30 protein-coding genes are annotated in these 44160 nt (G+C 71.6%); 14 read left to right on the top strand and 16 right to left on the bottom strand.

What is annotated here, in order from left to right:
* The first annotated feature begins 479 nt into the window (after positions 1-479).
* Positions 480-1550 (top strand): epoxide hydrolase family protein, encoded by a 1071-nt coding sequence (locus ACWEFJ_RS35590; RefSeq protein ID WP_449716451.1) that lies wholly within the window; start codon positions 480-482, stop codon positions 1548-1550.
* Here ACWEFJ_RS35590 and ACWEFJ_RS35585 read toward each other — a convergent pair.
* Entirely contained in the window at positions 1547-2131 is a 585-nt protein-coding gene (locus ACWEFJ_RS35585) for a LysE/ArgO family amino acid transporter (RefSeq protein WP_449716453.1), read from the bottom strand. The two genes, ACWEFJ_RS35590 and ACWEFJ_RS35585, sit on opposite strands and share 4 nt — an antisense overlap.
* Before the next feature lie 72 nt (positions 2132-2203).
* Between ACWEFJ_RS35585 and ACWEFJ_RS35580 the strand changes: the two genes are divergently transcribed.
* The 8 genes from ACWEFJ_RS35580 to ACWEFJ_RS35545 all read left to right on the top strand — a co-directional run bounded on the left by ACWEFJ_RS35580 (position 2204) and on the right by ACWEFJ_RS35545 (position 11728).
* Complete coding sequence (locus ACWEFJ_RS35580; RefSeq protein ID WP_449716452.1) at positions 2204-3064, top strand: LysR family transcriptional regulator ArgP; 861 nt, start codon at positions 2204-2206, stop codon at positions 3062-3064.
* Between the two features lie 148 nt (positions 3065-3212).
* The gene (locus tag ACWEFJ_RS35575) at positions 3213-4607 is read left to right on the top strand and encodes a CBM96 family carbohydrate-binding protein (protein ID WP_449716450.1); all 1395 of its coding nucleotides are present in this window, start codon (positions 3213-3215) and stop codon (positions 4605-4607) included.
* 60 nt (positions 4608-4667) lie between these two features.
* On the top strand, positions 4668-5879 hold the full coding sequence (locus ACWEFJ_RS35570) for an MFS transporter (RefSeq protein ID WP_378090523.1): 1212 nt from the start codon (positions 4668-4670) through the stop codon (positions 5877-5879).
* Positions 5876-6832 (top strand): TolB family protein, encoded by a 957-nt coding sequence (locus tag ACWEFJ_RS35565; protein ID WP_378090516.1) that lies wholly within the window; start codon positions 5876-5878, stop codon positions 6830-6832. The genes ACWEFJ_RS35570 and ACWEFJ_RS35565 overlap by 4 nt, the downstream gene beginning before the upstream one ends.
* A 30-nt stretch (positions 6833-6862) precedes the next feature.
* A complete protein-coding gene (locus ACWEFJ_RS35560; protein WP_449716449.1) occupies positions 6863-7939 on the top strand; it encodes a pentapeptide repeat-containing protein in 1077 nt (358 codons plus the stop codon).
* Between the two features lie 157 nt (positions 7940-8096).
* Positions 8097-8873, top strand: a complete 777-nt coding sequence (locus tag ACWEFJ_RS35555; protein ID WP_449716448.1) for an HAD family acid phosphatase — start codon at positions 8097-8099, stop codon at positions 8871-8873.
* A gap of 142 nt (positions 8874-9015) precedes the next feature.
* A complete protein-coding gene (locus tag ACWEFJ_RS35550) occupies positions 9016-11397 on the top strand; it encodes a GH92 family glycosyl hydrolase (RefSeq protein ID WP_449716447.1) in 2382 nt (793 codons plus the stop codon).
* Positions 11333-11728 carry a ricin-type beta-trefoil lectin domain protein gene (locus ACWEFJ_RS35545; protein WP_449716446.1) on the top strand — a complete coding sequence of 132 codons (396 nt, stop codon included), beginning with the start codon at positions 11333-11335 and terminating at the stop codon, positions 11726-11728. Before ACWEFJ_RS35550 ends, ACWEFJ_RS35545 begins: the two co-directional genes overlap by 65 nt.
* Positions 11729-11806: 78 nt before the next feature.
* On the opposite strand, the gene ACWEFJ_RS35540 is transcribed toward ACWEFJ_RS35545, so the two are convergent.
* From ACWEFJ_RS35540 to ACWEFJ_RS35470, 15 genes are all read right to left on the bottom strand, one after another.
* Positions 11807-12622: a carbohydrate ABC transporter permease gene (locus ACWEFJ_RS35540; RefSeq protein WP_378090508.1), complete on the bottom strand. Its 816-nt coding sequence runs from the start codon at positions 12620-12622 to the stop codon at positions 11807-11809.
* On the bottom strand, positions 12619-13563 hold the full coding sequence (locus ACWEFJ_RS35535; RefSeq protein WP_449716445.1) for a carbohydrate ABC transporter permease: 945 nt from the start codon (positions 13561-13563) through the stop codon (positions 12619-12621). Before ACWEFJ_RS35535 ends, ACWEFJ_RS35540 begins: the two co-directional genes overlap by 4 nt.
* Positions 13560-14846: an ABC transporter substrate-binding protein gene (locus ACWEFJ_RS35530; RefSeq protein ID WP_449716444.1), complete on the bottom strand. Its 1287-nt coding sequence runs from the start codon at positions 14844-14846 to the stop codon at positions 13560-13562. The genes ACWEFJ_RS35535 and ACWEFJ_RS35530 overlap by 4 nt, the downstream gene beginning before the upstream one ends.
* A 1076-nt stretch (positions 14847-15922) precedes the next feature.
* Complete coding sequence (locus ACWEFJ_RS35525; RefSeq protein WP_378090502.1) at positions 15923-17044, bottom strand: hypothetical protein; 1122 nt, start codon at positions 17042-17044, stop codon at positions 15923-15925.
* Between the two features lie 189 nt (positions 17045-17233).
* Positions 17234-18439, bottom strand: coding sequence for a C39 family peptidase (locus ACWEFJ_RS35520; protein WP_449716443.1), 1206 nt, complete (start codon positions 18437-18439; stop codon positions 17234-17236).
* 51 nt (positions 18440-18490) lie between these two features.
* A complete protein-coding gene (gene mmsB, locus ACWEFJ_RS35515) occupies positions 18491-19714 on the bottom strand; it encodes a multiple monosaccharide ABC transporter permease (RefSeq protein WP_378090498.1) in 1224 nt (407 codons plus the stop codon).
* Positions 19711-21240: a multiple monosaccharide ABC transporter ATP-binding protein gene (mmsA, locus tag ACWEFJ_RS35510; RefSeq protein WP_378090496.1), complete on the bottom strand. Its 1530-nt coding sequence runs from the start codon at positions 21238-21240 to the stop codon at positions 19711-19713. Before mmsA ends, mmsB begins: the two co-directional genes overlap by 4 nt.
* A 7-nt stretch (positions 21241-21247) precedes the next feature.
* Complete coding sequence (gene chvE, locus ACWEFJ_RS35505; RefSeq protein WP_378090494.1) at positions 21248-22357, bottom strand: multiple monosaccharide ABC transporter substrate-binding protein; 1110 nt, start codon at positions 22355-22357, stop codon at positions 21248-21250.
* 43 nt (positions 22358-22400) lie between these two features.
* The gene (araA, locus tag ACWEFJ_RS35500) at positions 22401-23909 is read right to left on the bottom strand and encodes an L-arabinose isomerase (protein ID WP_378090492.1); all 1509 of its coding nucleotides are present in this window, start codon (positions 23907-23909) and stop codon (positions 22401-22403) included.
* 20 nt (positions 23910-23929) lie between these two features.
* Entirely contained in the window at positions 23930-24583 is a 654-nt protein-coding gene (locus ACWEFJ_RS35495; protein ID WP_449716442.1) for an L-ribulose-5-phosphate 4-epimerase, read from the bottom strand.
* Between the two features lie 3 nt (positions 24584-24586).
* Positions 24587-26242: a ribulokinase gene (gene araB / locus ACWEFJ_RS35490; protein WP_378090488.1), complete on the bottom strand. Its 1656-nt coding sequence runs from the start codon at positions 26240-26242 to the stop codon at positions 24587-24589.
* Between the two features lie 748 nt (positions 26243-26990).
* Positions 26991-27977, bottom strand: coding sequence for a LacI family DNA-binding transcriptional regulator (locus ACWEFJ_RS35485; protein WP_449716441.1), 987 nt, complete (start codon positions 27975-27977; stop codon positions 26991-26993).
* Between the two features lie 158 nt (positions 27978-28135).
* Complete coding sequence (locus ACWEFJ_RS35480; protein ID WP_449716440.1) at positions 28136-29647, bottom strand: family 43 glycosylhydrolase; 1512 nt, start codon at positions 29645-29647, stop codon at positions 28136-28138.
* Positions 29644-32121 carry an alpha-L-arabinofuranosidase C-terminal domain-containing protein gene (locus tag ACWEFJ_RS35475; protein ID WP_449716439.1) on the bottom strand — a complete coding sequence of 826 codons (2478 nt, stop codon included), beginning with the start codon at positions 32119-32121 and terminating at the stop codon, positions 29644-29646. The genes ACWEFJ_RS35480 and ACWEFJ_RS35475 overlap by 4 nt, the downstream gene beginning before the upstream one ends.
* A gap of 43 nt (positions 32122-32164) precedes the next feature.
* Positions 32165-34186, bottom strand: a complete 2022-nt coding sequence (locus tag ACWEFJ_RS35470) for an immunoglobulin-like domain-containing protein (protein WP_449716438.1) — start codon at positions 34184-34186, stop codon at positions 32165-32167.
* A 436-nt stretch (positions 34187-34622) separates the two neighbouring features.
* Here ACWEFJ_RS35470 and ACWEFJ_RS35465 point away from each other — a divergent pair, with 436 nt between their 5' ends.
* From ACWEFJ_RS35465 to ACWEFJ_RS35445, 5 genes are all read left to right on the top strand, one after another.
* A complete protein-coding gene (locus ACWEFJ_RS35465; RefSeq protein ID WP_378090479.1) occupies positions 34623-35603 on the top strand; it encodes an ABC transporter substrate-binding protein in 981 nt (326 codons plus the stop codon).
* Between the two features lie 123 nt (positions 35604-35726).
* Positions 35727-37238, top strand: coding sequence for a sugar ABC transporter ATP-binding protein (locus ACWEFJ_RS35460; RefSeq protein ID WP_378090521.1), 1512 nt, complete (start codon positions 35727-35729; stop codon positions 37236-37238).
* The gene (locus tag ACWEFJ_RS35455) at positions 37235-38197 is read left to right on the top strand and encodes an ABC transporter permease (protein ID WP_449716437.1); all 963 of its coding nucleotides are present in this window, start codon (positions 37235-37237) and stop codon (positions 38195-38197) included. Before ACWEFJ_RS35460 ends, ACWEFJ_RS35455 begins: the two co-directional genes overlap by 4 nt.
* The gene (gene yjfF / locus ACWEFJ_RS35450; protein ID WP_378090475.1) at positions 38194-39213 is read left to right on the top strand and encodes a galactofuranose ABC transporter, permease protein YjfF; all 1020 of its coding nucleotides are present in this window, start codon (positions 38194-38196) and stop codon (positions 39211-39213) included. The genes ACWEFJ_RS35455 and yjfF overlap by 4 nt, the downstream gene beginning before the upstream one ends.
* A gap of 898 nt (positions 39214-40111) precedes the next feature.
* Positions 40112-43939 carry a galactose-binding domain-containing protein gene (locus ACWEFJ_RS35445; RefSeq protein WP_449716436.1) on the top strand — a complete coding sequence of 1276 codons (3828 nt, stop codon included), beginning with the start codon at positions 40112-40114 and terminating at the stop codon, positions 43937-43939.
* Positions 43940-44160 lie beyond the last annotated feature (221 nt).

Genomic DNA, 44160 nt, shown 5'->3' with positions numbered 1-44160 from the left:
GCAGGCTCGGCGGGCGCTTTTTCCGCCGAGCCTGCCCGGCTTTGGCCTGCCTGTGGTGCCCGTAAGGGCCCCATGTCAAATCGAGCCGGTCAGGCCCACCACACGCCAACAAACAAAAACAAAAACAGAAACCCAAAAGCGTCCTCGCCGGACGGGCAGATCAGCAGGATGACGGGGTTCGTGCGGTCCGCTCCCGTACCAGCCGGAGCCGGACTCCGTGCCATCCCACCGACCTCCACAAGGGCTACCACACGCGTCAAGGGGGCGGCAAAGGAGCACAACGGGGCAATGCATGCACGCCGCCCCCTTGACGCGTGCGGTAGGGCTGCGCCAGGTCGGCGGGATGACACGAAGCCCTCCTTCATGGGGAGAAGCAAGGGCGTGAGGTCGGCGGTCGGGACGGGATGGAACGTTGGCACGGCCAACGAACACGGGCTACTGTTGGTCCGACCAACATTGGTGAGACCAACGGAGCAGTGATGATCACGCCCTTCACGCTGGACGTGCCGCAGGCGGAGCTGGACGACCTGGCCGGGAGGTTGGCGCGGACGCGGTGGCCCGACGAACTGCCGGACGCCGGGTTCGACTACGGGTTCCCCTTGGCCGAGGCGCGTGCGCTGGTCGACCGGTGGCGCGACGGGTACGACTGGCGGCGGCACGAGGCGCGGCTGAACCGGTGGCCGCAGTTCGTCACCGAGGTAGACGGTCAGCGCGTGCACTTCCTCCACGTCCGCTCGGACCGCGCCGACGCGCTGCCGCTCGTGCTGGTCCACGGCTGGCCCGGTTCGGTGTTCGAGTTCCTCGACGTCGTGGAGCCGTTGTCGCGGGACTTCCACCTCGTCATCCCGTCCATCCCCGGTTTCGGGCTGTCGGGTCCGACGACGTCGCGCGGGTGGGACGTCGGCCGGGTGGCGCGGGCGTTCGTCGGGTTGATGGCCGCGTTGGGTTATCGGCGTTACGGGGCGCAGGGCGGGGACTGGGGTTCCGGGATCGCCAGGGCGATGGCCGCGGCGGCGCCGGGGGACGTGGTGGGCGTGCACGTCAACTTCCTGCCCACGCCGCCGGTGGAGGGTGTTGCGCTGTCCGAAGAGGACGAGCGACGGCTGGAGAGGACCCGCGCGATCATGCGGAACCGGCCCGGGTACCAGGTGTTGCACGCGACGCGGCCGCAGACGGTCTCGTACGCGTTGACGGACTCGCCCGTGGGGCAGTTGGCGTGGATCGCGGAGAAGTTCGCCGAGTGGGCCGATCCGGCGTCGGGGATCGACGTGGACGTGGTGCTGACGCACGCGTCGCTGTACTGGCTCACCCGGACGGCGGGGTCGTCGGCCCGGTTGGCGCGGGAGTCGGGGATCGGGTCGGACGAGTGCCCCGCGCCGTTGGGCGTGGCGGTGTTCCCGCACGACATCGTGCTGCCCGTGCGCGCGCTGGCGGAGCGGTCGCACCGGGTGGAGCGCTGGACCGAGTTCCCGCGCGGCGGGCACTTCGCGGCCCTGGAGGCGCCCGACCTGCTGGTCGGGGACCTGAGGGAGTTCTTCGCCGGTCGCTAGAGGAGCAGCGAGACACCGGTCGCCGTGACGACCACGGCGACCGCCGCGTCCAGCGCCCGCCACGCCGAGGGCCGGGTGAACGCGCCGGACAGCCACCGCGCGCCGAAGCCGAGCGCGCTGAACCACAGCACGCTGCCGGCGACCGCCCCGGCCGCGAACCACCAGCGCTGGTCGCCGAACCCGGTGGACGCGGTGCCCAGCAGCAGCACGGTGTCCAGGTACACGTGCGGGTTCAGCCAGGTCAGCGCCAGGCACGTGACGATCGCCGCGCCCGCCGCCGGGCCCGCCGGGTCCAGGGCGGCCGGGCGCAGCACCCGCCGGGCCGCCAGCACCCCGTAGCCGACGAGGAACGCCGCGCCGACCCACCGCACGGCCGTCATCGCGGTGGGCCACGCGGTCAGCGCCGCGCCGACGCCGCCCACGCCCAGGGCGATGAGCACGGCGTCGGAGCCGGCGCAGATGGCGACGATCGCGGGCACCTGCCGGCGGAGCACGCCCTGGCGCAGCACCAGGGCGTTCTGGGCGCCGATCACGACGATGAGGGACAGTCCGGTGCCGAGCCCGGCGAGCAGCGCGTACATCACGCGGTCGACGGTAGGCACGGGCGTCGCGTAATCCCAGCTAACTTTTCTTCAGTATCGTTAGCGATCGTGATGCTCGATCCGGAGTCCGTGCGCACGCTGCTGGCCGTGGTGGACGAAGGGACGTTCGACGCCGCGGCGAAGGCGTTGCACGTCACCCCGTCCGCGGTGAGCCAGCGGATCAAGTCGTTGGAGCAGCGCACCGGCCGCGTCCTGCTGGTGCGCGCGAAACCCGCGCGGCTCACCGAGTCGGGCGCGGTGGTCGCCCGCTACGGCCGGCAGCAGGCCCTGCTGGACCGCGACGCGCGGGAGGCGCTGGGCCTGGTCGAGGATCCCACGCCGATCCCGGTCGCGGTCAACGCCGACTCGCTGGCCACGTGGTTCCGCCGGGTGGTGCGGGAACTCGCGGCCGACGACGGGCTCGTGCTGACCGTGCGGCGCGACGACCAGGACCACACGGCCGAGCTGCTGCGCCAAGGGCTCGTCGTGGGCGCGGTCACGTCGTCGCCCCGACCGGTGCAGGGCTGCGTCGCCCGGCCGCTCGGCAGCATCCGCTACCACGCCGTGGCCACCCGGGCGTTCGCCCGCCGCTGGCTCGCCGACGGCAGGCCGCTGCACGACGCGCCGGTGATCGTGTTCGACGAGAAGGACGACCTGCAGGACCGGTTCTGCCGCGAGCTGTCCGGCCGCGACGCCTCGGCCCGCCGCCACCACCTGCCCGACGGGCACGTGTTCGAGGACGCCGTGGTCGCGGGGGCGGGTTGGGCGCTGCTCACCGAGCACCAGATCGCCGCGCACCGCCGGCTCGTCCACCTCGCCCCCGACCGGCCGGTGGACGTGCTGCTGCACTGGCAGCAGTGGAAGCTCGACTCGCCCCCGCTCGCCCGGGTCGCCGACGCGGTGTTCCGCGCGGCGGCGGCCGAGCTGCACTGAACGGCCGGGACACCCGGTCGCCGACGCGCGGGTGAGCGATTCGCCGGGCGTTCACCGGCCGTCCGCCCGACCATCACCACGCAGTGTCCCCGCGTCCCTACTCTCTGCGAAGCCCTGATCGCCTCGTTCGAAGAACGAAGGGTTACGCATGTCAGCACGCAGAGCCCCGCTGGCGCTGCTCGCCATCGGCGCCGTCACCGCCGCCACCCTCACCGCCGTCGCTGCCTCCGGGCACGTGCCCGCCGCCTCGGCCGCCACCACCACCGTCACCCCGACCGCCGACACCCACGTCGACAGCTCCGCCGCCGCCACCAACCACGGGACCTCCGGGCAGCTCGGCGTGGACGGCTCGCCGACCAAGCGGGTGTTCCTCAGGTTCACCGTCTCCGGCGTCTCCGGCACGGTCACCGGGGCCACGCTGCGCCTGCACACCGACGACGTCTCCGGCTCGAACAGCCCGGCCGGCGGCACGGTCCGCGCCATGACCGACACCACGTGGTCCGAGACCGCCGTCACCTGGAACGACCAGCCCGCCGTGGACGGGGCCACCCTCGGCTCGCTCGGCTCCGTCTCCCGCAACGCCTGGTACGAGGTCGACGTGACCGCGCACGTGAAGGGCAACGGCACGGTCGCCTTCGGCATCACCTCCACCAGCACCGACGGCGCGGACTACGACTCCCGCGAGACCGGCGCCACCGCGCCGCAGCTCGTCGTCACCACCGGCGCCGCCCCGACCACCACCACCGCACCGCCCGGCGCCGACCCGGTGCTGGTCGGCGTCGGCGACATCGCGAACTCCGGCTCCGGCGACACCGCCACCGCCGCCCTGCTCGACGGCATCCCCGGCACCGTCTTCACCACCGGCGACAACGTCTACGACAGCGGCACGGCGTCGGAGTTCGCCACCTACTACGACCCGACGTGGGGCAGGCACAAGGCCCGCACCCGCCCGTCGCCCGGCAACCACGACTACGGCACCGGCGGCGCGGCCGGCTACTACGACTACTTCGGCGCGCAGGCCGGGCCGTCCGGCCGGGGCTACTACTCCTACGACCTGGGCAACTGGCACATCGTGTCGCTCAACTCCAACATCGGCACGGTGGCGGGCTCGGCGCAGGAGCAGTGGCTGCGGGCCGACCTCGCGGCGAGCACCAAGCCGTGCACGGCGGCGTACTGGCACCACCCGCTGTTCACCTCGGGCGCGAACCACGCCCCGTCCACCGCGACCCGGCCGCTGTTCCAGGCGCTCTACGACCACAACGCCGACGTGGTGATCTTCGGCCACAACCACCAGTACGAGCGGTTCGCGCCGCAGAACCCCAGCGGCGGCCTCGACACCACGCGCGGCATCCGCACGTTCGTCGCCGGCATGGGCGGCGCGAGCCACTACGGCTTCGGCACCATCCGACCCAACAGCGAGGTCCGCAACAGCACCGCCTACGGCGTGCTGAAGCTGACCCTGCGCAGCACGGGCTTCGACTGGCAGTTCGTGCCCGTGGCGGGCCAGACGTTCACCGACAGCGGCAGCACCGCCTGTCACTGACCCGCCCGACGCCGCGCCCGGTCGTCCCCCGACCGGGCGCGGCACCCCCGGAGGTGCGCCGTGTACCTGTCCACGATCACCCGCCCCAGGACCGCCGGCTGGAAGGGCGTGGGCGCGAACGTCCTCGCGCTCGGCGCGGTCAGCCTCGTCACCGACGTCTCGTCCGAGATGGTCACCGCCGTCCTGCCGCTGTACCTGGTGGTGGGCCTCCAGCTCAGCCCCGCCGCCTACGGCGTGATCGACGGCGTCTACACCGGCGCGACCACCCTGCTCCGGCTCGTGGGCGGCTACCTCGCCGACCGCACCGACCGGCGCAAGGGCGTGGCCGGGCTCGGGTACGCCCTGTCCGCCGTCGCCAAGGTCGGGCTGCTGCTCGCGGGCGGCTCCACCGCCGCCCTCGGCGCGGTGATCACGCTCGACCGGGCGGGCAAGGGGCTGCGCACCGCGCCCCGCGACGCCCTCATCACCCTCTCCACCCCCGCGGGCGACCTCGGGCGGGCGTTCGGCGTGCACCGGGCCATGGACGGCATGGGCGCGTTCGCCGGACCGCTCGTCGCCCTCGCCGTGCTCGCGCTGACCGGCGAGTCGTTCGACTCGGTGTTCATGACGAGCTTCTGCGTCGCCGCGCTCGGCGTGGTGATCCTCGTGCTGTTCGTGCGCGACCACCGCTCCCCCGTGGCGTCCCGGCCCGTGCGGCTCAGGGCGGTCGGCGGGCTGTGGCGCGACCGGGGCGTGCGGCGGGTCGTGCTCGCCGCCTCGCTGCTGGGGTTGGCCACGATCGGCGACGGGTTCGTGTACCTGCTGCTGCAGAAGCGGGAGGGCCTGGCGATCGGCTGGTTCCCGCTGCTGGCCGTGGGCACGAGCCTGGTGTACCTGCTGCTGGCCGCGCCGCTGGGCGCGGTGGCCGACCGGGTCGGCCGGCTGCCCGTGATGCTGGGCGGGTACGCGGCGCTGGGCGCGGTGTACCTGTTGCTGTTCGGGCCTCTGGGCGGCCGGCCGCTGGTCGTCGTCGTGGTCGTGCTGTACGGGGTGTTCTACGCCGCCACCGACGGCGTGCTGATGGCGTTGGCCGGCCCGCTGCTGCCGGAACGGCTCCGCACCACCGGCATCGCGCTGATCCAGAGCGGGCAGGCCCTGGCCTACCTCGGCTCGTCCGTGCTGTTCGGCCTCGCCTGGCAGTTCTGGGGACCCGAGGCCGCCACCCGCCTGGCCGCCGCGGCGGTCGCGCTCACCCTGGCCGCCACCGCCGCACTCCTGGGACGCCGATCATGACCACTCGGGCACGTCTGCTGATCACCGCGCTGGCCGCCGTGCTGCTGGCCGCCGTCGCGGCCGGGTACGCCGCGTGGTCCGGTCCCGAGCCCGGCGAGGTCGCCTCGACCCCGGTCGGCGGGCCCCGGCTGATGGTGCTGACCAACGGCCGGGTCTCCACGGTGTCGCGGTCCGACCCCGGCGGGCCGCGGGAGGTGGGCGAACAGCGGTGCGACCGCGTCTACACCGCCGGCGGGACGACGTCGTGCCTGCGGCCGGTCGGCGCGTTCGAGGCGGGTGGACTGGCCGTGCTGGACGCCGACCTGCGCGAGGTGCGGACCGTGCCGCTGACCGGGTTCCCGAACCGGACCAGGGTGTCGGCGAGCGGGCGGATGGTGGCGTGGACGCTGTTCGTGGACGGCCACTCGTACGCGGCGAACGGCTTCTCCACCACCACCGGCATCCTCGACACCCGGTCCGGGACGACGGTCGCCTCGCTGGAGGAGTTCACGTCCACAGTGGACGGCGTGGTGGCCTCGGCGGTGGACCGCAACTTCTGGGGCGTCACCTTCGCCGCCGACGACAACCGCTTCTACGCCACGATGTCGACCGGCGGCCACCGGTACCTGATGGAGGGCGACTTCGCCGCCCGCACGCTCCGGTCGGTCGCGGACGACGTGGAGTGCCCGTCCCTGTCGCCGGACGGGCGGCGCATCGCGTACAAGGCGGCGGTGAACGGCGACCCGAACCAGGGCTGGCGACTGTCCACGTTGGACCTCGACACGCTGGCGGTCACGCCGCTGGCCGAGGCGCGGAGCGTGGACGACCAGCCCGCGTGGCTCGACGCGGGCACGATCGCGTACGGCATCCAGCGCGACGACGGCGTCAACGACGTGTGGGCGGTGCCCGCGGACGGCACCGGGACACCGACCCTCCTCGTGCCCGAGGCGAACTCCCCCGCACCGCTCGGCTGACCCCGCCCGACCTTCGGCCACGATGTCGGCATGGACGAACATCCGATGCAGATCAGCCGCGCCGTCCGGGGGTTCCGGCCGGGGGCGCGGGGTCGGAAGGCGCTCGCGGCGGGGTTCCTGATCGCCGCGGCGGTGGGCCTGGCGCCCGAGCGGTGGTGGTGGGCCGCGACGGAGGTCGCGCGGTGGACGGGGCGGCACTGGCCCGCCGTGACGCTCGCCGTGGCCGCCGCGGTGCTGTTGGCGGCGGGCCGGGGACACGGACCGCGGACGGCGCTCGGCCGCCGACCGCGATTACCCGCCGTGCCGCTGGTCGTGCACGTCGCGCTGGTCATGGCCGTGACGGCAGCGGTCGCGGTGGGCGTCGGCGTGCTCCTGTGGCACGTGCTGGGCGGACCGGCCACCGTGCCGGAGCGGCTCGACGCGCTGAAGGTCGTGCTGACGGTCGTGGGCGGCATCGGGGCGGTGGTCGCGTTGACCGTCGCGTACCGGCGGCAGCGCCTCAACGAGGCGGATGCCCACCGCGAGGCGAGCAAGGTCCTGCTCGACCGCTACACCAAGGCAGCCGAGCTGCTCGGTGCGCCCGCCGCCTCGGTTCGCATCGCGGGCGCGTACGCGTTCGCGGCCCTGGCCAACGACGCGCCCGAAGCGCGTCAGGGCTGCATCGACGTGCTGTGCGCGTACCTGCGGCAGCCCTACGTCGCCGAACCCGGCCAGGAGCGCCAGGTGCGGCTCACGGTCATCCGGCTCGTCCGGGACAACCTGCACCTGCCCGACGACGACCCGCGCACCTGGCGCGGCCACGACTTCGACTTCTCCGGGGCGGTGTTCGACGGCGGCGACTTCGCCGGCGCCACGTTCGGCGGGGAGGGCCGGGTCGACTTCGCCCACGCCACCATCACCGGCACGCTGTCCTTCGAGTCCGCGACGTTCGCCGGCGGCACCGTCTCGTTCGCCCACGCCCGGTTCACCGGGGGCGGGCTCGCCTTCGCGGGCGCGCGGTTCAGGGGCGGTGAGGTGGACCTCCGGCACGTCGACCCGGAACACCCGCCGACCCTCTCCGGGCTCCCGCCCGCCGGCACGCGCGGGCTGCTCCTGCCGCCGACGTAGTGATATTCAGTTCACACTGAAGTTATCAAGGGTTTCACCTTCGTCGGATCGACCGGGTGACGCCCGACCAGGTGGTCCGACGGGCGGGGTGCGGGTGGCGGTGGTCGGCTGTCCGACGGCAGGTCACCACCCGTCCCGTCAGGCAGCAGGAGTCACCATGGCGCAACCCAGCCGCACCACCCGGTCGATCAAAGCAGTGGCGGCCCTGGTCGTCGGCCTCGCCTTCCTCGGCGGCGCGACCGGCACCGCGGCGCCCGACCGCACCGCCCAGGCCCTCGGCGAACCGGCCAACCTCGGGTTGGCCAAGCGCGACGTGGTCCAGTACTACCGGGGTTGGCGGGACGCGCAGGGGCACAACCACCACTCCGCCGACAGCCCGTGGGGGCACGACACCGAGTCCGAGATCGACCGCGCGCAGTCCTACCTCGCCGCGCGGCTCGGCGCGGGGGTGGACCGGCCGGCGATCGTGCTCGACATCGACGACACCTCGGAGATCACCTACGGCTGGCAGGCCGACAACGACTTCGGCTTCGACCGGGCCAAGCAGCAGGCCGCGATCGAGCAGGGCGTCTTCGAGGTGATCGAACCGACCCTGGACCTGGCCCGCTGGGCCGACGAGCGCGGCGTGCGGGTGTACTTCATCACCGGTCGCCGCGACACCCTCGCCGGGCCGTCGGTGCGCAACCTCGAACACCACGGCTACCCCGTCGCCGCCGACCGGGTCTACTTCAAGCCCACCTCGAACCCGGCCCCCTACCTGACCTGCGGGCTCTCCTGCCGGGTCGGCGAGTTCAAGGACCTGACCCGGGCCCACATCCAGGACGACCTGGGCGACACCATCGTGCTCAACGTCGGCGACCAGCACAGCGACTTCGACGGCGGCCACGCCGAGCGCGAGGTCAAGCTGCCCAACCCGATGTACCACGTGGCCTGACCCGGTGCGCCGGCGTCGTCCCTCGGGACCACGCCGGCGCACCGGCGTTCGCCCGCGCAGCGGGTTCCCGGTCCGACCCCCCGGTGGGAGAATGGGATCTTGACAACGTTGTCAAGCCTCCTACCCTGCCGGAGGTCCCACGATGCGTCTCCGCTCCGCGGCCGTCGCCGCGCTCACCCTCGCCGCGCTCGCCGTCCCCCTGCACGCCGGCCCGGCGCACGCCGCCCCGGATCCCGACCGCCAAGCCGTCGCCGACCCCGCCCAGCACGTCAACCCGTTCGTCGGCACCAAACCCGGCGGCCCCGACTTCGGGCACGGCGGAGGCGCGGGCAACACGTTCCCCGGTGCCGTCGCGCCGTTCGGCATGCTCCAGTGGAGCCCCGACACGGTGACCCACCAGCACGGCGGCTACCACTACGACGACAACCGCATCCGGGGCTTCAGCCTCACCCACCTCTCCGGCCCGGGGTGCAGCGACTTCGGCAACGTCCCGTTCATGCCGTCCCTCGGCACGTCGCCGGCGGCCTACTCGACCTTCGCCCACGCCGACGAGCAAGCCTCCCCCGGCTACTACTCGGTCCGCTTCGACAACGGCATCCGCACCGAGCTGACCGCGAACCAGCGCTCCGGCGTCGCCCGCTTCACCTACCCGGAGGGCCGGCGCGCGTCGCTGACGGTCGACGCCGCCCGCGCGTTCAACGCCGCCGCCGGCTCGATCACCATCGGCGCGGACAGCCTGTCCGGCTACACCGACAGCGGCGGGTTCTGCGGCACGGGCAACCGCTACCGGCTGCACTTCCACGTCGCCTTCGACCAGCCGTTCGCCTCCACCGCGACCATCGCCGACGGCCTGGTCACGCCGGGCGGCCGGGTGGTCGAGGGCAGCGGGCGGGGCAGCGTGCCGCCCGCGCCGAAGACGGCCGGGAGCCAGGCGCTGCCCGCGCCGTCGGCCACGACCGAGGACGTGCGGCCGTTCGCCGCGTCGGCGTTCGTGTCGTTCGCCTCCACCACCGTCACGGCGCGGATCGGCATCTCGTTCGTCAGCCTCGACAACGCCAGGGCCAACCTCGCCGCCGAAACCGGTTCCCGGTCGTTCGACGAGGTGCGCACCGCCGCCCGCGCCGCGTGGAACTCCTGGCTGGGCCGCGTCGACGTCACCGGCGGCACGACGGCGCAGCTGGCCACCCTCTACACCGCGCTGTACCACTCCCTGTTGCACCCCAACGTCTTCAGCGACGTCAACGGCCAGTACGCGGGCTTCGACCGGCAGGTCCACACCACCACCCGCACCCAGTACGCGAACTTCTCCGGCTGGGACGTCTACCGGTCGCAGATCGCGCTGATCGCGCTGCTGGGGCCGGCCGAGGCGGCCGACATCGCGCAGTCGGCCGTCAACCAGGCCGCCCAGGGCGGCTACTTCGACCGGTGGACGGTGGCCAACGGCGGCACGGGCGTGATGAACGGCGACCCGATGGCGATCATCGTGTCGACCGCGCACGCGTTCGGCGGCACGGACTTCGACACCGCGGACGCGTTGCGCCGCGTGGTCGCGGGCGTGGACGACATCCGCCAACGCCCGGGGTGGTTGCAGTACAACAACTACGGGTACGTGCCGACCGGCCTGGGCGACGTGTGGGGCTCGGCCGCGACCACCCTGGAGTACACCAGCGCCGACTTCGCCATCTCCCAGTTCGCGGCCAGGCTCGGCGACGCCGCCACCGCGGAGCGGTTCCTGCGCCGGGCGCAGAACTGGCGCAACCTGTTCAACCCGGGCAGCAGGTACGTGCAGCCGCGCGACGCGAGCCTCACGTGGCCCGCGTTCAGCCCGACGCAGGAGAACGAGTACGTCGAGGGCAACGCCGCGCAGTACACGTGGATGGTGCCCTACAACCACCGCGGCCTGTTCGACGCCATGGGCGGCAACGCGGCCGTCACGTCCCGGCTGGACACGTTCTTCACCGAGCTGAACGCCGGGTCGAAGAAGCCGTACGCCTACCTGGGCAACGAGCCGACGCTCAACACGCCGTGGGCCTACGCCTACGCGGGCGCGCCGCACAAGGCGCAGGACGTGGTGCGGCGGGCGTTGACGTCGATCTTCGCGCCGACGCCCGAGGGCCTGGTGGGCAACGACGACCTGGGTGAGATGTCGTCGTGGGCGGTGTGGGCGGCGCTGGGCCTGTACCCGCAGGCGCCGGGCCGGGCGGAGCTGGTGCTGGCCAGCCCGCAGTTCCCGGCCACGACCATCCGACGCGGCAACGGCGTGACCATCGCCCGTCACCGCGCCGAACGCCTCCGACAGCGCCAGGTACGTCCAGTCCCTGCGGGTGGACGGGGTCGGGTCGTCCCGGCCGTGGCTGCCCGCGTCGTTCGTCGCCCGGGGCGGCACGCTCGACTTCACCCTGGGCACGACGGCCACGACGTGGGGCAGCGCCGCGGTCGACGCGCCGCCGTCGTTCGACGTGGGCCCGAACCCGGCCCGGTCGGGCGCGGTCGTCGGGTTGGCGGGCAAGTGCCTCGACGGTGATCCCGGCGGACCCGCCGACGGCGCGGTGGTGCGGCTGTGGGACTGCAACGCCTCGGCCGCGCAGCAGTGGACCCTGGCGCCCGACGGCACGCTGCGGGCGCTGGGCCGGTGCCTGGACGTCAGCGGCAGCGCGCGGACCAACGGGGCCAGGGTGCAGCTGTGGACGTGCAACGGGACGGGCGCGCAGCAGTGGTGGCCGCGGGGCACGGCGCTGGTGAACACGCCGTCGGGCAGGTGCCTGGACGTGCCGAACAGCACCACCGCGAACGGCGTCCAGTTGCAGATCCACGACTGCAACGGCACCGGCGCGCAGCAGTGGCGGCTGCCCTGAGGGCGCTCGGGGAGTAAATTGGCCGGTCGCCACGGCTCTCCCATCACGTGGCGACCGGCCTTTGACACCGCGAGGCGGCTACTTGACACCGCCTGCGGTCAAGCCCGCGATGATCCTGCGCTGGAACAACAACACCACCACGACCAGCGGCACGGTCACGATCACGCCGGCGGCCATCTGCGTGCCGAACGGCTGGTCGAAACCGTACGCCCCGGTGAACCGGGAGATCGCGACGGTGGCGGTCTGCATCGAGCTGTCGTTGACCATGGACAGGGCGATGATGAACTCGTTCCACGCCGCGATGAACGTGATGATCGCGGTGGTGAACACGCCGGGCGCGGCCAGCGGCAGGATCACCTTGCGGAACGCCTGGCCGCGGGTGCAGCCGTCGATCATCGCCGCCTGCTCCAGCTCCTCGGGCATCTGCCGGAAGAACGCGGTCAGGTTCCACACCGCCAGCGGCAGCGCGAACGACAGGCTCGGCACGATCATCGACTGGTAGGTGTTGATCCAGCCGATGTCGGTGAACAGGGCCAGCAGCGGCACCAGCAGGGAGATGCCGGGGAACATCGACGTGGCGATGATCAGCGCCGCGACCAGGTTCTTGAACCGGAAGTTCAGCCGGGCCAGCGCGTAGGCCGCCGACACGCCGATGATCAGCGTGAGCACCGTGGTGGTGCCCGCGACGACCAGGCTGTTGAGCAGCGACCGGCCGAAACCGACGCCGGGCGCGAACACCGCCGTCAGGTTGTCGAGCGAGAACGGCGCGGGCAGCGGCGTCAGCTCGAACTGGTCGGACGGGCGGCGGAACGCCGAGACCGCCATCCAGTAGAACGGCGCCAGGCAGTAGACCAGGATCAGCAGCAGGCCGCCGAACGAGAGCACGCGCTTCACTTGCGCCCCCTCTCCCGGGCCGCGCCGATCACGTCCGCGCCGAGCAGCCGCACGAACACCAGCGCGGTGATCGCGACGTAGGCGAACAACACCGTCGCGTACGCCGCGGCCGGTCCGAACCTCAGGCTCGCGGCCTCGTCGAAGGCCACCATGGACAGCGTCTCCACCGACTCCTTGCGGCTGCCGATCAGCACGAACGGCAGGTCGAACATGCGCAGCGCGTCGAGCACCCGGAACAGCACGGCCACCAGCAGCGCGGGCTTCACCAGCGGCAGCGTGATGCGCCAGAACTGCCGCCACGGCGACGCCCCGTCGACCCGGGCCGCCTCGTACACGTCGTTCGGGATGATCTGGAGCCCGGCGAGCACGAGCAGGCCGACGAACGGCGCGGTCTTCCACACGTCGGCGAGGATGACCGCGAACTTCGCCTGCCAGCCCTCGGTGGTCCACAGGACCTGCTGCCCGATCACCGCGTTGGCCACGCCGTCGGCCTGGAAGATCCAGCGCCACAGCAGCGCCGACACGGCCGTGGGCACGGCCCACGGCACCAGGATGCTGGCCCGCACGACGCCGCGCCAGCGCAGCGCGTGGTGCATCACCAGCGCCATGGCGACCCCGATGAGCACCTCCAGCGCGACCGTGACGAGGGTGAACACGGTGGTGTTGCCGAAGGCGTTCCAGAACCGGGCGGCGGACTCGCCGGCGAAGATGGCGGTGTAGTTGTCGAGGCCCACGAACCGCGAGCCCTCCACCACGAAACCGCTCTCGTCGAGGTCGGTCCCCTCCCGGAACACCGACTCGCGCAGCGCCGCGACCAGCGGGTACCCGACCACGAGGCCGAGCACCACGAACGTGGGCGACAGCAGCGCCGCGGCGAGTCGCCCCGCTCCCGAGGTCGCGCCCTTGGCACGACCCCGGGAGCGGTGGGCGACCGCCGTCACTTAAGGAGCTCCGACAGCTTGGCCTGCAGGTCCTTCAGCGCCGCGTCGCTGGTCTTCTCCCCGGTCAGCGCGGCGTAGGCGGCCTCCTGGATCGCCTGGGTGACGTCGCCGTAGCGGACCGCCTGCGGGCGCGGCTTGGCCGACAGGATCGACTCCTTCAGCGTCGGCAGGTACGGGAACTTCGTGATCAGCTCGGCGTCGTCGTACAGGCTCGCCAGGGTCGGGGCCTGCGAGGTGGCCAGCAGGTTGGAGCGCTGCGCGGACTCGCTGGTGAAGAACTTGATGAAGTCCAGCGCGGTGGCCTTGTTCTTGCCGAACGCGGAGATGGCGAAGTTGTGGCCGCCGAGCGTGGAGCTGCCGGGGCCGTTGACGCCGGGCAGCGGCGCGACGTCGAACTTGCCCGCGACCTGCGAGGAGCCGTCGGTCTTGCCGGCGAGGTTCCACTGGTAGGGCCACTGGCGGTGGAACAGCAGCTCGCCCGCCTGGAAGGCGCGGCGGCCCTCCTCCTCCTTGTAGGTGATGGCCTTCTGCGGGATGACGCCCTGCTGGAAGCCGGTGACCAGGGTGTCCAGCCCGGCCTTGGCCTCCGGCGAGTCGACCACGGGCTTGCCCTCGGCGTTCACCACGTCGCCGCCCGCGGAGTGCACGGCCTCGTCGAAGTTGACCGTGAGGCCCTCGTACTTCTCGAACTGACCGGCGTAGCAGCCGATCTCGGGCTGGGTCGCCTTGACCGCCTGGCAGGCGGTGGTCAGCTCGGCCCACGTCTTCGGCGGCTTCAGGCCCGCCGCGTCGAGGAGGTCCTTGCGGTAGTAGAGCAGGCCGCCGTCGGAGTACACCGGCACGGCGTAGAGCTTGTCGCGGTACTGCGCCGTCTTCACCGCGGGCTGGAGGAACTTGTCCAGCTCGAACTGGTCGGCGGGCAGCTCGACGACCCAGCGGTTGGCCGCGAACTCGGCCGTCCACACCACGTCGAGGTTGAGGATCGTGTACGCGTCGGACTTGACCTGCGCGTTCTGCACCATCTGCTGGCGCTGGGCGTCGGCGGACTCGGGCAGCTCGATGATCCGGACCTGCTCGTTCGCGTGCGAGGCGTTCCACTCGTCCACGAGCTTCTGCATGTTGCCCGACGTGTCCTTGCCCGTGGCGAACGTGACCTCCCCCCGACCTTCGAGCGCACCGCCGGGCTGCTGGCCGCCTTCGTCCCCTCCGCTGCCGCACGAAGCGAGGAGGACTGCCACGCCCAGCGCCGCGGTCGCCCGCAACGCCGTTGTCCGAACGCCCATCACCGAAACTCCCATTCGTTCACTCTTGCTCTGTCAAGCGGACCGGGGCGCTGCCGCGGCGGTCGACACCGCCCGGCAACGCCGCTCCCCGGTCGCCGTTCGCGACGGCCGGCGGGACCGTCGCGGTGCGGGCGAACCCGGTGCCGGGTCGCCGCGCGGAGGTGGGGCCACCGTCCACAGCGGAGGGCGGCGGTGAGTGGTCGGAACCCGTCACCGCGACGTCCGTCCCCTCTCGGCGCGCTGCACCGTGCACACCTACCGCACGGGGGTGGGCCGATGCGATCACCATGTCGGGGAGAACTTCGGGGTCCAGCACGTCTCGATTCGTCGCGCCGGCGGCCCACCGACCCGGAAACGGCTCACGTACGAGCCCTGCGCGGTCGGGCGATGGGTGGTCGGCCCGGTGACGAACGTCAGGTCGCGGCCCGTGCGCGGGCAACGCGACCCGCGAGTGGCCGCCGACTGCGGTCCGGTGGCGAACGTCGGCCCCCGGACCGCGCGCGGGCAACGCGGTCCGGAGGTGGCCGGGGACGGGCACGGCGGCCCGGTGACGGGAGTCGGGGCGCGGACCGCACGCGGGCGACGCGACCCGCGAGTGGCCGGCGACGGGCGCGGCGGCTCGGCCGCGGGCGTCGGGGGGCGGCGCGGGGCGGGGGTCGGGCGCGGTCGGGTGGGAGGGCGTGGCGCGCAGCGCCACCTGGCGGATCGTCACCGGACCGCCGGGACGCGCCATGGTCTGCCCCCTCCCCCCGGCTCGGGCTGGTTCCCTGCTCCCTCGAACGGTTACGCACCGCACCCGGTTGGACACTTCGACGGGCGTTCAACCGCTCAAAATCGGCGGTACTGTGTCGCGGGCCACAGCACTGTGTCAAGGAGTGGGACGGGTGCGTGACCGGACCGCAACTCTTTCGCACCCTGGTGCCGCAACGACGCGGGGCGCGTGGTCCAGCCGTTCACACCTCGGAGCCGGGGGGTGGCGAGGTCGGGCGTCACGCCGAGGAGGTGGGCGGGCCCGGGGCAGGCGAGGCGGGACCGGCGAGGCCGGGGACGGGCAGGCCCGCCCCCGGCCGCCTGGCTCAGCAGATGCTCTGGCTGCTGTTGACGAGCGTGTTGTTGCGGAAGACCGTGTTGTCGCCGCACGGGCTCTCGCGGATCGACGAGTTGGTCACGGTCAGGTTCTGGATGTAGATGTCGCGGTTGTTGGGGAACTCGCTGCGCGCGGCGAGCCGGATCTCGCCGCCGCCGGACACCGTGCCGCCCTGGCCCGCGACCGTGACGTTGTAGCAGTTCTCCACCAGGATCGCGTTGTTGCCGGTGTTCGCCACGTCGATCCGGTCGATCACCAGGCCGCCGCTCTCGGACACGCAGAAGATGCCGCGGCCGCCGCCGCGCGCCTTGACCGTGCCGACCCGGATGTTGGTCGGGTAGCTGCTGCCGATGCGGCCGTTGCGGTTGGCCGTGCGGAACGCGGCGTAGCCGGTGCCCGCGCCCGCGTTCTCCGCGTCCACCGTGCCCACGGTGGCGTTGATGGTCTGGTTGAGCAGCAGGCCGGACTCGCCGACGCTGCGCGCCACCACGGTGCCGATGGTCAGGCCGTCCACGCCGTAGGTCTCCACGGCGTGCGAGCTGGCGCCCTGCACGTAGGCGTAGTCGAGGCGGATGTTGCGGCTCCACTGGCTGGTGTCGCCGCGGTTGTCGATGCGCACGCCCAGGCCCCGGGACAGGCGCATGGTGACCGTGCCGATCACCACGTTGGTGACGTTGCGCATGAAGATGCCGTACACGGGGGTGCCGGTGACGGTGAGGTTCTGGACCTCGATGTCGCGGACGCCGCGCGCGTAGACGGGGGCGTAGTCGCCGGAGCCGGACCCGGTGACGTCGATGGTGCCGCACACGTCGAGCGCGGTGTAGCTGCGCATCGAGTAGCGCTCGCCGGCGGGGATGGAGCCGGAGGCCCGAACGACGATCCGCTCCTTGGAGGTGCGGTTGGCGGTGAGGCTGTCGTTGGCCGCCTGCATCGCGGCACGCAGGCTGCTGCCGGTGTAGACGGTGCTGCCGCCCCGGCGCGCGGTGAAGCTGCTGCCGGAACCGGTCACCTCGGCGTGGTAGGTGCCGTCGCCGCAGGCCGCTTGCGCCTCCGGTGCGGTGACCTGGAGCAACGCCGCTGTCAACGCTGACACGGCGAGGAGTGCCTTCATGGGGTGATCTCCTGGAGTGGTAAGCGCTTTCCTGGTGGCGGCGGAGATCGGAGCGGTGGTCGTTTGGTGGTGTCGCGCGGGAGGTGCGCGGCCCGTCGAGGGACGTGACGGGCCGCGCACCAGAGTCTATGGGAGCGTTCCCAACGCAGTCGTAGTGAATCCGATGCGGGGCCGCGCCGTCAAGACCCCTCAGCGGGTGATGAGGTAGGCGATGCCGCCCGAACCGCCGCCGACGGAGCCGTCCGCGAGGTGGCGCCGGGTCCGCAGCCACACCGTCTCGAACTGCCGGCGGTCGTAGACGCGGCGCACCGCGTCGTTCGACGGCGAGGCGGGGTCGTTCGCGATGACGTCGCCGTCCCCGGTGAACCCGACGACCACCATGATGTGCCCGGCCGTGCCGTAGCCGGCGCCGTCCAGTTCGTCCTCCCGGAACGACTGCGAGGTGATCACCGGCACGCCGCGGGCGATGTGCCGCTCCAGTTCGGACAGCGAGCGCAGCCGGGTGACGTGGCCGCGCAACCCGAAACCCGCCGCGTACGCGGTGTTGAACGGCCAGTTGCCGGCGCCCCCGTAGGCCCGGTCGTAGGTGTGCCGGGCGGCGTGGTCGACGGCCGGGTCCGCGTGTCCGGGGTCCACCCAGGACAGATCCTCGGCGCTCGGGCCGCGCCCGTAGTACTCGACGACCATCTCCGTGGACGTCGGGCTGCACCACGCCTCGCCGCCGCCGTCGTACTCCGGGTAGTGGCCCTCGTGCACGTTCTGCGAGTAACGCGGCACGGGCAGTTCGATCCCCCTCGCCACGCCCGGCGCGCTCGCGGGCACGGTGAAGCGGTCCGGCACGGCGGAGGCCATCGCGCCGGCCATGCGCAGCAACGGGGACGCGCCGCCGCCCGCCAGGCGGTAGAGGGTGACGCGGAGCCGGTAGGCGCGCAGCGGCCGGGCGGCGAGGAAGGTGTCCACGTCGACCGAGCCGTGCTCGTCGGCCTGGCCGGGGACGCTGGTGCGGGCGATGTCCCCGTCGCCGGAGGCCCACCGGCCCATCACGTACCAGGGCGTGTCGTCGCCGCGCAGCTCGACCTGCAGCCAGGTGCCGGGCGGGGTGTCGGCGTTCCAGGAGGCGACGGCCTGGGTGGCGGCGAAGCCGGTGACCCGGCGCGGTGACGTCCACCGCGCGTACTCGTAGCCGTCGAGGACCCCGACGGGGTGGTGGATCGCGAGCCCGCCGGGCACGGGCGCGGTGCCCTCGTGCGCGCCCTCGGCGAGCCGCGCGGCCCGCCATTCGTGGTAGTCGACGTGCGCGCCCTCGGCCACCGCGGCCGGGGCCGAGGTGAAGCCGAGGGCGAGCACCGCCGACAGGACCGACACGACCCGGCCGCGGGGGCCACGAGCACTCATGTGGGAAAGTGTCGCGTCAGTCGAACACTTTGTAATCAACCAACAGGGTGGTCACGCCCGGCCGCGGCGCTTGGTCCACACGTCGTAGGCGACGGCGGCCAGCAGCACCAGGCCCTTGACCAGCATCACCCGCTCGCTGGGCGCGCCGATCAACGACATGCCGTTGTTGATCACGCCCATGATCAGGCCGCCGGTGATCGCGCCGACCACCTTGCCCACGCCGCCCTGCACCGCCGCGCCGCCGATGAACGCCGCCGCGATCGCGTCCAGCTCGAACGCGTTGCCCGCGGTCGGGCCGGCCTGGTTGAGCCGGCCCGCGAAGATCACGCCCGCGAGCGCGGCCAGCAGGCCCATGTTCACGAACACCCAGAACGTGACCTGCTTGACCTTCACGCCGGACAGCGTGGCGGCCTGGAGGTTGCCGCCGATGGCGTAGATGTGCCGGCCGAAGACGGACTTGTTCGCCATCACCGAGTAGCCCATCGCCAGCACCGCGAGCAGCACGAGCACCCACGGCAGGTTGCGGAACCGGGCCAGCTGCACGACCACGGCCAGCACGATCACCGCGGCCAGCGCGATCTTGGCCACGAAGATCCCGAACGGGTCCACGACCTGCCCGTAGCCGAGCCGCGCCTTGCGCTTGCGCCACTCGTTGACCGCGAACCCGACCACCACCGCGACCCCGACCAGCAGGCTGACCAGGTCCGCGCCGCCCAGCGGGCCGAGGCCCACGTTGCCCAGGTAGCCCTCGGTGAAGCCGTTGGCCAGGGTGCGGATCTCGTCCGGGAACGGCCCGATGCCCTGGTTGCCCAGCACCGTCAGGGTCAGCGCCCGGAACACCAGCATGCCCGCCAGCGTGACGATGAACGCCGGGATGCCGAAGAACGCCACCCAGTAGCCCTGCGCCGCGCCGATCACCGCGCCCGCGAGCAGCGTGATCAGCACCGCGAGCGGCCACGGCAGGTCCATCTGCACCGTCAGCACCGCGCAGATCGCGCCCGTCAGCGCCACCACCGACCCGACGGACAGGTCGATGTGCCCGCCGATGATCACCAGGATCATGCCGATGGCCAGGATCAGCACGTACGAGTTCTGCACGATGATGTTGGAGATGTTCTGCGGGGTCAGCAGCGCACCGTCCGTCAGCACCGTGAACAGCACCACGATGAGCGCGAACGCCATGTAGATGCCGGACTGCCGCAGGTTGATCGTGAACCGCCGCTGCGGCGGGCCGGCCTGGGTCGCCGCCGGCGTGGCGGCGGTCTTGGTGGTCATGAGGTCTGTCCCTGGGTCATGTGGTGCATCAGGCGTTCCTGGGTCGCTTCCGCGCGGTCCAGCTCACCGGTGATCCGGCCCTCCGACAGGGTGTACACCCGGTCGCACAGGCCCAGCAGCTCCGGCAGCTCGGACGAGATGACCAGCACCGCGCGGCCCTGGTCGGCCAGGTCGTTGATGATCGAGTAGATCTCGTACTTGGCGCCGACGTCGATGCCGCGGGTCGGCTCGTCGAGGATGAGCACGTCCGGGTCGGTGAACATCCACTTCGCCAGCACGACCTTCTGCTGGTTGCCGCCCGACAGCGACGCGGTCGGCGTGGCGACGCTGGGCGTCTTGATGTTCATCGAGCGCCGGTACCGCTCGGCGACCGCGTGCTCCTCGTTCTCGTTCACCCAGCCGCGCGGCGCGAGCTTGTGCAGCCCGGCCGCCGACACGTTGAGCTTGACGTCCTGGATCAGGTTCAGCCCGTACCGCTTGCGGTCCTCGCTGACGTAGGCCAGGCCGTTCTCGATGGCCTTGCGGACGGTGCGCGTGTCGATCTCCCGGCCGTCCTTGACGACCCGGCCCGACACGCCCACGCCGTAGGACCGCCCGAACACGCTCATCGCCAGCTCGGTGCGGCCCGCGCCCATGAGGCCCGCGAGGCCGACGATCTCGCCGCGCCGCAACGACAGCGTGGCGCGGTCGACCACCACCCGGTCCGGCTGGGACGGGCTGTGCACGGTCCAGTCCTCGATCCGCAGCACCTCGTCGCCGATCTTCGGCGTGCGCGGCGGGAAGCGGTGCTCCAGGTCGCGGCCGACCATGCCGGAGATGATCCGCTCCTCGCTCACCTCGCGGGCGGGCGCCAGCGTCTCGATGGTGCGGCCGTCGCGCAGGATCGTGATGCTGTCCGCGATCCTGGTCACCTCGTTGAGCTTGTGCGAGATGATCACCGAGGTGATGCCCTCGGCGCGCAGCCCGTCGAGCAGGTCGAGCAGGTGCGCGGAGTCGTCGTCGTTCAACGCCGCGGTCGGCTCGTCCAGGATCAGCAGCTTCACGTCCTTGGCCAGCGCCTTGGCGATCTCCACGAGCTGCTGCTTGCCGACGCCCAGGTCGTGCACGGGCGTCGTGGGGTTCTCGCGCAGGCCCACGCGGGCGAGCAGGGCGCCCGCCGCGTGGTTCGTGCGGTTCCAGTCGATGAACCCGCGCCTGGCGCGCTCGTTGCCGAGGAACAGGTTCTCCGCGATGGAGAGCTGACCGCACAGCGCCAGCTCCTGGTGGATGATCACGATGCCGCGCCGCTCGCTGTCGCGGACGCCGCCGAACGAGCAGGGCTCGCCCTCGAAGACGATCTCGCCCTCGTACGACCCGTGCGGGTGCACGCCGGAGAGCACCTTCATCAGCGTGGACTTGCCCGCGCCGTTCTCACCGCAGATCGCGTGGATCTCACCGCGCCGCACGGACAGCGTGACGTCGTGCAGCGCGGTGACCCCGGCGAACCGCTTGGTGATGCCGCGCATCACCAGGATCTCGTCGGACATGGGGTGACTACCTCAGCTGGTCTTCGGTGTAGTAGCCCGTGTCGACCAAAGCCTTCTTGTAGTTGCTCTTGTCCACGATCACCGATTCGAGCAGGTACGACGGCACGACCTTCTTGCCGTTGTCGTAGTCCTTCTCGTTGTTCACCTGCGGCTTCTCGCCCTTGAGCACCGCGTCGGCCATGGTCACCGTGGTCTTGGCCAGCTCACGGGTGTCCTTGTAGATCGTGGAGAACTGCTCGCCCGCGATGATCGACTTCACCGAGGCGACCTCGGCGTCCTGGCCGGTGACGATCGGGTACGGGTTGCCGGCGGTGCCGTAGCCGCTGCTCTTGAGCGCGGACAGGATGCCGATGGACAGGCCGTCGTACGGCGACAGCACGCCGTGCACCTGCGCGCCGCCGTAGGTCGAGGTCAGCAGGTCCTCCATGCGCTTCTGGGCCGTGGCCGGGTCCCAGCGCAGGATGGCGACCGTCTTGAAGTCGGTCTGGCCGCTCTTGACCACCAGCGTGCCCTTGTCGATGTGCGGCTGGAGCACCGACATCGCGCCGTTGAAGAAGAACGTGGCGTTGTTGTCGTCCGGCGAGCCGGCGAACAGCTCGATGTTCAGCGGTCCCTTGGCCTCGCCCGCGCTGCCGTCGGCGTTGATCACCTTGAGCCCGGTGAGCAGCGACGTCGCCTGCTGCACGCCGACCTTGAAGTTGTCGAACGTGGCGTAGTAGTCGACGCTGTCGGTGTTGCGCAGCAGCCGGTCGTACGCGATCACCGGGATGTTCGCGTCCTGCGCCTGCTGGAGCTGCGAGGTGATCGCGGTGCCGTCGATCGAGGCGACGATGAGCAGCTTCGCGCCCTTGGTGATCTGGTTCTCGATCTGGTTGGCCTGCGTGGGGATGTCGTTCTCGGCGTACTGGAGGTCGACCTGGTAGCCCTTCTCCTCCAACGCCTTCTTGATGTTGTCGCCGTCGTGGATCCAGCGCTCCGACGACCGGGTCGGCATGGTGACGCCGACCAGCGCGCCCTCCGTCGAGCCGGACTCCTGGTCGACGGTCTTCTCCGCCGATCCGCAGGCGGCGAGGATCAGGCCGGCCGACGCGATGGCGGCGATCCGCGGAAACCTCATTGTTTCTCTCTCTCCCTTTGGCGGTGTTGCGTGCGCGGGGCCGCTAGTGCAGGCCCTGCGCGAGTCGGAAGTACGCCTGGTTCCAGCGCAGGCGGTCGCTGAACGACGCGGTCGTCGTGTCGCGGTCGATGACCACCAGTTCGGTGTTCACCATGGTGGCGAAGTCCCGCAGCGTATCCGCGCCCACGGCCTGCGTCATCACGGTGTGGTGCGGGCCTCCCGCGGTCAGCCACGACTCGGCGGACGTGGACAGCGACGGCGCGGGCTTCCACACCGCGCGCGCCACCGGCAGGTTCGGCAGCGGCTCGTCCGGCGGCACGACCTCGACCTCGTTGGCGACCAGCCGGAACCGCTCCCCCAGGTCGGCCAGGCCGACGACCACGGCCGGACCCGCGGCCGCGTCGAACACCAGCCGCACCGGGTCCTCCCGGCCGCCGATGCCCAGCGGGTGGATCTCGCACGACGGCCGGTCGGCCGCGATGGTCGGGCAGACCTCCAGCATGTGCGCGCCCAGGATCTTCGGCTCGCCCGGCCCGAAGTGGTAGGTGTAGTCCTCCATGAACGACGTGCCGCGGCCCGTGCCCGCGCCCATCGCCTTGACCGCGGCGAGCAGGGCGGAGGTCTTCCAGTCGCCCTCGCCGCCGAAGCCGTAGCCGTCGGCCATCAGCCGCTGCACGGCCAGGCCCGGGAGCTGCCGCAGCCCGCCCAGGTCCTCGAAGTTCGTGGTGAACGCGCCGAAGCCGCCCTCGGTGAGGAACCGGCGCAGACCGGCCTCGATGCGGGCCGCGTAGCGCAGCGAGTCGTGCCGCGCCGCGCCCTTGTCCAGCTCCGGCGCGAGCCGGTAGACGTCGGCGTACTCGGCGACCAGGACGTCGACCTCCTCGTCCTCGACCGCGTCCACGACCTCGACCAGGTCGTTCACGCCGTAGGTGTTCACCGAGACGCCGAAGCGCAGCTCGGCCTCCACCTTGTCGCCCTCGGTCACCGCGACGCCGCGCATGTTGTCGCCGAACCGGGCCAGCTTCATCCCGTTCAGGTGGCTGTAGCCGGTCGCGGCGCGCACCCAGCCGTCGATCCGCTCGGCCAGCAGCGGGTCGCTCGCGTGGCCCGCGACGGTCTTGCGCGGCACGCCGATCCTGGTCTGGATGAACCCGAACTCGCGGTCGCCGTGCGCGGCCTGGTTGAGGTTCATGAAGTCCATGTCGATGGTCGACCACGGCAGCGCCTCGTTGAGCTGCGTGTGCAGGTGCAGCAGCGGCTTGCGCAGCGCGTCCAGCCCGGTGATCCACATCTTGGCGGGCGAGAACGTGTGCATCCACGCGATCACGCCGATGCACGACGGGTCGGCGTTCGCCTCCAGCATCACGGCGCGGATCGCGGCGGTGTCGGTCAACACCGGCTGCCACACCACCTCCGCGCTGATCCTCCCCGACTCGGTGAGCATCCGCTGGATCTGCTGCGACTGCCGGGCGACCTGCTCGAGCGTTTCCGGGCCGTAGAGGTGCTGGCTCCCGGTCAGGAACCAGACCTGCGGCTTCCCAGCAGGCGACATGCGGGGCTCCCCTCGTGGGCTCATTGCCCGTAGACGTTCTGGTAACGGGCGTACAGGCTGTCGATGTGGTGCTGCTCGATCGGCTTGGGCGTGCCGAGCTGGTGCGCGAAGTGGACGGTGCGCGCCACGTCCTCCAGCATCACCGCGGCCTTCACCGCCGCCCGCGCGTCCTTGCCGACCGTGAAGGGACCGTGGTTGCGCATCAGCACGGCCGGGGAACGGCTCTCCCGCAGCGTCTCCACGATGCCCCGGCCGATCGAGTCGTCCCCGATGAGCGCGAACGGCCCCACCGGGATGTCACCGCCGAACTCGTCGGCGATCATGGTGAGCACGCACGGGATCGGCTCGCCGCGCGCCGCCCACGCCGTGGCGTACGGGGAGTGCGTGTGCACCACTCCCCCCACCTCGGGCATGTGCCGGTACACGTACGCGTGCGCGGCGGTGTCCGAGGACGGCGAGTAGTCGCCCTCCACGAGGTTGCCGTGCAGGTCGGTGACGACCATGGCCTCGGGGGTCAGCTCGTCGTAGGACACCCCGGACGGCTTGATCACCATCAGGTCCCGGTCCGGCACGCGGGCCGACACGTTGCCCGCGGTCCAGATCACCAGCTCGTAGCGGGTCAGCTCGCGGTGCAGGTCCGCGACCGTGCGGCGGAGGTCTTCGAGCACGGACACCGGTCACTCCCCCTTGGCGGCGCGGCGCCGCGCCTTGAGCCGGTGCATGACGTCGTTGACGCCGCGGCCGAAGTAGTCGTGCAGCTCCTGGTACTCCACGAACATCCGCTCGTACGCCTCGACGTTGTCCGGGATCGGCAGGTACGCGCCCCGCTTGATCGAGCCCATCGCGTCGGCGGCCGCGCGGATGTCCTCGTACGCCTTGGCGGCGACGGCGGCGTGCATCGCCGAGCCGAGCGCCGGGCCCTGCTCGGAGCCGATCACCGACAGCGGCAGGTTCGTCACGTCGGCGTAGATCTGCATCAGCAGCGGGTTGCGCAGCAGGCCGCCCGCGATCACCAGCTCGGTCACCGGGATGCCCGCGTCGGTGTAGGAGTCCACGATCACCCGGGTGCCGAAGGCGGTCGCCTCCAGCAGCGCCCGGTAGGTGTCCTCGGCGCGGGTGGCCAGCGTCTGCCCGACCACCACGCCCGACAGCTCGTGGTCCACCAGCACCGAGCGGTTGCCGCTGTGCCAGTCCAGCGCGATCAGGCCGTGCTCGCCGATGCGCTGCTGCGCGGCCAGCTCGGTGAGCAGCTCGTGCACCGAGATGCCGCGCGCCGCGGCCTGCTCGTGGTACTCCGGCGGCACGTTGTGCTCCACGAACCACCCGAAGATGTCGCCGACGCCGCTCTGCCCGGACTCGTAGCCCCACAGGCCGGGCACGATCCCGCCGTCCACCACGCCGCACATGCCCGGCACGTCGGCCAGCACGTCGGCGTTCATCACGTGGCACGTGGACGTGCCCATGATCGCGACCATCTGGCCGGGCTCCACCGCGCGGGCGGCGGGCGCGGTGACGTGCGCGTCGACGTTGCCGACGGCCACCGCGATGCCGGGCCGCAGCCCGGTCCACTCCGCCGCCTGCTCGGTCAGGCCGCCGGCGCGGTCGCCGAGGCGGCCCAGCGGGTGGTCGAGCTTCTCGGCGACGAAACCGGCGAAGTCGGGGTTCAGCGCGGCCAGGAACTCCTCGGACGGGTAGCCGTCCTGGTAGATGCCCTTGTAGCCCGCGGTGCACGTGTTGCGCACGTAGACCCCGCACAGCTGCCAGACGATCCAGTCGGCGGCCTCGACCCAGTGGTCCATCGCCGCGTAGACCTCGGGGGCCTCCTCCAGCAGCTGGAGCCCCTTGGCGAACTCCCACTCCGAGGAGATCAGACCGCCGTAGCGGGGCAGCCAGCTCTCGCCGCGCTGGGCGGCCAGCTGGTTGATGCGGTCGGCCTGCGGCTGGGCCGCGTGGTGCTTCCAGAGCTTCACGTACGCGTGCGGGTTGCCGGTGAACTCGGGCAGTTCGTTCAGCGGGGTGCCGTCGGCCTTGACCGGGACCATCGTGCACGCGGTGAAGTCCGTGCCGATGCCGATCACGTCGGCCGGGTCCACCCCGGCGTCGACGAGCGCGGCGGGCACGGCGTGCTTCAGCACGTCCACGTAGTCCTGGGGGACCTGCAACGCCCAGTCGGGCGGCAACGAGCGGCCGTCGGGCAGCGCCCGGTCCAGCACGCCGTGCCGGTAGTCGTGCACCGCGGTGCCGAGTTCGAGGCCGTCGCGCACCCGCACGACCACCGCGCGCCCGGACAACGTGCCGAAGTCGACACCCACCACCAATGGATCGCTCGCCATGGTGAGTGAGTGTTATCGCTAACATTCACGACGTCAAGACCTGCCCGCAACGTGGTCTTAAACAGATGGTGAGCGTGCACAAAAGGCCGTGTTCAGCGGGTTGCGGGGCCGCTGCGACGCCACTCCAGCCTAGGCGCGTTCGGCGCTCGTGCGGGACCGCAGATGGGCGGAGACGGCACGAAAATGTTGCGGTGCGGTCGTTAGGGCCTCCGGTAGGGCCCTTCGGTCGCGGCGACGGCACGGCGCTGTGCCGTGCGACACCGCTTCACGCTACTGCGCGGGCGGCGCGCCACCGTACCGGGATCCCGTACGCCACCGCACCGCCGCGCCCCGCCCTCGCCCTCCCGCCGGCACACCCGCCGGGACCGGCCTCGCCCCGCCGCCTGCCGCACCGCGCCCACCACACCGGCTGCCTACAGCCCAGCCGCCCGGCCGCCCTCGGCCAAGCCTCACCGCGTGCCGCCGGACCGCTCGGCAGCCTTACCGGGTGCCTCCCAGCGCCCAGCCGAGCCCTACCGCGTGCCGCCCGGCCGAGCCTTGCGCCCGGCCGCCGAGCCGGGCCGTACGCCCCGCCAAGCCGCCCAGCCAAGCCCCACTGCCCCGCCGCGTGCCGCCGTGCCGCCCGGGCACGACCGCCCCGCCAAGGCCCCTGCCGCCCCCTCCGGGCCCTTGAAGCGCGACCGGTCGTGGCCGGGCACGCGAGCGGAGCCTCGGGACCGCACCGTCGCGCCCGCCGGGCCGCCCGGGGTCACTCCGCGGGCGGCGCGACGCTGTCCCGCTTCACCAGGGCCGGCGCGACGGTCCGCTGCGACGCGCCCACGTCCCCGTCGCCGACCTGCGCCAGCAGCAGCTCCAGCGTCTCCTTCGCCACCGCGTGGAAGTCCGGCCGGATCGTCGTCAGCGGCGGGATGAAGTAGGCGGCCTCCGGCACGTCGTCGAAGCCCACGATGCTCACGTCGTGCGGCACCCGGCGGCCCCGCTCGCTCATCGCCCGCAGGATGCCCAGCGCCAGGTGGTCGTTCGCCGCGAAGATCGCCGTCACCTCCGGCATCCGCGCCAGCATCTGGCCCGCCCGGTACCCCGACGCGGCGCTCCAGTCGGCCGGCACCACCGGCGGCACCTCCAGGCCCGCCGTCTCCAGCGCCGACCGCCAGCCCCGGATGCGGCCCAGGCTGTCGAACCAGTCCGACGGGCCCGACACGTGCCACACCGTGCGGTGGCCCGCCTCCAGCAGGTGCGTGGTCGCGGCGAACGCGCCCGCCGCCTGGTCCACCGTCACCAGCGGGGTGGACCGCTCCGGGTCGCCGTCCACCGTGACGAGCGGGATGCCGGCGGACACGTCGCCGACCGCGTCGTTGGCCGACGCGGTCGGCGCGATGACCACTATCCCGGCCACCCGCTGGTCGCGGTGCCGCTCCACCGCGTCGGAGATGGAGTTGCGGTCCAGCACGTTGACCCGGCCGACGCTGACCGCGAACCCGGCCTCGGCCGCCGCCGCCTCGAACGCGGCCAGCAGCGACGCGGGGCCGTAGAGCGTCGAGTTCTGCGCCACCACCCCGATCAGCTGGGATCGGCCGGTGACCAGCGCGCGGGCCGCCTTGTTGGGCCGGTAGCCCAGCTCGGCGATGGCCGCGCGCACCCGCAGCCGGGTCTGCTCCCGGACGTTGGGGTGCCCGTTCAGCACCCGCGACACCGTCTGGTGCGAGACCCCGGCGAGCCGGGCGACGTCCGTCATCGCGGGATCGCGCGAGGTCCTGTGCTCCACTACCGCCCCATCTCCGCCTGTGTCCGACACTGCTGCCAACCCAATGTTAGCGATAACACACCCTGATCACCCCGCAGGTGCGCGGTCCATTGTCCACCAGGGACCGTTCCCACCAGCGCAGGGACGCTTCAGCTCACCCGGAATGTCGCACGTTCGCGGGCGCGTCGGTCGCCGCCCGGCCGGGCGACCACCAAACGTCCCGTGTCGTGGGACAGGTACGCCTGCGGGTCCGCCGCCGAGCGCAGCGACACCGCGTCGCGGTCGGCCAGGCCCGGCACCCGGACGAACGACGCGGCCCGCCCGTAGGCGTCGGAGTCCTCGTACGGGTCGATCCGGACCGCGGCGCCGTCCACCCGCGCGTAGCGGTCCGGGAAGTTCACCGACTGCACGGCCACCGTGCCCGCGCCCAGGAAGCCGGGCACGAACCGGAACTGCGAGTCGGCCACCTCCCGCACGGCGCCGTCGACCCGCAGCCGGTACTCGAAGTGCCGGACGAACAGCTCCGGCGCGTCGGCGGGCGACAGCCGCACCACCGGCCCGCCCTTGCCGACCGGCACGCCGAAGCTCGGGGTGCCGTCCGCGTTCCAGTGGAGCCGCTGCACGCGGGTGTGCCGGTTCGGGTCGAACAGCGGGTCGCCGGTGATCGCCCGGTAGTCACGGGCGTGGTAGACCAGCACGTCCTGGTCGCCGACCGTGGTGAACGAGTTGTGCCCCGGCCCGTACTGGCCGGTCGCCTCGTTCGTGGCGAAGACCGGCGTGGGCGTCTTGGTCCACGAGCGCGCGTCGAGCAGGTTGGCGTTCTCGTCCGCGGTGAGCAGCCCCATGCAGTAGCGGGCGTCGGTGGCGCTGGCCGAGAACGTCACGAAGACCCGGCCGTTGCGGATGAGCACCGCCGGGCCCTCGTTGACCCGGAAGCCCTGCACCTCCCAGTCCAGCGTCGGGGTGGCGATGCGCACCGGCGCGGTCTTGAGCGCCAGCGGCGAGGCCATCTCGGCGATGTAGAGGTTGGTGTTGGTGTCGATGCCGGGCTCGTGCTGCGCCCACAGGAAGTACCGCTTGCCGCGGTGGGAGAAGGTCGTCGCGTCGAGGGTGAAGGTCTCCCACGCGGTGACCACCTGGCCGCGCAGCTCCCAGCCGCTCTCGCGCGGGTCGTCCTTGGCCGATTCCAGCACGTAGGTGCGGATGCGGAACGGGTCGTCGGAGTCGCCGGCGGCGAAGTAGACGTACCACCTGCCGTCGATGCGGTGCAGCTCGGGGGCCCAGATGTAGCCGCCCATTTTCCCGGACGGCGGACGCCGCCAGATGGTGCGCTCCCGGGCGTCGGCCAGGCCATCGAGGGTCGGCGCGCCCCGGACGACCACCCGGTCGTACTCGGGCACCGAGCCGGTCAGGTAGTACATGCCGTCGGTCGGCGGGGTGATGAACGGGTCGGCGCGCCGTTCGACCAGCGGGTTGCGGGTCGGCAGGCCGCCGGCGGCCGCGGCGGCGGCGTCCGGCCCGTCCGGCGCGGCGACGGCCGACGCCGAGGCGGTCAGCCCGCCCGCGACGGCGAGCGCGCCGCCGGCGCGGAACAGGCTCCTGCGGTCCAGGGACACGGTGGCTCCAATCGCGGGGGTGCGCTGCGGGGTCGGCGCGGTCATCGACGCCGGTCCTTGATGCGCAGGAACGTGACCGAGTGCGGCGGGAACGTGTGGGTGAACGAGGCGGACACCCGCACGTGCGCCTTCCTCGCCTTGACCGGCTGGGTGAACTCGGTGTTGACGTCGTCGGGCAGCCCTTCCACGATCGTCGCCTCGGCGGCAGGCACGACCCAGGCGCCGCGGCCGAGGTCGATCGCGGTGCGGGCGGGCTTGTCCCGGGCGTTGACCACCTTGACGATCAGCTCGCCGGTGGCCTCGTCGCGGGTGACGACGTGGCGGAACGGCTCCGGGTTCCCGGTGCCCTCGTCGGTGAAGCCCGCCCACAGCCGCCCGTCGATGAGCAGCTCCACGGTCCGGTCGCGCACCTCGATCCGCAGGTCGTAGGTCCGACCGGTCTCGATCGTGGTGTTGTCGGCGTGGAACACGCGCGAGGAGTTGCCGCCGTCCACCGCCGAACGGGTGTTGTTCCAGCCGCCGAGGTTCCACCAGAACGGGTTGCCCGCGCCGTTGACCGCGAACGGGATCAGGAAGCCCTCGCTGCCGGACAGCTTGGTGGCCTTCACGCTGACGGTGAAGTTGTTCCAGGTGGGGTCGCCCGCGGTCATCAGCGGGTTGGCCACGGCCGGGTCGGACTGCACGAACCGGCCGTCCACCACGCCCCAGCTGCCCGTGCCGTTGCCGGTCCAGCGGGACGCGTCGCCGGAGAAGTCGTCGGAGAACAGCACGCGGCCGTCGGCGGCGGTCACCACCACGTCGTCGTAGGCCACGGAGGTCGCCCAGGACGACAGGCCGATCGCGCCGGTGATCGGGGTCGGCGTCCACGGCGTGCCCGACGCGGTGCTCTTGACGACGTGGTCGCCCACGTTGGTCATGAACAGCTTCTGCACCTCGTAGGAGGTCGAGCCCCAGGACGCGTGGTTGTTGAACCAGATCATGTCCGGCTTCCACTGCACGTGGTCCTCGTTGGCCGGCAGCGGGGCGTAGGAGGCGAGCTTCACGACGTCCGCGTTGCGCTCCAGGCCGGTCATGAACGCCGCCTCGGCGAGGGCGTTGGCGAACTTGTCGTCCTGGGAGGCGTACTCGCCGAGGAACACCTTGGGCCCGTTGCGGTCGTAGGTGTCGTACCGGTCGTTGTTCTCCAGGAACCAGTTCGGCGCGTTGTAGTAGTGCTCGTCCACCATCGCGACGCCGGCGTCGCGGTTGAGCTGCCACAGCCGGTCGAAGGTGGCCCCGGTGTCGTCGGGGCCGGAGTTGCCCACGACGGTGATGTCGGGGTGCTTCGCCTCGATGGCGGCGCGGAACCGGGTGAACCGGGCGAAGAACTCGTCGGCCAGGGTCTCCTCGTTGCCCACGGCCAGGTGGGTGAGCCCGAACGGCTCCGGGTGGCCCATCTCGGCCCGCTTGCGGCCCCACGGCGAGTCGGCCGGGCCGTTGGCGTACTCGATCAGGTCGAGCGTGTCCTGGATGTGCCGCTCCAGCAGCGCGGGGTCGTCGGTGGCGCGGTTCTGGCCGCACCCGGTGACGAGCGCGGGCACCACGGGCAGCGGCATCGCGCCGATGTCCTCCGCGAACTGGAAGTACTCGTGGTAGCCCAGGCCGTAGGACTGGTTGTAGCCCCAGAAGTTCCAGTTCGCGGCCCGCTGCTCGACCGGGCCGATGGTGTCCTTCCACTGGTAGGAGCGGCGGCGTTCCCAGCCGGGCGCCTCGTAGCCCTGGTGGCTGCCGGTGTTCACCAGGCAGCCGCCGGGGAAGCGGAGGAATCCGGGCCGCAGGGCGGCGATCTTCTCGGCCAGGTCCTTGCGCAGGCCGTGGCCCTTGAACGTGTCCTGCGGGAACAGCGAGACCATGTCCAGCCGCAACGTGCCGGAGCCGTCGGCCTGCAGCAGCAGCCGGCCGGTGGTGGACGACTCGCGCGCGCTGAACGTGCCGGTGTACTTGGTCCAGCCGTCGCCCGTCACCCGCAGGTCCAGCCGGGGCGCGAGGTCCTTGCCCGCCGGGTCGGTGAGGCCGACGCGCAGCGGCGTGCCGCCGGCCTGGTCCGTGCGGGCCCAGGCGGAGAAGTCGTAGCGCTTGCCCTTCGCCACGGCGATGCCGGAGTCGTAGCCTGAGTTGATCACGCCCGCGGGCAGGCCGAGGCGCAGGTGGTTGCGGTTGCGCTCGTTGAGGCGGGCGTCGTCGTCCACCACGTCGAGGGTGCCGCCGGTCGGCGCCCACCCGGTGAGCGGCGTGTAGGCGGCGTTGTCGGCCGGGCCGTACTCGAACGACCGGTTCTGCACCAGTTCGGCGTACAGGCCGCCGTCGGCGGCCCGGTTGATGTCCTCGAAGAAGACGCCGTACAGGGTGTCGTCGATCGCCGCGCCCCGGGCCGTGGGGTCGATGGACAGGGTGTAGTCGGGGTCCGTCGCCGCGCCCGAGGCGGGCGCGGCGACGAGCAGGCTCGCGGCGAGGGCCGCGGCCATCACGACACGGGACATGCGAACTCCTGTGCTCCGGTGCGGGGGCGCCGGGGAGGCAGGGTCACGGGAAGGCGGCGCGGACGCGCTCCAGCTCGGCCTTCGTCACGGGCAGCACGGTGCCGTGCCGCGGTCGGCTGGGCAGCTCGTAGCCGGTGGCGAGGGTCCACTCGCCGGAGGCGAGGTCGGTGGTCTCGAACGGGACGTAGCCGCGCCCGCCGAACTCGTCGATGAACAGGTACCAGCGGTCCTCGGTGTTGGACTTGAACACCGTCGGCCCCTCGCCCTGGTTGATCGAGCCCTTGCCGATGCAGTCGGCCACGAAGTCGTAGGAGGTGTCCCGCAGCCGCGTCGACTTCTCGGCCAGGATGAACTTGCTGCACGGCGTGCTGGAGGTGTTGTTCCGCTCGTCCTTGGTGAACCGGTAGTACTCGTCGCCGTGCTTGATCACGGTCGAGTCGATCACCGAGTAGCCGGGGTCCACCCACACCTGCGGCTCGCTGAACGTGCGGAAGTCGCGCGTGGTCGCGTACAGCATCTTGTTGTAGGTGTCGCCGGTGTGCTCGGGGTCGTCCTCGGCGTAGAGCTTCGAGGCCCAGAAGACGACGTAGGCGCCGATGGACTCGTCGTAGTACGCCTCGGGTGCCCAGGTGTTGCCCGCGGTCTCGGGTGAGACCAGGACGTGCCGCTGCTGCCCCCAGTTGACCAGGTCGGTGGACTCCCACACCTCGATGTAGCGGCTGCCCTTGCGCTGCACGAGGTCCCAGTTGCCGTTGCCGTGGATCTTCAGGTCGGTGGCGATGAGGTAGAACTTGTCGCCCTCGGGCGAGCGGATGACGAACGGGTCGCGCACGCCCTTGTCGCCCAGCGACGAGGTGAGCACGGGCCTGCCCTGGTTCAGCTCGTCCCACTTCAGCGCGTCGTTGCCGCGGCTGGCGGCGAAGTAGACCTGCTCGCCGGTGGCGGAGCCCTCGCCGGTGAAGTAGCCGAACAGGTACCCCTCGTAGTCCTGCCGCTGCGGCAGCGGGGTCACGGTGACCTTGAACTTCTTGCGGGTGGTCTCCTCGCCGGACCGGATCTCCGCGGTGAGCTGCACCTTGACCGGCTTGCGGCCGTGCGCGGGCCGGGTGACCTCGCCGGTGGGCGTGATCACGTCGGGCTTGTTGCTCTTCCACGTGACGGTGGTGCCGTACAGGCCGGTGGTGGGCAGGGTGATGTTGCCGCGGATGTCGTCGGCGTCCCACACCACGAGCGCGGCGTCGGCCTCGGCGACCTTCTCGTCGTCGGTGAGCTGCGGTCGCACGGTCACCTGGAACTCCCGGGTCTGCCCGGCGGCGGTCGCGGTCAGCGTCACGGTGGCGGGCCGGCCGCCGGGCGCGGGGCGGGTGACGACGCCGGAGGCCGACACGACGGCGGGGTCGCTCGACTGCCACGTGATGGTCGAGCCGTACGGCCCGGTGACGGGCAGCGCGAGGTCCTCGGTCACGGCCGAGGTGTCGCCGAGGTCGATCGCGGCGAGGTCGCGCCGGCCGCGCTCGTCGTCCGGCACGAAACCCAGCTCGTGCGCCTCGGCGGCGGTCAGCGCCCGGTTGTAGAGGCGGAAGTCGCGGACCGCGCCCTTGAGGTACCGGTCGCCGCTGTAGACCGAGCGGCCGATGTAGTTGGCGGTGGTCGAGCCGCCGCCGATCATCGCCGGGGTGATCGTCACACCGGTCTTGCGGGCGACCTCGACGCCGTCCTCGTACAGCACGGCCGTGCCGCCGCCGAGCGTGTAGGTAAGCGTTTTCCAGACACCCCTGGCGAGATCCCGGCCGGCGGTCACGGTCTGCTCCGTCGACCAGTTGCCGGTCGCGATGGACGACCGGTAGGCGTTGCCGGTGGTGAACAGGTAGCCATTACCGGCTGTGCCCGAGGAATTACCGAGGCCGTAGATGAAATAGGGCGTCGCCTGGTCCGGGGCAATGCGCACCTGCAGCGACACGCTGACCTCGGCCAGGTCGCGCAGCACGTGGTCGGGCAGCTTCACGTGGCCGTTCACGCCGCCGAGTTGGAGCCCTTCCGCGCCGCCCGGCGTGGCGTCCCCCATAACGATTCCATTGCGCCCACCCCCCGAGGTGTCCACTGCGACGGCTCCAGCGGTTTCGGTGAGGGGGTAGTGCAGGACGAGGCCGTCCGCCGCGGTGGCGGGCGGCGAGGTCAGGACCGCCGCGCCGAGCGCCGCGACCAGCGTCGCGACGAGCGGGCGGGGCCTTAGCCGAAGGGAGACCATGTGGGGCGTCACTCTCGTCTCGCGCGCGGCGGCAGGCCGCGGATGAACTGGGCACCCGGGTGTGAGTGGTGGGCTGAGTCACAAAAGTGAGCGCTAACATACGACTGTGCTCACAAACGTGTCAAGGATGCGAAGTTGACGTTTCCGGGGGGTTGACTGGTCGATTGTGAGCGTTCACTCTTGTGCCCCAGGTGACCACCGTCACGCGGTTCGCCATCCCGTCAGTGTCTCGGGTTCACACGGAGGAAGACCAGTGTTGAAGAAGATCACGACCGCCGCCGCCGCGGTCCTGTTGGCCGCGTTGACCGCGTGCGGGTCCGGTGGTGGGTCCGGGGACGCGGGTTCCACGGGTAGCGCAGGGGGCGACGACAAGATCACGATGGGCTTCGCCCAGGTGGGCGCCGAGAGCGGTTGGCGCACCGCGAACACCAAGTCGATCCAGGAGTCGGCCGAGAAGGCCGGGATCGACCTGAAGTTCTCCGACGCGCAGCAGAAGCAGGAGAACCAGATCAAGGCGATCCGCTCCTACATCCAGCAGAAGGTCGACGTCATCGCCTTCAGCCCGGTGGTGGAGACCGGGTGGGACGCCGTGCTGCTGGAGGCCAAGCGCGCGAACATCCCGGTGATCCTGACCGACCGCGCGGTCGACTCGGACGACACGTCGCTCTACAAGACGTTCCTCGGGTCGGACTTCGTGGAGGAGGGCAAGAAGGCCGGCGAGTGGCTGAAGGCCAACGCCGGTGGCGCGAAGAACATCGTCGAGCTGCAGGGCACCACGGGCGCCGCGCCGGCCATCGACCGCAAGAAGGGCTTCGAGGACGCGATCGCGGGCACGGACCTGAAGATCGTGGCCACGCAGACCGGTGACTTCACGCGGTCGGGCGGCAAGCAGGTCATGGAGGCGTTCCTGAAGTCCGTGCCGCAGATCGACGTGGTCTACGCGCACAACGACGACATGGGCCTGGGCGCGATCGAGGCCATCAAGGCCGCGGGCAAGGTGCCGGGCAAGGACATCAAGATCATCACCGTGGACGCGGTGAAGGACGGCATGACCGCGCTGGCCGCCGGTGAGATCAACTTCATCGTCGAGTGCAACCCGCTGCTCGGCGACCAGCTCATGGAGCTGGCGAAGAAGGTCGTGGCCGGCGAGGAGGTGCCGCCGCGCGTGGTGACCGAGGAGACGACGTTCACCCCGGAGCAGGCCAAGGCCGAGCTCCCCAACCGCAAGTACTGATCCCAAGCCGCGGCCCCCGCCACCCTCCGGGTGTGGTGGCGGGGGCCGCACCCAGTCGTCCGATTGTCGGCGCCGCCGACGTCGTGTGAGGGGAGTTGTCCGGTGACCGAGCCGGTCGTCGACATGCGGGGCATCTCGGTGGAGTTCCCCGGCGTGAAGGCTCTGCAGGAGGTGGATTTCCGGCTGTTCCCCGGCGAGGTCCACGCGTTGATGGGCGAGAACGGTGCGGGCAAGTCGACGCTCATCAAGGCGTTGACCGGGGTGCACCCGCTCGCGGCGGGCGAGGTCCGCTACGCGGGCGAGCCCGTGTCGTTCCACGGCCCGGCGCAGGCGCAGGCCGCGGGGATCAGCACGGTGTACCAGGAGGTCAACCTCTGCGCGAACCTGACCGTGGCGGAGAACATCCTGCTCGGGCGGGAGCCCCGCAGGTTCGGCCGCATCGACGGCAAGGCGATGCGCGCGCGGTCGGCCGAGCTGCTGGCGCGCATCGGGCTGCACATCGACCCAGGTTCGGTGCTGGAGAGCCACCCGATCGCCGTGCAGCAGCTCGTCGCGATCGCGCGGGCCGTGGCGGTCGACGCGCGGGTGCTCGTGCTGGACGAGCCGACGTCCAGCCTGGACGCCGACGAGGTCGCCGAGCTGTTCCGCATCATCCGGGTGCTGCGCGACGAGGGTGTCGCGGTGCTGTTCGTGACGCACTTCCTGGAGCAGGTCTACGAGATCTCCGACCGGATGACGGTGCTGCGCAACGGCCGGCTGGTCGGTGAGCACATGACCGCCGACCTGAGCCGGATCGACCTGGTGTCGGCGATGCTCGGCCGCGAGATGGGCGTGCTGGAGGAGATCGAGCGCCGCACGAACGCGCCGGGCGCGCCGCTGCTGGTGGCCGAGGGCCTGGGCCGCAAGGGCTCCGTGGCGCCGTTCGACCTGGAGATCCGCAAGGGCGAGGTGGTCGGGCTGGCCGGGCTCCTCGGCTCGGGCCGCACGGAGGTCGCGCGGTTGCTGTTCGGCGCGGACAAGGCCGACTCGGGCCGGGTCCTGGTGGAGGGCGAGCCGGTGCGGCTGACCGGGCCGCGGGCGGCGATCGAGGCCGGCATCGCGTTCTCCTCGGAGGACCGCAAGGCCGAGGGCATCGTGGCCGACCTGAGCGTGCGGGACAACCTGATCCTGGCGATGCAGGCCGCGCGCGGCTGGGCCCGGCCCGTGCCGCGCAAGCTCGCCGACGAGCTGGTGGCCAAGTACATCGAGCTGCTGGACATCCGGCCGGCCGACCCGGACCGGGCGGTCGGCAACCTGTCCGGCGGCAACCAGCAGAAGGTGCTGCTGGCGCGGTGGCTGGTGACCCAGCCGAAGCTGTTGATCCTGGACGAGCCGACGCGCGGCATCGACGTCGGCGCGAAGGCGCAGATCCAGAAGGTCGTGGCCGACCTGGCCGCGGAGGGCATGGCCGTGGTGTTCATCTCCGCCGAACTGGAGGAGGTGGTGCGCGTGTCCGACCGGGTCGTGGTGATGCGCGACCGGCAGAAGGTGGCGGAGTTGGACGGTGGAGCGGGTGTGGACGACGTGATGGCGCTCATCGCGGGCGGCGGCGACCACGGCGCCGACCACGGTGTCGAGAAGGCGGTGGCGTCGTGAGGAACCGACTGCTCTGGCCGGTGCTGGCGCTGGTCGCGCTGCTGGTGCTGAACGTGGTGGTGACGCCGTCGTTCTTCTCGCTGCGGCTGCAGGACGGGCACCTGTACGGCAGCCTGGTCGACATCCTGCGCAACGGCGCGCCGACGCTGCTGATCGCGCTGGGCATGACGCTGGTGATCGCGACCCGCGGCATCGACCTGTCGGTCGGCGCGGTGGCGGCCATCGCGGGCGCGGTGACGTGCACGTACATCGCCTCGGGCGGCAACGCGTGGCTCGGCATGGGCCTCGCCCTGCTGCTGTGCGCGGCGCTGGGGCTGTGGAACGGGTTCCTGGTGTCGGTGCTGGGCATCCAGCCGATCATCGCCACGCTGGTGCTGATGACCGCGGGGCGCGGGGTCGCGATGCTGATCACCGAGGGCCAGATCATCACCGTGAACGACGACTCCTACCGGCAGGTGGGCGCGGGCTTCCTGGTGCTGCCGATCGCGATCCTCATCAGCCTCGCGGTGCTGGGGTTGGTGGCGCTGGCGACCCGGCGGACCGCGCTGGGGCTGCTGATCGAGTCCGTCGGCGTGAACCCGTCGGCGTCGCGGCTGGCCGGCGTGCGGGCGCGGACCATCATCTGGACGGTGTACGTGTTCGCGGCGCTGTGCGCGGGCGTGGCCGGGCTGATGATCAGCTCGAACGTGAGCGCGGCGGACGCCAACAACGCCGGCCTGTGGATCGAGATGGACGCGATCCTGGCCGTCGTGATCGGCGGCACGTCGCTGGCGGGCGGCCGGTACTCGCTGACCGGCACGCTGCTCGGGGCGTTGATCATCCAGACGTTGACCACGACGGTCTACACGATCGGCATCGCGCCGGAGATCACGCTGGTGTTCAAGGCGATCGTGGTGATCGCGGTGTGCCTCATGCAGGCGCCGCTCAGGATCCGGGTGAGGCAAGGGGTGCCGGCATGAAGGAGACAGTGACCCTCGAACCGCAGGCGCCCGCCGCGCCCGCGCGCAGGTCGTCCGGGTGGTCGGTGAGCGTGCCGAAGCGGTTCCTGCCGGTGATCGCGACGTTCGTGGTGTTCGTGGCGACGTTCGGCGTCGGCTCGGTGCGGTACGAGGGGTTCGCGTCCGGCCAGGTCGTGGCGAACCTGTTCATCGACAACGCGTTCCTGATCGTGCTCGCGGTCGGCATGACGTTCGTGATCCTGACCGGCGGCATCGACCTGTCGGTCGGGTCGGTGGTGGCGTTGTCCACGATGATCGCGGCGTCGGCGCTCCAGGCCGGCTGGCCCGCGTGGCTGGTCGTGATCACGGTGCTGGCCGCCGGGTCGGGGCTCGGGCTCGCGATGGGCTGGGTGATCCACCGGTTCGGCGTGCAGCCGTTCATCGTGACCCTGGCGGGCATGTTCCTGGCCCGCGGCCTGTGCTTCGTGATCAGCGTGGAGTCGGTGTCCATCAAGGACCCGACGTTCCGCGACCTGGCCACCTCGTCGGTCCCGCTGCCGGGCGGGGTCAGCATCACCTACGGCGTGGTGATCGCGCTGGTGGTCGTGCTGGCGGCGGTGTACGTGCTGCACCTGACCCGGTTCGGGCGCACGGTGTACGCGGTCGGCGGCAGCGAGTCGTCGGCGCGGCTGATGGGCCTGGCCACCACGCGGGTGAAGATCGGCGTGTACGTGATCAGCGGGTTCTGCTCGGCGCTGGGCGGCCTGCTGTTCAGCCTCTACATGCTGTCCGGCTACAGCCTGCACGCGGTCGGCATGGAGCTGGACGCCATCGCCGCCGTGGTCGTGGGCGGGAGCCTGCTGTCCGGCGGGGTCGGGTTCGTGGTCGGCTCGGTGGTCGGCGTGCTCGTGCTGGGCACGATCCAGACGCTGATCTCGTTCGAGGGCACCCTGTCGTCCTGGTGGACGAAGATCGTGATCGGCGCGCTGCTGCTGGCGTTCATCGCGTTGCAGCGGATCATCGTGCGGCGCACGTAGCCGCGCTCCGGTCACGCGAAGGCCCGTCGCCCCGCCCGGGGACGGCGGGCCTTCGCGCTTTCGGTGGCAGCCGAACCCCCCAGCCGCGACTCGACCACCGCTTCCGCGCCCGGCGGCTCCCCGGCCCGCAAGCGTGGGCGGCCGTTTCGGGTCGCGGTCGCAACTCGGGGTGCGTGGCGCGGTCCGCGCGCCGGGCGACCGCCGCGACCACGTTGTACCGCCGGCAGAAGCCGCCCTCCGCGCCGGGCCGCCACCGCGTGCTGCCGACACCGGACCTGGTGGTCCACAGGGTGAGGTTCCACATCGCCGGACCGCTGAGGCCGTCGCCGTGTCCTCGAACGCGAAGACCTCACCGAGACCGGGACGAGGTGGTCGGGGGCGGTGCCGCGTCGGGTCCGTGTCGCGCTCGTGCCACGAGAACGGGTCGACGGTCCGCGGGACCCACCAGCCGTCGCCCGCGTCGGTTGCGCGCGCCTGTGCCCACCACCCCGCCGGCCCGGCGATCGCCACCACGGCCGTCCCGACGCCCACCCACCACAGCGGTCGCGCCTCGATCGCGCGCAGCCACGGGCAGCTGCCGCCGGTCGCCACGTTGACCGAGACGGACACCAGCGTCGTCGCCGCGGCGGCCACGGCGTACGACGCCACGGCGAGCCCCCACCACCACCGTCGCACCCGGCTCCTCCCCCGCGCACCCCACCCGATCAACCACCCGGACCGGCGCCGGTCGGGCCGATTACGCCGGACGGCGCAAATGGGGGTGGGCGGAAGGCGGTGACCGTTGACTTTCCGGACGTCGCTCTGCAACCCTTCGAACCGCTTACGCAAGAAATCGACAAGTACGCGGAACTTTCTGACAAGACGCCGGAATGCCCTAACGAGAAGGGCCAGCACGACGATGTCAACGACGACTCGCGCCAGCGCACGCCTCGCCGCCTCCCTACTCGCCCTGTCCCTGACCGCGTTCACCCTGAGTCCCCCCGCCGCTCAGGCCGCGCCGTCGGCCGGGGTCCTCGACCTCGGCGAACCGACCCGCATCGACCAGGTGCGCCTGTCCCTCCCGGACGACGACGCCACCTTCTCCGTCCAGACCAGCCTCGACGGCAAGGGGTTCGCCACCCTCGTGCCGTCCGCCCCGCGCACGGGCGAGCAGCAGACGTTCGACTTCGACCCCACACTCGTGCGCTACGTGCGCGTCGACGGCGCGGCGGTCGAGGACATCGACGTCCGCGAAGCCGACGTCGGCGCCAAGCTCGCCGCCACCTACACCGCGAGCAGCCACGTCGACGTCTACCAGGCGTCCAACGTCGGCGACGGCAACCAGGCCACCTACTGGGAGAGCGCGAACAACGCGTTCCCGCAGTGGCTGCGGGCCGACCTGGGCGCGGCCGTCAAGGTCGACCGCGTCGTGCTCAAGCTGCCGACGGCGAACTGGGGCGCGCGCACCCAGACGCTCGCCGTGCAGCACAGCACCGACGGCCAGAACTTCGCCGACCTCGTCCCGTCCGCCCAGTACGCGTTCAACCCCAGCGCGAACAACACGGTGACCATCCCGTTCACCGCGGCCACCACGCGGTACGTGCGGCTGCTCGTCACCGGCAACACCGGGTGGCCCGCCGGGCAGATCTCCGAGTTCGAGCTGCACGGCCCGACCGGCGGCGACACCCAGGCCCCGACCGCGCCCGGCAACCTCGCCTACACCTCGCCGCAGTCCGGCCAGATCCGGCTGACCTGGTCGGCGTCGACCGACAACACCGGCGTCACCGGCTACGACGTGTACGCCAACGGCGCGCTGCGCACGAGCGTCCCCGGCACGGTGCTCACCTACACCGACTCCCAGCCCGACGGCGTCGCGGTCACCTACCACGTGATCGCCCGGGACGCGGCGGGCAACCAGTCGCCGCCCAGCGCCTCGGTCACCCGGCCCGGCACGCCCGGCAACGGCACGAACCTCGCCAAGGGCAGGCCGATCACCGCCTCCTCGCACACGTTCACGTTCGTCGCGGCCAACGCCAACGACGACGACGTGAACACGTACTGGGAGGGCGCGACCTACCCGAACACGCTGACCACGCAGCTCGGCGCGAACGCCGACCTCAGCTCGGTCGTGCTCAAGCTCAACCCGTCCTCGGCGTGGGGCACCCGCACGCAGAACATCCAGGTGCTCGGCCGGGAGCAGAGCGCCACCGGCTTCACCAGCCTGGTCCCCGCCCGCGACTACGTGTTCAACCCCGCCACCGGCAACACGGTCACCATCCCGCTGAGCGGGCGGGTCGCGGACGTGCAGCTGCGCATCACCGCCAACACCGGCGCGCCCGGCGGCCAGGTGGCCGAGTTCCAGGTGTTCGGCGTGGCCGCGCCCAACCCGGACCTCACCGTGACCGGCACGTCCTTCAGCCCGACGAGCCCGGTCGAGACCGACCCGGTCACGCTGTCGGCCACCGTGCGCAACGCGGGCACGGCGGCATCGGGCGCGACCGACGTGACGTTCTTCCTCGGCGACGACGCCGTGGGCACCGCCCAGGTCGGCGCGCTCGCGGCGGGCGCGTCGGCGACCGTCACCGCCGACATCGGCCCGCGCGGCTCCGGCTCCTACCAGTACACGGCGAAGGTGGACGAGACGAAGAAGGTGGTGGAGCAGAACGAGGCCAACAACTCGCGCCTGCACCCGAGCGCCCTCGTCGTCACGCCCGTGCCCAGCTCCGACCTCGTGGGCGCGCTGAGCTGGTCGCCGAACAACCCGGCCAACGGCCAGAACACCACGTTCACCGTCGTCCTGCGCAACGAGGGCTCCATCGCCACGGCGAGCGGCGCGCACCCCGTCACGCTCACGCTCGTCAACGCGACCACCGGCGCGACCGTGCGCACGTTCACCGGCGGCTTCACCGGGGTCGTCCAGCCGGGCCAGTCCGCCGCGCCGATCACGCTCGGCACGTGGGCCGCCGCGAACGGCAAGTACACGCTCAGGACCGACGTCGCGGTCGACGCCAACGAGATCGCGGCCCGGCGGGCGAACAACGTGACGACCCAGTCGCTGTTCGTGGGCCGGGGCGCGAACGTGCCGTGGGAGCACATCGAGGCGGAGGACGCGGTCACCGCGGGCGGCGCGCAGAAGATCGGGCCCAACCGCACCATCGGCGACCTCGCCGGCGAGGCGTCCGGGCGGCGCGCGGTCACCCTCAACACCACCGGCGCGTCGGTCGAGTTCACCACCAACGGGCCGACCAACACCCTGGTCACCCGCTTCTCCATCCCCGACTCGGCGGGCGGCGGCGGCATCGCGGCCACGCTCAACGTCTACGTCAACGGGACCTTCCACAAGGCGCTCGACCTGCACTCGCGGCACATCTGGCTCTACGGCAACGAGGCGTCGCCGGGCAACTCCCCCGGCGCGGGCGGGCCGCGGCACATCTACGACGAGGCGAACGTGATGCTCAACGACACGTTCCCGGCCGGCACGAAGATCAAGCTGCAGAAGGACCCGGCCAACACCACCAACTACGCCATCGACTTCGTGAACTTCGAGCGCGCGGTGGCACGGCCCAACCCCGACCCCGCCCGGTACGTCACGCCCACCGGGTTCAGCCACCAGGACGTGCAGAACGCGCTCGACCGGTTCCGCATGGACACCAGCGGCAACCTGCTCGGCGTCTACCTGCCGGCCGGCACCTACACCACCTCGCAGAAGTTCCAGGTGTACGGCAAGCCGGTGCGGGTGGTCGGCGCGGGGCCGTGGTTCACCAGGTTCGTCGTGCCGACCACGCAGGAGAACACCGACGCGGGCTTCCGGGCCGAGCAGTCGGTGAACGGCTCGACGTTCAGCGGGTTCGCGTTCTTCGGCAACTACACGTCCCGCATCGACGGGCCGGGCAAGGTGTTCGACTTCGCCAACGTCTCCAACATCACCATCGAGGACATCTGGGCCGAGCACATGGTGTGCCTCTACTGGGGCGCGAACACCGACTTCATGACCATCAAGGACTCCCGGATCCGCAACATGTTCGCCGACGGCATCAACATGACCAACGGCAGCACGGACAACCGGGTGGCCAACATCGAGGCGCGCTCCACCGGTGACGACAGCTTCGCGCTGTTCTCCGCCATCGACGCGGGCGGTGCCGACGAGAAGAACAACGTCTACGAGAACCTGACGTCGCTCACCACGTGGCGCGCGGCGGGGTTGGCCGTCTACGGCGGCTACCTCAACACGTTCCGCAACATCTACATCGCGGACACGCTCACCTACTCCGGCGTCACGATCAGCTCGCTCGACTTCGGCTACCCGATGAACGGCTTCGGCCCGGAACCGACGACGTTCAGCGGCATCACGCTGGTGCGCACCGGCGGCCACTTCTGGGGCGCGCAGACGTTCCCGGGCATCTGGATGTTCTCGGCCTCCAAGCCGTTCCGGGGCATCCGGGTCAACGACGTCGACATCATCGACCCGACGTACTCGGGGATCATGTTCCAGACGAAGTACACCGGGTCGACACCGGAGAACCCCATCCAGGACACCGTCCTGACCAACATCTCCATCTCCGGGGCCCGGCTGAGCGGTGACGAGTTCGAGCACAAGTCGGGCATGGGCCTGTGGGCCAACGAGATGCCCGAGCAGGGCCAGGGCCCGGCGGTCGGCTCGGTCACCTTCAACAACCTGAGGTTCAGCAACAACGTCGAGAACATCCGCAACCGCACCTCGACGTTCACCATCACCATCAACCCCTGACCCACCGCGACGGCGTCGCCCCGCACCCAGCGGGGCGACGCCACCTCACCCCAACCCACCGAAGCACCCACCACCCCAACCCACCGGAACATCCACCCAACCGGCGCACAACGGCCCCGCAACGAACCACCGAGGCCCGATTTGACATGGGTTCGAGTGCCTTAGGCTGGTCGGAGCCGGCAGGCTTGGCGGGACGCTTTTCCCCGCCGGGCCTGCCGGCT

The organism is Actinosynnema sp. NPDC004786 (genome assembly GCF_053601135.1).
The sequence above is the reverse complement of the archived record's forward strand: the minus strand, read 5'-3'. Positions and strand labels throughout refer to the sequence as shown.

Excerpts from the sequence above, each read along its gene's own strand:
- ACWEFJ_RS35590 (WP_449716451.1), top strand. The coding sequence starts at position 480 with ATGATCACGCCCTTCACGCTGGACGTGCCGCAGGCGGAGCTGGACGAC.
- ACWEFJ_RS35585 (WP_449716453.1), bottom strand. The coding sequence starts at position 2,131 with ATGTACGCGCTGCTCGCCGGGCTCGGCACCGGACTGTCCCTCATCGTC.
- ACWEFJ_RS35580 (WP_449716452.1), top strand. The coding sequence starts at position 2,204 with ATGCTCGATCCGGAGTCCGTGCGCACGCTGCTGGCCGTGGTGGACGAA.
- ACWEFJ_RS35575 (WP_449716450.1), top strand. The coding sequence starts at position 3,213 with ATGTCAGCACGCAGAGCCCCGCTGGCGCTGCTCGCCATCGGCGCCGTC.
- ACWEFJ_RS35565 (WP_378090516.1), top strand. The coding sequence starts at position 5,876 with ATGACCACTCGGGCACGTCTGCTGATCACCGCGCTGGCCGCCGTGCTG.
- ACWEFJ_RS35560 (WP_449716449.1), top strand. The coding sequence starts at position 6,863 with ATGGACGAACATCCGATGCAGATCAGCCGCGCCGTCCGGGGGTTCCGG.
- ACWEFJ_RS35555 (WP_449716448.1), top strand. The coding sequence starts at position 8,097 with ATGGCGCAACCCAGCCGCACCACCCGGTCGATCAAAGCAGTGGCGGCC.
- ACWEFJ_RS35550 (WP_449716447.1), top strand. The coding sequence starts at position 9,016 with ATGCGTCTCCGCTCCGCGGCCGTCGCCGCGCTCACCCTCGCCGCGCTC.
- ACWEFJ_RS35530 (WP_449716444.1), bottom strand. The coding sequence starts at position 14,846 with ATGGGCGTTCGGACAACGGCGTTGCGGGCGACCGCGGCGCTGGGCGTG.
- ACWEFJ_RS35525 (WP_378090502.1), bottom strand. The coding sequence starts at position 17,044 with ATGAAGGCACTCCTCGCCGTGTCAGCGTTGACAGCGGCGTTGCTCCAG.
- ACWEFJ_RS35520 (WP_449716443.1), bottom strand. The coding sequence starts at position 18,439 with ATGAGTGCTCGTGGCCCCCGCGGCCGGGTCGTGTCGGTCCTGTCGGCG.
- mmsB (WP_378090498.1), bottom strand. The coding sequence starts at position 19,714 with ATGACCACCAAGACCGCCGCCACGCCGGCGGCGACCCAGGCCGGCCCG.
- mmsA (WP_378090496.1), bottom strand. The coding sequence starts at position 21,240 with ATGTCCGACGAGATCCTGGTGATGCGCGGCATCACCAAGCGGTTCGCC.
- chvE (WP_378090494.1), bottom strand. The coding sequence starts at position 22,357 with ATGAGGTTTCCGCGGATCGCCGCCATCGCGTCGGCCGGCCTGATCCTC.
- araA (WP_378090492.1), bottom strand. The coding sequence starts at position 23,909 with ATGTCGCCTGCTGGGAAGCCGCAGGTCTGGTTCCTGACCGGGAGCCAG.
- araB (WP_378090488.1), bottom strand. The coding sequence starts at position 26,242 with ATGGCGAGCGATCCATTGGTGGTGGGTGTCGACTTCGGCACGTTGTCC.
- ACWEFJ_RS35485 (WP_449716441.1), bottom strand. The coding sequence starts at position 27,977 with ATGACGGACGTCGCCCGGCTCGCCGGGGTCTCGCACCAGACGGTGTCG.
- ACWEFJ_RS35480 (WP_449716440.1), bottom strand. The coding sequence starts at position 29,647 with ATGACCGCGCCGACCCCGCAGCGCACCCCCGCGATTGGAGCCACCGTG.
- ACWEFJ_RS35475 (WP_449716439.1), bottom strand. The coding sequence starts at position 32,121 with ATGTCCCGTGTCGTGATGGCCGCGGCCCTCGCCGCGAGCCTGCTCGTC.
- ACWEFJ_RS35470 (WP_449716438.1), bottom strand. The coding sequence starts at position 34,186 with ATGGGGGACGCCACGCCGGGCGGCGCGGAAGGGCTCCAACTCGGCGGC.
- ACWEFJ_RS35460 (WP_378090521.1), top strand. The coding sequence starts at position 35,727 with ATGCGGGGCATCTCGGTGGAGTTCCCCGGCGTGAAGGCTCTGCAGGAG.
- yjfF (WP_378090475.1), top strand. The coding sequence starts at position 38,194 with ATGAAGGAGACAGTGACCCTCGAACCGCAGGCGCCCGCCGCGCCCGCG.
- ACWEFJ_RS35445 (WP_449716436.1), top strand. The coding sequence starts at position 40,112 with ATGTCAACGACGACTCGCGCCAGCGCACGCCTCGCCGCCTCCCTACTC.